56 protein-coding genes (1 of these 56 running past the window's edge) are annotated in these 57671 nt (G+C 48.4%); 32 read left to right on the top strand and 24 right to left on the bottom strand.

The genetic code is table 11. The annotated features are described in order from the left end of the window. Positions 1–202: 202 nt before the first annotated feature. Complete coding sequence (gene trmL, locus ACVA6Q_RS21675; RefSeq protein WP_353497313.1) at positions 203–679, top strand: tRNA (uridine(34)/cytosine(34)/5-carboxymethylaminomethyluridine(34)-2'-O)-methyltransferase TrmL; 477 nt, start codon at positions 203–205, stop codon at positions 677–679. 99 nt (positions 680–778) lie between these two features. Here the strand turns inward: trmL and rpmG are convergent, their stop codons facing one another. The 3 genes from rpmG to radC form a co-directional block, all read right to left on the bottom strand. Further along, on the bottom strand, positions 779–946 hold the full coding sequence (gene rpmG, locus ACVA6Q_RS21680) for a 50S ribosomal protein L33 (RefSeq protein ID WP_002535344.1): 168 nt from the start codon (positions 944–946) through the stop codon (positions 779–781). A gap of 13 nt (positions 947–959) precedes the next feature. Next, entirely contained in the window at positions 960–1196 is a 237-nt protein-coding gene (gene rpmB / locus ACVA6Q_RS21685) for a 50S ribosomal protein L28 (protein WP_004728407.1), read from the bottom strand. Positions 1197–1495: 299 nt separating this feature from the next. Continuing rightward, positions 1496–2170, bottom strand: coding sequence for a RadC family protein (radC, locus tag ACVA6Q_RS21690; protein WP_446648909.1), 675 nt, complete (start codon positions 2168–2170; stop codon positions 1496–1498). 259 nt (positions 2171–2429) lie between these two features. Between radC and coaBC the strand changes: the two genes are divergently transcribed. The 4 genes from coaBC to lpxM all read left to right on the top strand — a co-directional run bounded on the left by coaBC (position 2430) and on the right by lpxM (position 6374). Continuing rightward, positions 2430–3638, top strand: coding sequence for a bifunctional phosphopantothenoylcysteine decarboxylase/phosphopantothenate--cysteine ligase CoaBC (coaBC, locus tag ACVA6Q_RS21695; protein WP_446648910.1), 1209 nt, complete (start codon positions 2430–2432; stop codon positions 3636–3638). 229 nt (positions 3639–3867) lie between these two features. Continuing rightward, entirely contained in the window at positions 3868–4458 is a 591-nt protein-coding gene (gene slmA, locus ACVA6Q_RS21700) for a nucleoid occlusion factor SlmA (RefSeq protein WP_042502207.1), read from the top strand. A 5-nt stretch (positions 4459–4463) separates the two neighbouring features. Beyond that, positions 4464–5405 carry a Kdo(2)-lipid IV(A) acyltransferase gene (locus ACVA6Q_RS21705; RefSeq protein WP_446648911.1) on the top strand — a complete coding sequence of 314 codons (942 nt, stop codon included), beginning with the start codon at positions 4464–4466 and terminating at the stop codon, positions 5403–5405. A 12-nt stretch (positions 5406–5417) separates the two neighbouring features. Beyond that, positions 5418–6374: a lauroyl-Kdo(2)-lipid IV(A) myristoyltransferase gene (gene lpxM / locus ACVA6Q_RS21710; RefSeq protein WP_353497317.1), complete on the top strand. Its 957-nt coding sequence runs from the start codon at positions 5418–5420 to the stop codon at positions 6372–6374. A gap of 105 nt (positions 6375–6479) precedes the next feature. Here the strand turns inward: lpxM and mutM are convergent, their stop codons facing one another. The 3 genes from mutM to ACVA6Q_RS21725 are packed head-to-tail and all read right to left on the bottom strand — an operon-like array spanning position 6480 to position 8347. After that, a complete protein-coding gene (mutM, locus tag ACVA6Q_RS21715) occupies positions 6480–7289 on the bottom strand; it encodes a bifunctional DNA-formamidopyrimidine glycosylase/DNA-(apurinic or apyrimidinic site) lyase (RefSeq protein ID WP_353497318.1) in 810 nt (269 codons plus the stop codon). A 51-nt stretch (positions 7290–7340) separates the two neighbouring features. Further along, positions 7341–7838 carry a hypothetical protein gene (locus ACVA6Q_RS21720; protein ID WP_446648912.1) on the bottom strand — a complete coding sequence of 166 codons (498 nt, stop codon included), beginning with the start codon at positions 7836–7838 and terminating at the stop codon, positions 7341–7343. Further along, a complete protein-coding gene (locus ACVA6Q_RS21725) occupies positions 7838–8347 on the bottom strand; it encodes an FxsA family protein (protein WP_446648913.1) in 510 nt (169 codons plus the stop codon). Before ACVA6Q_RS21725 ends, ACVA6Q_RS21720 begins: the two co-directional genes overlap by 1 nt. 352 nt (positions 8348–8699) lie before the next feature. Between ACVA6Q_RS21725 and aspA the strand changes: the two genes are divergently transcribed. The 7 genes from aspA to ACVA6Q_RS21760 all read left to right on the top strand — a co-directional run bounded on the left by aspA (position 8700) and on the right by ACVA6Q_RS21760 (position 17365). Beyond that, positions 8700–10151, top strand: coding sequence for an aspartate ammonia-lyase (gene aspA, locus ACVA6Q_RS21730; RefSeq protein WP_353497321.1), 1452 nt, complete (start codon positions 8700–8702; stop codon positions 10149–10151). Between the two features lie 138 nt (positions 10152–10289). Further along, a complete protein-coding gene (locus tag ACVA6Q_RS21735) occupies positions 10290–11600 on the top strand; it encodes an anaerobic C4-dicarboxylate transporter (protein WP_446648914.1) in 1311 nt (436 codons plus the stop codon). Between the two features lie 146 nt (positions 11601–11746). Further along, positions 11747–13585: a protein-disulfide reductase DsbD gene (locus ACVA6Q_RS21740; protein WP_446648915.1), complete on the top strand. Its 1839-nt coding sequence runs from the start codon at positions 11747–11749 to the stop codon at positions 13583–13585. A 129-nt stretch (positions 13586–13714) separates the two neighbouring features. Continuing rightward, a complete protein-coding gene (locus ACVA6Q_RS21745; protein ID WP_353497324.1) occupies positions 13715–14350 on the top strand; it encodes a response regulator transcription factor in 636 nt (211 codons plus the stop codon). Positions 14351–14554: 204 nt separating this feature from the next. Next, positions 14555–15178: a MarC family protein gene (locus tag ACVA6Q_RS21750; RefSeq protein ID WP_353497325.1), complete on the top strand. Its 624-nt coding sequence runs from the start codon at positions 14555–14557 to the stop codon at positions 15176–15178. A 204-nt stretch (positions 15179–15382) separates the two neighbouring features. After that, a complete protein-coding gene (locus tag ACVA6Q_RS21755; protein ID WP_006075415.1) occupies positions 15383–15649 on the top strand; it encodes a DUF4212 domain-containing protein in 267 nt (88 codons plus the stop codon). Positions 15650–15661: 12 nt separating this feature from the next. Beyond that, positions 15662–17365 carry a sodium:solute symporter family protein gene (locus ACVA6Q_RS21760; RefSeq protein ID WP_446648916.1) on the top strand — a complete coding sequence of 568 codons (1704 nt, stop codon included), beginning with the start codon at positions 15662–15664 and terminating at the stop codon, positions 17363–17365. A gap of 72 nt (positions 17366–17437) precedes the next feature. On the opposite strand, the gene ACVA6Q_RS21765 is transcribed toward ACVA6Q_RS21760, so the two are convergent. The 3 genes from ACVA6Q_RS21765 to ACVA6Q_RS21775 form a co-directional block, all read right to left on the bottom strand. After that, positions 17438–17776 (bottom strand): DUF3316 domain-containing protein, encoded by a 339-nt coding sequence (locus tag ACVA6Q_RS21765; protein WP_446648917.1) that lies wholly within the window; start codon positions 17774–17776, stop codon positions 17438–17440. 498 nt (positions 17777–18274) lie between these two features. Further along, the gene (locus ACVA6Q_RS21770) at positions 18275–21703 is read right to left on the bottom strand and encodes a PAS domain-containing hybrid sensor histidine kinase/response regulator (RefSeq protein WP_446648918.1); all 3429 of its coding nucleotides are present in this window, start codon (positions 21701–21703) and stop codon (positions 18275–18277) included. 70 nt (positions 21704–21773) lie between these two features. Continuing rightward, positions 21774–22961: a 3-phenylpropionate MFS transporter gene (locus tag ACVA6Q_RS21775; RefSeq protein WP_446648919.1), complete on the bottom strand. Its 1188-nt coding sequence runs from the start codon at positions 22959–22961 to the stop codon at positions 21774–21776. A 228-nt stretch (positions 22962–23189) separates the two neighbouring features. Here ACVA6Q_RS21775 and ACVA6Q_RS21780 point away from each other — a divergent pair, with 228 nt between their 5' ends. The 11 genes from ACVA6Q_RS21780 (at position 23190) to ACVA6Q_RS21830 (ending at position 35359) form a co-directional block, all read left to right on the top strand. Continuing rightward, a complete protein-coding gene (locus tag ACVA6Q_RS21780) occupies positions 23190–25010 on the top strand; it encodes a DUF294 nucleotidyltransferase-like domain-containing protein (RefSeq protein ID WP_353497330.1) in 1821 nt (606 codons plus the stop codon). Positions 25011–25026: 16 nt separating this feature from the next. Continuing rightward, positions 25027–25653, top strand: a complete 627-nt coding sequence (locus tag ACVA6Q_RS21785; RefSeq protein WP_446648920.1) for a 3'-5' exonuclease — start codon at positions 25027–25029, stop codon at positions 25651–25653. Positions 25654–25829: 176 nt separating this feature from the next. Further along, positions 25830–27779: an acetate--CoA ligase gene (gene acs, locus ACVA6Q_RS21790; protein ID WP_446648921.1), complete on the top strand. Its 1950-nt coding sequence runs from the start codon at positions 25830–25832 to the stop codon at positions 27777–27779. A 276-nt stretch (positions 27780–28055) separates the two neighbouring features. Continuing rightward, the gene (gene aroQ, locus ACVA6Q_RS21795) at positions 28056–28505 is read left to right on the top strand and encodes a type II 3-dehydroquinate dehydratase (RefSeq protein WP_353497333.1); all 450 of its coding nucleotides are present in this window, start codon (positions 28056–28058) and stop codon (positions 28503–28505) included. A 59-nt stretch (positions 28506–28564) separates the two neighbouring features. Continuing rightward, positions 28565–29023, top strand: a complete 459-nt coding sequence (accB, locus tag ACVA6Q_RS21800) for an acetyl-CoA carboxylase biotin carboxyl carrier protein (RefSeq protein WP_446648922.1) — start codon at positions 28565–28567, stop codon at positions 29021–29023. 14 nt (positions 29024–29037) lie between these two features. Next, the gene (gene accC, locus ACVA6Q_RS21805; RefSeq protein ID WP_446648923.1) at positions 29038–30381 is read left to right on the top strand and encodes an acetyl-CoA carboxylase biotin carboxylase subunit; all 1344 of its coding nucleotides are present in this window, start codon (positions 29038–29040) and stop codon (positions 30379–30381) included. A 104-nt stretch (positions 30382–30485) separates the two neighbouring features. Beyond that, on the top strand, positions 30486–31367 hold the full coding sequence (gene prmA, locus ACVA6Q_RS21810; protein WP_353497336.1) for a 50S ribosomal protein L11 methyltransferase: 882 nt from the start codon (positions 30486–30488) through the stop codon (positions 31365–31367). Positions 31368–31567: 200 nt separating this feature from the next. Further along, positions 31568–32536: a tRNA dihydrouridine synthase DusB gene (gene dusB / locus ACVA6Q_RS21815; RefSeq protein ID WP_112462363.1), complete on the top strand. Its 969-nt coding sequence runs from the start codon at positions 31568–31570 to the stop codon at positions 32534–32536. 23 nt (positions 32537–32559) lie between these two features. Next, the gene (gene fis, locus ACVA6Q_RS21820) at positions 32560–32856 is read left to right on the top strand and encodes a DNA-binding transcriptional regulator Fis (protein ID WP_042478607.1); all 297 of its coding nucleotides are present in this window, start codon (positions 32560–32562) and stop codon (positions 32854–32856) included. A gap of 189 nt (positions 32857–33045) precedes the next feature. Beyond that, positions 33046–33474 carry a VOC family protein gene (locus ACVA6Q_RS21825; RefSeq protein ID WP_353497337.1) on the top strand — a complete coding sequence of 143 codons (429 nt, stop codon included), beginning with the start codon at positions 33046–33048 and terminating at the stop codon, positions 33472–33474. A 238-nt stretch (positions 33475–33712) separates the two neighbouring features. After that, a complete protein-coding gene (locus ACVA6Q_RS21830; protein ID WP_446648924.1) occupies positions 33713–35359 on the top strand; it encodes a methyl-accepting chemotaxis protein in 1647 nt (548 codons plus the stop codon). 48 nt (positions 35360–35407) lie between these two features. Here the strand turns inward: ACVA6Q_RS21830 and zntR are convergent, their stop codons facing one another. Then, on the bottom strand, positions 35408–35821 hold the full coding sequence (gene zntR, locus ACVA6Q_RS21835) for a Zn(2+)-responsive transcriptional regulator (protein ID WP_446648925.1): 414 nt from the start codon (positions 35819–35821) through the stop codon (positions 35408–35410). A gap of 10 nt (positions 35822–35831) precedes the next feature. On the opposite strand from zntR, the gene ACVA6Q_RS21840 reads away from it, so the two are divergent. The 3 genes from ACVA6Q_RS21840 to purD all read left to right on the top strand — a co-directional run bounded on the left by ACVA6Q_RS21840 (position 35832) and on the right by purD (position 39112). Then, positions 35832–36011, top strand: a complete 180-nt coding sequence (locus ACVA6Q_RS21840; RefSeq protein ID WP_446648944.1) for a hypothetical protein — start codon at positions 35832–35834, stop codon at positions 36009–36011. A gap of 102 nt (positions 36012–36113) precedes the next feature. Then, entirely contained in the window at positions 36114–37706 is a 1593-nt protein-coding gene (gene purH, locus ACVA6Q_RS21845) for a bifunctional phosphoribosylaminoimidazolecarboxamide formyltransferase/IMP cyclohydrolase (protein ID WP_446648926.1), read from the top strand. A 119-nt stretch (positions 37707–37825) separates the two neighbouring features. Continuing rightward, positions 37826–39112 carry a phosphoribosylamine--glycine ligase gene (gene purD / locus ACVA6Q_RS21850; protein WP_446569875.1) on the top strand — a complete coding sequence of 429 codons (1287 nt, stop codon included), beginning with the start codon at positions 37826–37828 and terminating at the stop codon, positions 39110–39112. Positions 39113–39180: 68 nt separating this feature from the next. Here the strand turns inward: purD and ACVA6Q_RS21855 are convergent, their stop codons facing one another. Together ACVA6Q_RS21855 and hupA are read right to left on the bottom strand one after the other, a co-directional pair. Next, complete coding sequence (locus tag ACVA6Q_RS21855) at positions 39181–39867, bottom strand: DUF1481 domain-containing protein (RefSeq protein WP_353497342.1); 687 nt, start codon at positions 39865–39867, stop codon at positions 39181–39183. Between the two features lie 213 nt (positions 39868–40080). Beyond that, on the bottom strand, positions 40081–40353 hold the full coding sequence (gene hupA, locus ACVA6Q_RS21860; RefSeq protein ID WP_006073404.1) for a nucleoid-associated protein HU-alpha: 273 nt from the start codon (positions 40351–40353) through the stop codon (positions 40081–40083). 319 nt (positions 40354–40672) lie between these two features. Here hupA and ACVA6Q_RS21865 point away from each other — a divergent pair, with 319 nt between their 5' ends. Beyond that, positions 40673–41830, top strand: coding sequence for a CNNM domain-containing protein (locus ACVA6Q_RS21865; RefSeq protein WP_446648927.1), 1158 nt, complete (start codon positions 40673–40675; stop codon positions 41828–41830). 95 nt (positions 41831–41925) lie between these two features. On the opposite strand, the gene ACVA6Q_RS21870 is transcribed toward ACVA6Q_RS21865, so the two are convergent. Further along, positions 41926–43815, bottom strand: a complete 1890-nt coding sequence (locus ACVA6Q_RS21870; protein WP_446648928.1) for a putative ATP-dependent zinc protease — start codon at positions 43813–43815, stop codon at positions 41926–41928. Positions 43816–44114: 299 nt separating this feature from the next. Between ACVA6Q_RS21870 and ACVA6Q_RS21875 the strand changes: the two genes are divergently transcribed. After that, complete coding sequence (locus ACVA6Q_RS21875) at positions 44115–46448, top strand: Tex family protein (protein ID WP_446648929.1); 2334 nt, start codon at positions 44115–44117, stop codon at positions 46446–46448. Between the two features lie 60 nt (positions 46449–46508). On the opposite strand, the gene ACVA6Q_RS21880 is transcribed toward ACVA6Q_RS21875, so the two are convergent. Together ACVA6Q_RS21880 and bioH are read right to left on the bottom strand one after the other, a co-directional pair. Next, positions 46509–46958 (bottom strand): ATP-dependent Lon protease, encoded by a 450-nt coding sequence (locus tag ACVA6Q_RS21880; protein ID WP_112478666.1) that lies wholly within the window; start codon positions 46956–46958, stop codon positions 46509–46511. 134 nt (positions 46959–47092) lie between these two features. Beyond that, positions 47093–47863, bottom strand: a complete 771-nt coding sequence (gene bioH / locus ACVA6Q_RS21885; protein WP_446648930.1) for a pimeloyl-ACP methyl ester esterase BioH — start codon at positions 47861–47863, stop codon at positions 47093–47095. Positions 47864–47945: 82 nt separating this feature from the next. On the opposite strand from bioH, the gene ACVA6Q_RS21890 reads away from it, so the two are divergent. The 4 genes from ACVA6Q_RS21890 to cysQ all read left to right on the top strand — a co-directional run bounded on the left by ACVA6Q_RS21890 (position 47946) and on the right by cysQ (position 50921). Beyond that, positions 47946–48629, top strand: a complete 684-nt coding sequence (locus ACVA6Q_RS21890) for a phosphoribosyltransferase family protein (protein ID WP_446648931.1) — start codon at positions 47946–47948, stop codon at positions 48627–48629. Between the two features lie 77 nt (positions 48630–48706). After that, a complete protein-coding gene (gene nfuA / locus ACVA6Q_RS21895) occupies positions 48707–49333 on the top strand; it encodes a Fe-S biogenesis protein NfuA (RefSeq protein ID WP_446648932.1) in 627 nt (208 codons plus the stop codon). A 201-nt stretch (positions 49334–49534) separates the two neighbouring features. After that, complete coding sequence (gene nudE / locus ACVA6Q_RS21900; RefSeq protein ID WP_446648933.1) at positions 49535–50092, top strand: ADP compounds hydrolase NudE; 558 nt, start codon at positions 49535–49537, stop codon at positions 50090–50092. A gap of 1 nt (position 50093) precedes the next feature. Next, the gene (gene cysQ, locus ACVA6Q_RS21905; protein WP_446648934.1) at positions 50094–50921 is read left to right on the top strand and encodes a 3'(2'),5'-bisphosphate nucleotidase CysQ; all 828 of its coding nucleotides are present in this window, start codon (positions 50094–50096) and stop codon (positions 50919–50921) included. Positions 50922–50992: 71 nt separating this feature from the next. Here the strand turns inward: cysQ and ACVA6Q_RS21910 are convergent, their stop codons facing one another. The 9 genes in view from ACVA6Q_RS21910 to gspF are tightly spaced (at most 60 nt apart) and all read right to left on the bottom strand, a layout consistent with a single transcriptional unit that may run on beyond the window. After that, positions 50993–51754 carry a type II secretion system protein N gene (locus ACVA6Q_RS21910; RefSeq protein ID WP_446648935.1) on the bottom strand — a complete coding sequence of 254 codons (762 nt, stop codon included), beginning with the start codon at positions 51752–51754 and terminating at the stop codon, positions 50993–50995. Continuing rightward, positions 51755–52249, bottom strand: coding sequence for a type II secretion system protein M (locus ACVA6Q_RS21915; RefSeq protein ID WP_353497352.1), 495 nt, complete (start codon positions 52247–52249; stop codon positions 51755–51757). 6 nt (positions 52250–52255) lie between these two features. Beyond that, positions 52256–53488 carry a type II secretion system protein GspL gene (gspL, locus tag ACVA6Q_RS21920; RefSeq protein ID WP_446648936.1) on the bottom strand — a complete coding sequence of 411 codons (1233 nt, stop codon included), beginning with the start codon at positions 53486–53488 and terminating at the stop codon, positions 52256–52258. Then, positions 53457–54482 carry a type II secretion system minor pseudopilin GspK gene (gene gspK / locus ACVA6Q_RS21925; protein WP_353497354.1) on the bottom strand — a complete coding sequence of 342 codons (1026 nt, stop codon included), beginning with the start codon at positions 54480–54482 and terminating at the stop codon, positions 53457–53459. The genes gspL and gspK overlap by 32 nt, the downstream gene beginning before the upstream one ends. Next, positions 54479–55180: a type II secretion system minor pseudopilin GspJ gene (gene gspJ, locus ACVA6Q_RS21930; RefSeq protein ID WP_353497355.1), complete on the bottom strand. Its 702-nt coding sequence runs from the start codon at positions 55178–55180 to the stop codon at positions 54479–54481. The genes gspK and gspJ overlap by 4 nt, the downstream gene beginning before the upstream one ends. After that, entirely contained in the window at positions 55167–55523 is a 357-nt protein-coding gene (gene gspI / locus ACVA6Q_RS21935; RefSeq protein ID WP_446648937.1) for a type II secretion system minor pseudopilin GspI, read from the bottom strand. Before gspI ends, gspJ begins: the two co-directional genes overlap by 14 nt. After that, positions 55507–56106 (bottom strand): type II secretion system minor pseudopilin GspH, encoded by a 600-nt coding sequence (gene gspH, locus ACVA6Q_RS21940; RefSeq protein WP_446648945.1) that lies wholly within the window; start codon positions 56104–56106, stop codon positions 55507–55509. The genes gspI and gspH overlap by 17 nt, the downstream gene beginning before the upstream one ends. 55 nt (positions 56107–56161) lie before the next feature. Next, entirely contained in the window at positions 56162–56605 is a 444-nt protein-coding gene (gene gspG / locus ACVA6Q_RS21945) for a type II secretion system major pseudopilin GspG (RefSeq protein ID WP_112460935.1), read from the bottom strand. Positions 56606–56665: 60 nt separating this feature from the next. Continuing rightward, positions 56666–57671 carry the 3' portion of a type II secretion system inner membrane protein GspF gene (gene gspF / locus ACVA6Q_RS21950; RefSeq protein WP_446648938.1) on the bottom strand. 227 nt of this gene lie beyond the right edge of the window, so 1006 of the gene's 1233 nt are visible here — the last part of the coding sequence; its start codon lies off the right edge, out of view — the gene reads right to left on this strand; it ends in the stop codon at positions 56666–56668.

Consider the following 57671-nt stretch of genomic DNA (forward strand, 5'->3'; position numbering starts at 1 on the left):
CCTGCGCGGGGATGGCGATAATTTTGAGTGTAAGGAACTAACAACTCGCGTCATTCCTGTGTAGACAGGAATCTTCTTAAGGCTTGGCGATCGCTTTGAGTAGATCCCCGCCTGCGCGGGGATGACGATAGCCTTGGGGATAACGTTCTTTTTACGCTTCAGGTATACTCATTCCATTATTTAGTATGAGTCGACAGCCAATATGTTTGATATCGCCCTCTACGAGCCAGAAATTGCTCCAAACACCGGAAACATCATCCGTCTTTGTGCCAACTGCGGTGCAAACCTACACCTTATTGAACCGCTGGGTTTTGATTTAGAAGAGAAGAAAGTACGCCGTGCGGGTCTCGACTATCACGATCTTGCGCGCGTAAAACGTCATAAAGACTACGCGGCGTTTCTTGCTTACTTAGAAGAACACAACCCGAACTACCGCTTGTTTGCTTGTACCACAAAAACCACCGGCCATCATACCGATGCGAAATACCAACAAGGTGATGTGCTGTTATTTGGTCCAGAAACTCGCGGCTTACCTGCAGAAGTGATTGAAAGCCTACCAATGGAGCAACGTATTCGCATTCCTATGATGCCAGATGCGCGCAGTCTAAACCTATCCAATGCGGTAGCGATTATTGCCTATGAAGCGTGGCGACAGTTAGGTTTTGAAGGGGCGGTTTAAGCCCTTTTTTAGCGAGAACGTTAGCCAAGCCTGAATTTCAGGCAATAAAAAACCCAGCCGAAGCTGGGTTTTCAATACTTACAAGTAGAAACTTATCAATTACTTGATTTTAGCTTCTTTGTACATAACGTGTTGGCGAACAACTGGATCAAACTTTTTGATCTCAAATTTGCCTGGCATGTTACGCTTGTTCTTGTCAGTTGTGTAGAAGTGACCAGTACCTGCAGAAGATACTAGACGAATTTTCTCACGAATGCCTTTAGCCATTGCTTAATTCCTCTTATACGTTCTCGCCACGAGCGCGAATATCAACAAGAACAGCATCGATGCCTTTCTTATCAATAATACGCATACCCTTAGCGGTTAGACGTAGTTTAACAAAGCGTTTTTCGCTTTCTACCCAGAAACGATGAGTTTGTAGGTTCGGCAGAAAACGACGCTTGGTAGCATTTCGTGCGTGTGAACGGTTGTTACCCGTTACAGGACGCTTACCAGTTACTTGGCATACTCGGGACATGAATGTCTTCTCCAAATCGTTTCAGCTCGATATCAACCTTGGTGGCCGAACCTCAATTATAAGAGGCCATAACCATTATGGAATACCCATACAAGGCTATCAAAGGTCGCGCATTATACTAACTTGACATGCATTGCTCAAGACCCGAACAGATCCTTTTTTAAGGATTTGCTGATCTTTTTCACTTTGAGCTGATGTTGGTTGATAATTTAGTGCGCGAATCATAGCAGAAAATCACCAAAACAAAAGCTCTGTATCACAGTTATTACAATAAAAAACGCTTTCTACTGTTTAAGAGGCTAAATCCAGCCTCTTTCGGCAAACGAGACCACTTCCCCATCACCAACCACAAAATGGTCGAGCACACGAATATCCACTAGTCCAAGTGCATCGCTCAATCTTCTCGTGATCCTTCTGTCGGCCTGACTCGGCTCAGCAATCCCCGATGGATGGTTATGCGCCAGTATTAACGCCGCCGCGTTATGCTCTAACGCACGCTTAACGACTTCTCTTGGGTATACAGAGGCTGCATCTATGGTGCCTTCAAACATCACCTCATCGGCAATCACTCGATTTTGGTTATCCAAAAACAGTATATAGAAGGCTTCTCGCTGGCGATCGCGAAGTATCGACATCAAATAGTGCTTGGTGTGTTCCGAACTATTTAAGCTGTCTCCACGCTGCAAAGTTTCCGATAGATAGCGCTGACTCATTTCCAGTACCGCTTGAAGCTGCACATACTTGGCGACACCAAGCCCTTTGTGCCGACAGAACTCGTCATTGGTGGCAGAAAACAGAGCTCGCAGGGAACCAAACTCAGTAAGCAGGTCATCAGCAAGCTGAATCACATTCTTGCCTTTTATCCCGGTTCGTAAAAATATCGCCAATAACTCAGCATCGGAAAGCGCATGGCTACCGCAGCTAAGTAACTTTTCTCGCGGCATCGAGTCTTTGGGGAGCTGATGTAATGTCATAAGCCTATGTATATTCGTGTGGATAGTGTCATAACTATATAGAGGGAAAATTAAACCTTAGGGAAGTTATGACGCATAACATCAAAAGCTGCAGTGAACAGGTGACACACTGCGAGCCTAGAGGTGGCTTTGTGTAACTGTTCAGTTTATTAGTGAGGGCTCATTGCAAAGGTGGAAAAAGCTTGTGCCAGTGGTACGACAGTAGCGGCGGAGCAAGGCTTTTGCTATCTTAGCCGCAGAAAATTGTAAGGAGCAAGCTATGCAAACTTTAGCGGGTAAGAAAATACTGCTTGGTATTAGCGGTGGCATCGCCGCCTATAAATGTGCCGAACTAACCAGACGCCTAATTGAACGTGGTGCCGAAGTTCAAGTCGTGATGACCAAAGCGGCAAAAGAGTTTATCACACCACTAACGATGCAAGCTGTTTCGGGAAGACCGGTATCTGATAGCTTGCTCGACCCTGCCGCTGAAGCCTCGATGGGACATATAGAACTAGCAAAATGGGCAGACTTAGTCCTGCTTGCTCCTGCTACTGCCGATCTCATCGGTCGCATGGCTGCCGGAATGGGCAACGACTTACTGACTACGCTAGTGCTCGCCACAGACGCCCCAATTGCGGTGTCACCGGCGATGAATCAGCAGATGTATCGCAATGTCGCTACCCAAGAGAACATCTCAACGCTTTCCCGTCGTGGCATGATGATTTGGGGGCCAGCCGCCGGTGAACAGGCTTGTGGTGATGTCGGCCCTGGCCGTATGCTAGAGCCGATGCAACTGGTTGAGCGCTGTGAGCAGTTCTTTGGTCCAAAACCCTTAGTGGGAAAATCGGTAGTGATTACCGCAGGTCCAACGCGTGAAGCGATTGACCCTGTGCGCTATATCTCCAACCACAGCTCTGGAAAAATGGGCTTCGCACTTGCCGAAGCGGCCAGTCAAATGGGGGCTGATGTCACACTGATTGCCGGCCCTGTTGCTCTTACTACGCCAGTTGGCGTTAAACGTGTCGATGTCACCAGTGCACAAGAGATGCATCAGGCAGCATTAGACGCGGCAATCTCACACGATATCTTTATTGGCTGTGCGGCGGTCGCCGACTATCGTCCAACCGATGTCGCGACGCAAAAAATCAAAAAGACCGCGGACAACGATGATATGCAGATAGTGATGGTTAAAAACCCAGACATTATCGCTGATGTCGCTTCGCTAAGCACATCTCGTCCATTTACTGTTGGCTTTGCTGCAGAAACGCAAGATGTGGAAACTTACGCACTGGATAAGCTATCTCGTAAGAATCTGGACATGATTTGTGCAAATGATGTCTCTGTTGCAGGTCAAGGCTTTAACAGCGATTCAAATGCGATTACCGTGTACTGGCAAGACGGACAGCAAGCACTTGGTAGTGCAAAGAAAACCGAGTTAGGCCGCGCCATTCTCGAGTGCATCAGCGCCAAGCTCAATAACGTATAGTTCACTACCGCATAACCAGCTAACGCTAAGCAAGTAAAGGCCGCGTGGTGCGAACGCTGCGCCGCCTCACTCCCTCTGCTCGCCCACCTTGCGAGATAGATTGTTACACACTTCAACCATTTAGCACGTTGAACTGTGTGGATAAAACGCGCTTAGGTACACTAACAGATTCACCTATGGGCGTTATCGTGCTGATTTCGGCATGCAGTAATCAAAAGGAATAGGATTTATGTCCGCTACGAGAAAGTCGAACCGAAAAGAGGAGATCCTTCAGGCTCTTGCTCAGATGCTAGAGTCCAATGAAGGAACCTCTCGCATCACGACCGCAAAACTTGCCAAGCAAGTGGGTGTGTCTGAAGCGGCACTCTATCGTCATTTTCCAAGCAAAGCGCGTATGTTTGAAGGACTGATTGAGTTCATAGAAGAGTCGCTCATGTCTCGCATCAACCGCATCTTAGATGAAGAAAAAGACACCCTGACTCGCATTCGTCTAGTGTTGCAATTGATTTTGGCGTTTTCTGAGCGCAATCCAGGTTTGAGTCGCATTCTCTCTGGTCATGCTCTAATGTTTGAGAATGAACGATTACGTGACCGAATTAATCAGCTGTATGAAAGAATAGAGACATCTCTGCGTCAAATTTTGCGCGAGCGCAAAATTCGTGAAGGCAAAAGCTTTCCTGTCGATGAGAAGATCCTCGCCGCACAACTACTCGGTCAAGTAGAAGGCAGTTTGAACCGCTTTGTTCGTTCTGATTTTAAATACACCCCTACGTCCACCTTTGACGAGTACTGGGCGCTGCTAAAACTACAACTGCAATAACGCTAATGAAAACTGACAAAAAACCGGACTTCAGCTTATCACTGCTGCATCCCAAACACTGGGGCGTGTGGGTAGGCTTCGGCCTGTTGGCGTTGATCGTCAACTTATTGCCATACGCACTGCTGTATAAACTCGGTCGTGGCCTTGGCAAATTCGCCATGCGCTTTGGCGGCAAACGCGCTCAAATCGCGCGTCGTAACCTAGAGTTGGCCTTTCCAGAAAAAAGCCAACAAGAGATCGACGCCTTTGTGGAAGAGAACTTTAAGAACTCTGGCATGGCGCTGATCGAAACAGGTATTACTTGGTTTTGGCCAACCTGGCGCTTTAAGCGCATTCTAGTAGAAAAAGACATCAGCGCGCTTAAGCAGCACGAAGTCAATAACAAAGGCGTACTACTGTGCTGCGTGCATGCACTTAACCTTGAGATTACCGCACGCGCTTTTGCTGTGCTGGGGCTCCCAGGATACGGCGCCTATCGTCCACACAGCAATCCTGCTTACGAGTTCATCCAGTACCGTGGTCGTACTCGCAACGGCAACAAACTGATTTATCGTACCGATTTAAAATCGATGATCCGCGTCATGCGCCAAGGTCACCGTTTGTTCTATCTTCCGGATCAAGATTATGGCCACAATAAGTCTGTGTTCGTGCCTTTCTTTGCCGTAGAAGAAGCCTGCACCACTACGGGCACCAGTATTCTGGCTTACACCAGCAAGTGCGCGATCGTTCCGGGCTCTGGTTTTAGAAATGCCGATGGTAAATATGAGATCATGGCTGACATCTCCATTGAAGATGAATATCCAAAGAAAGACGAAGTCGCCGCAGCCGCACTAATGAATCACTACGTAGAAAAAACCATTTTGCGCGCGCCAGAACAGTGGCTTTGGATGCACAAGCGATTCAAGTCGGTTCCTGACGAAACCAAAACTAACTCTCGCTATCTGTAACGAGTAGGCATTATGAGCAATCAAGAACATATCGATAAAAACCTCTATGATCCTCGTTTCCAGTGGGCATTTTTACACCCCAAACACTGGGGCACTTGGCTTGGCATCCTACTGGCGGTATTCCTAGCCTTTGTTCCCGCTAAGCCTCGCGATCGTTTTGCGCGCTATATTTCCGGGATCATTGTCGGTAAAAATGGTCGCGTCGTCAGACGTACCCGCCTCAACCTTGAAAAATGCTTTCCGGAGAAGTCAGAGCAAGAGATCCAACACATTGTTGAAGAGACCTTTGCCAAGGCAGGCCAATACCTACTGGGCTACTCTGAGTTTTTGGTACGCTCAACCAAGCACAACCAAAATCGCGGTGTGATGATTGGTGAAGAGAACCTGATGCCGCTACTGGATGCTGGAGAGAACGTGATCATCTTGGCGCCGCACGCATGGGCTGTGGACTACCCTGCGGTCATGCTAGCAGCTCAAGGCCACAAAGTGGCGACCATCATGAAACCGCAAAACAACCCAATCGGTGACTGGCTGATGCACGTCCAGCGTATGCAGTATGGTGGACGCATCTTTGCCCGTAGCGCCGGCGTGAAGCCGTTTGTTCGCTCTATCAAGGATGGTTACATCGGTTACTGGCTGCCGGATGAAGATCACGGCCCACAAAACTCTGTGTTTGTGCCCTTTTTTGCTGCAGAAAAGGCAACTCTAAAGGGGTTTGGTAAAATGTCTCGCCTATCTCGAGCCAAAGTCGTGCCAGTACTGCCCGCCTACAATGATCAAACCAGCAAGTACGAAGTGCATATTCTGCCAGCTATCGACAACTTCCCGACGGGAGATGAAGAGCAAGACGCACGCGCGATGAACGCCGCAATTGAAGCGCTGTTACGTGACAAGCCTGAGCAGTACATGTGGAACCTATATCTACTTGAAACTCAGCGCGATGGTAAACGTATTTACGACAACATCTAGCCTGAGCTAAGTATTATCGCTCACCTCCCAAAGAGGCGAATAACAACCACTAAAAAAGCGCTTGCCGAGGCAAGCGCTTTTTTGTTCATCCATTAGTTAACATCACTACTTCTGGCAAACATCGCAAAAGAAGGTGTTTCGCTGACCTATCTTCATCTCTTTGATTGGCTCACCGCAGCTATGGCAAGGTTGTTTCGCTCGCCCATACACGTGCAGCTCCTGAGCAAAGTAGCCAGGCTTACCATCCGTTTGCGAAAAGTCTTTAAGCGTGGTTCCACCTTGAGTGATCGCTTGTGCTAGCACCTGCTTGATTTCCGTCACCAGCGTTTGCCACTGACCAAGCGTCACTTTATAAGTTGGTGTCGTTGGAAGAATGCCAGCGCTAAATAGCGACTCACAAGCGTAGATGTTCCCCACCCCGACAACATTAGCGTTATTCATAATGAAGGTTTTAATCGCGACCCGTTTGTTATTGGCGCGAGAGAGCATCCAATCGGCATTAAACTCGTCCGTAAGAGGTTCTGGGCCACAGTTGTCCAAAAGCTCATGAGACTCTCCCGGAGCACACCACAACCAAGCCCCAAAGCGGCGTGGGTCGTTGTAGCGCATGACCTTACCGTTGCTAAGCACTAAGTCAACGTGGTCATGCTTTTCAGCCGGGGGTGGGTTTTCCAGTACTCGTAGACTGCCCGACATCCCCAAGTGGACGATGGCGGTGCCTTTTGGCGTGTCGAGTAGCAGATACTTAGCCCGCCTGCGAATCGCCGTGATGGGCTGACCATGTAAACCGTGGATCTCTTCAGGGATCCACCAGCGCAACTGACGCTGACGCACCACGATTTCTTGAATGGTTTGTTCTAATAGATGCGGGCTAATCCCGAGGCGAGAAACTTCTACTTCTGGCAATTCTGGCATGATGTCTACGCTTAACTGGTCATGGACTGAGTGAACAAGAAATGGATGCGTTTATCTCGCATCCTGTGGCAGTAATTCACTGCCTTCAAAGCTTACCGCTACCCATAAGCCATTGTAGGTGTTGAGCAGCCAAAACTGATCCAACGGGTAAGCGGTAATGCGCTGCGGCTCTTCAACTTCTTGATACCAAACCTCGATCGTCATCGGATGCTCAAACGCAGGTTTGAGTTTCTGATACGTTTCGTCGTCAACTGGCGTGCCCTGCATCGCTTTCCAGCGCGATACCACGCTTTCAGCATCTTGATTCCACTTCTTAGGAATCGCGCGCCAGTTATCGCCTTGCTGATAAAATTGGATCCCAGCGTAGTTGATTTCTATTGGCTCAGCACTTGGGTCAAGCACCAAGCCTTCACTCGCCTGCGCTGCTGGCTCCAGCAAATATTGCTTTATCAGAGTCGGTGCGGCCATCATCAGCATAAAAAAAGCGATGCCGATAATAAGCACGTTGTTCCAACTGCGCCTCGAAAGCTTGATGCGGTTAAATATCATTAGTTCAGCTTGTTACGGTCATCATCGTCTTTACGTTCAAATTCACCTTCGAAGGTGTTGCCATCGCGCTGATGGTCGTGATGAGAATCAAACGGACCTTGCTGGAAATCGCCTTGATGAAAACCGCCTTGATGGAATCCCCCAGAAACGCTCTTCACCACCACTTTACTCATAAGATATTTGGCAATGGCCGCTCGCGGTGCTGGCAGCAGTACCAACATACCCATCGCATCGGTCATGAAGCCCGGCGTGAGTAGCAGTACGCCAGAGACCGCCAACATAACACCTTCAACAATTTGTTGCGCTGGCATTTCGCCTTGTTGCAGCTTCGACTGTACTGACATCAGTGTTTGCAAGCCCTGGCTACGCACGAGTGAGGCACCCACCACCGCCGTCAATAGCACTAGGCCTATAGTAGGCCATAAGCCCAAAAAGCCGCCGACTTGAATAAATAGCCCAATCTCGATGATTGGAACAAAAATAAATAGCAATAACAGTATCGGAAACACACGCTCCTCCTTGGTTTGCTGTCAGTTTACGCCTACCCTTTACTAAACCACAAATAAATTACTCAAATTCAACCGTTAATCGCACAAAATGAGTTTTTCAAAATATAAATCGATTCAGTTAATGATGCGAATTTTATGAGGGAAATCTCATCTCACGAGGACTTTGTTGGCCTTTGCAATAATTAAGTGAAAAAGGTGATCTGGCTACTATTTTTATGTGCCACTTTGAGTAATATGTACCCCATAAGTCAGGACGTAATAACTAGCCAATTATTCTGGCGAATGGATTCTTAAAACAGATTTGGCAAAATAACTGTAATTAACGCAGAATTATTCTCTAAGGATCCAAAATATGGCGACAACTACTCTTGAGCAAACAGTTGCGACTCAAGCTACTCGTATTGAAGAAGATCTATTAGGCCAACGTCATGTCCCGGCCGATGCTTACTACGGCATCCACACGCTACGCGCTATCGAAAACTTTAATATCTCCAATGTGACCATTTCTGATGTGCCCGATTTTGTTCGCGGTATGGTCATGACCAAGAAAGCCGCTGCGCTCGCCAACAAAGAGCTTGGCGTGATTCCAAAAGACATCGCTCAATATATTATCCAAGCTTGTGATGTGATCCTTGAAACAGGCAAGTGCATGGATCAGTTCCCATCAGATGTGTTCCAAGGCGGTGCTGGCACCTCTGTGAACATGAACACCAACGAAGTGATCGCTAACGTGGCACTTGAACTGATGGGCAAAGAGAAAGGCCAATATGAGTTCATTAACCCAAATGATCACGTTAACAAGAGCCAATCAACAAACTGTGCTTACCCAACGGGTTTCCGTATCGCAGTCTACAACAGCGTACAAAAGCTAATCGATGCGATTGAATATCTAAAAGGTTCGTTCGAAGCGAAGAGCCAAGAGTTCTCGACTATTTTGAAAATGGGTCGTACTCAGCTTCAAGATGCGGTACCAATGACAGTTGGCCAAGAGTTCCACGCCTGGGCGGTAACTCTGAACGAAGAGATTCGTGCCCTTGAGTACACCTCAAAGCTACTACTAGAAGTGAACATCGGCGCAACAGCAATCGGTACTGGCCTAAACGCAGCTCAAGGCTATCAAGAGCTTGCAGTTAAGCACCTATCTGAAGTAACAGGCCTTGAATGTGTACCAGCAGAGGATCTTATCGAAGCGACCTCTGACTGTGGCGCGTATGTAATGACTCACGGTGCACTTAAGCGCCTAGCTGTGAAACTGTCTAAGATTTGTAATGACCTGCGCCTGCTTTCTTCTGGTCCTCGCGCGGGTCTTAACGAGCTCAACCTGCCGGAACTGCAAGCCGGCTCTTCTATCATGCCAGCGAAAGTGAACCCAGTGGTTCCTGAAGTAGTTAACCAAGTGTGCTTTAAAGTGCTTGGTAACGACAACACAGTATCCTTCGCAGCGGAAGGTGGTCAGCTGCAACTGAACGTTATGGAGCCAGTAATTGCACAAAGCATGTTTGAATCTCTTGAAATTCTGAAAAATGCTTGTATCAACCTGCGCGACAAATGCATCGATGGCATTAGCGTTAATAAAGAAGTGTGTGAAAGCTACGTTTACAACTCAATTGGTATCGTTACTTATCTCAACCCTTACATCGGTCACCATGAAGGCGACATCGTCGGTAAGATCTGTGCTGAAACCGGTAAGAGCGTAAAAGAAGTGGTTCTTGAACGCGGCCTGCTATCGGAAGAAGAGCTAGATGACATTTTCTCAGTAGACAATCTGATGAAACCTCAGTATAAAGCCAAACGCTACGAGTAATGACGCCTAAAGGCTCCCCCAGTATGGGGGAGCCTTTTTAGTACCTATTTCTCATTGGTAAAACTTATTCCCTAATATTATCTACAACGTCCGCTTGTCATCGTTATTGATAACGGACACTCGAAACAAGGATTGACTATGGTTGCTATAGAGCTTGCCGTCGTACTGCTGTTTATTTATTTAGGCGCACGTATTGGCGGTATTGGAATCGGTCTAGCTGGCGGTGCTGGTGTCATTGCCCTATCACTGGTACTCGGTGTGCCTACTAGCCAAGCTTACATCCCAGTGGATGTGATCTTAATTATTATGTCAGTAATCACTGCGATTGCTGCGATGCAAGTAGCTGGTGGTATGGACTGGCTGGTGCAAATTGCTGAAGACTTCCTTCGCAAACATCCAGAAAGAATCACCTTTTATGCTCCCATTGTAACTTTCTTGATGACGCTTATGGCGGGTACGGGTCACACCGCGTTCTCAACGCTACCGGTTATCGCTGAAGTTGCAAAAGGCCAAGGGGTTCGTCCATCACGTCCACTGTCGATTGCCGTTGTGGCTTCGCAGATCGCGATCACGGCTTCTCCTATCTCTGCCGCGGTGGTTGCTTTTGCGGCAATGCTAGCGCCAATGGGTGTCGATTATCTAACACTACTTGCTGTGTGTATCCCAACCACCTTTATCGCCTGTATGGCCGGTGCCTTTGTCGCTAACTTCATGGGCAGCGAGCTTAAAGACGATCCTGTGTACCAAGAGCGTCTAGCTCAAGGCCTTATCAAATTGAGTGACGCGCAAGAGCGCAACATTCTGCCGACAGCAAAAACAGCGACCTACATTTTCTTGGGCGCGATTGCGTTTGTGGTCTGCTACGCAGCGGCGATCTCTGGCTCTATCGGCCTTATCGAAGATCCAGCGCTTGGTCGTAACGAAGCCATCATGACGGTCATGTTGGCTGCAGCGGCGGCGATTACGCTAGTCACTAAAATCGACGCGTCTAAAATTCCTTCTGCGGCTACGTTCCGCTCAGGTATGACGGCGTGTGTTTGCGTACTAGGTGTAGCATGGCTTGGCTCTACCTTTGTGAATGCGCACGTTGACGGCATTAAAGAGCTAGCGGGCGCGCTACTGGAAGACTACCCGTGGATGCTAGCAATGGTTCTATTCTTTGCCTCAATGCTGCTTTACTCACAAGGTGCGACAACCGTAGCTCTAATGCCAGCAGCGCTAGCAATTGGTGTAGCGCCACTGACAGCGGTTGCTTCATTTGCTGCAGTAAGTGCTCTGTTTGTGCTGCCAACCTACCCAACCCTGCTTGCTGCGGTTGAAATGGATGACACAGGCTCAACACGGATCGGCAACTATGTGTTCAACCACCCATTCTTCATTCCGGGTGTGACCACTATCGCGACAGCCGTTGCGCTTGGTTTTGCATTTGGCGGTCTACTGATCGGCTAATCGCCAGCAAATGGGTTGCAAAAAGAATTGAGAGCTGTGTTGTATCGCAGCTCTTTTTTTATCTTTAATGAAACATTTCTCGCTATCTTCCTGTCTTAACATCATATAACCTCATTATATTGTTAAACCTTGGTTGCATAGCGTTCATGACTCGACTACTTTCCCAATTTTTGCTGCTTTCCCTGACCACGTTGGCGTTGCCTAGCTGGGCTCTATTTGGAGACAACAACACCAGCAATGCCTTTACCCCTAGTGGCACCAATACCTTTGTTCCTGTTGATCAAGCATTTCCAATGAACGCCTATCAGCAGGGCGATCGAGTCTATATCGACTGGCAAGTCAAACCTGACTACTACCTCTATCAAGACCGATTAAACTTCAGCGGTGAAAACGTCACCCTGGGTAATATTGAGCTGCAACAAGGTGAGCCGTACACCGATGAGTTTTTTGGGGATGTGACGATTTACACCCAACCGCTGTTTGTTGAAGTGCCATTAAGCCAATATCAAGCCGGCGCAAAACTGATTGTGCAATATCAAGGCTGCGCCAAAGCAGGATTCTGTTACCCACCAGAAACGCGCGTTATCGACATTACGCCATTTAGCTTTGATGCCGTTTCCGACACCACTACTGACGTCCAACCGGCAGCGGCAACTGCCGCAGACAACAGCAAGCCTGCAGAGTCACCACAGTCAGCGACGACTGGTACAAACACCTCGAACAGCAACAACGACTTAACCGACAAACTCGGGCAAAACTGGTGGACGCCAGCGCTGTTTTTACTGCTCGGTATTGGCCTCGCTTTCACGCCTTGTGTATTACCAATGTATCCAATCCTCACCAGTATTGTGCTGGGTGGCGGCAAGCGCAGTCACAAACAAGCGCTGCTGTTATCTATGGTCTATGTGCAAGGCATGGCGCTTACCTACACCTTGCTTGGCCTTGTCGTGGCTTCAGCGGGGATGCAATTTCAAGCCGCGATGCAGCACCCGTATGTACTTATTGGTTTGAGTGTCCTGTTTGTAGCACTGGCACTGTCGATGTTTGGCCTCTATACCTTACAGCTGCCAAGCAATGTACAAACTTGGCTCAATAACCTCAGCAATCAACAAAAAGGTGGCAACCTGTTAGGCGTGTTTGCCATGGGAGCCATATCCGGTCTAGTGTGCTCACCTTGCACGACCGCTCCGTTGTCCGGCGCCTTGCTGTACGTGGCACAAAGTGGCGACTTGCTGACTGGTGGTGTCGCGCTGTATGCGTTGGCGCTTGGTATGGGTATCCCATTGATTGCCGCTGCGGTCTTTGGCAACAAGCTACTACCAAAAGCGGGAAATTGGATGGAACGCGTAAAAATCCTGTTTGGCTTTGTACTACTCGCTGCACCTATTTTCTTACTTGAGCGTTTACTGCCAGAATTTTGGAGTAGCGTACTATGGTCTGGTTTGGGTATTGCCGCCTTTAGCTGGCTGTATCATCAAAAGAATGCACTACCATTTGGCGGTTGGAAGCAAAGCTGTGTCGGCATTATTGCAATTTTAGGTCTGTTTGCGTCAGCGCAGCCGCTACTCAATCACTGGCTTGGTGCACCTACCAGTAACGAGTCCGAGATCAGCGTGAGCTTTACTCGAGTCAACAACCTTGCCGAGCTCAATGCCGAGCTAGACAAAGCTAAACTTGCCGGTAAACCTGTGATGCTCGATTTCTACGCCGATTGGTGTGTCGCTTGTAAAGAGTTCGAAAAGTACACCTTCCACGATGCCAATGTCGAACCTGTGCTGGCCAACTTTGTTTTGCTGCAAGCGGATGTCACGCGCAATCAAGTACAGGATATCGAAATGCTCAAAGCGATGGATGTACTAGGATTGCCGACCATTGAGTTTTGGGATGCCAATGGCACGCAACTTCCAAGTGCGCGTTTAACCGGATTTGTTGGCGCTGAAGATTTTCTAGAGCATTTAAACCAATACACCCTACTCAATGAATAACGGATGAGGTTTTGCGTCCGCGTTCAGTAAAAAGTCGATTCTGCTCAGAGTTTTGTATTGATTCATTTGTCCAAACTCGACGCAGAATCAATAATAACGTTAACACTTTTGCAAAATAACTGAGACGCTATGGAACCGAGCTATACCATCATTATTGCTGATGATCACCCACTGTTTAGGAACGCGCTGTTTCAGTCTGTTCACATGGCGATCAGTGGTGCAAATCTGCTGGAAGCGGACTCATTGGAATCTTTGCTCAGTCTTCTAGAGAAAAGCGAAGAACCCGATCTGATATTGCTCGATCTAAAAATGCCAGGCGCTAATGGCATGTCCGGCCTTATCCACCTGCGTGCTGATTATCCCGATATTCCTATTGTGGTCATCTCCGCCAGCGAAGAGCCAAGTATCGTTTCACAGGTTAAGATGCATGGCGCGTTTGGATTTATTCCCAAGTCCAGTGATATGCGGGTGCTTATTAGCGCCCTAAACAAAGTGCTTGAAGGTGAACCTTATTTCCCCGCAGAGCTGCTCATTGATAACAGCGAAAGTAATGATTTAGCTGAGAAAATATCAACGCTGACACCACAGCAATACAAGGTGCTAGGCATGCTCTCCGACGGTCTTCTCAATAAACAAATCGCTTATGATCTCAATGTGTCAGAAGCGACCATCAAAGCGCACATGACCGCCATCTTTAGAAAGCTTGGCGTTAAAAACCGAACCCAAGCCGTGATCCTATTACAACAAATGGAATCAGAAGGTTAGCTTTAAACTCGCCGACAGTTCATGCCCAAGCTGCTATTATGTAACTGGGCGTGAATAGGTTTATTAAAACATTGATACCAGCCACAATACGTTAAATAATAGCGCCGCCAGTTGTTACCGCCTTGGTTATCAATATTGAAAGTGCGGTTCTCCGTCACTGGCTCATGTTATCCCTCTGTTTCACCAAACTCTGGGAGGTTCGCTTTGCTCAGTATTCTCGTTACTCAATTCGTCGTGCTTTGGGCTGTCATTGACCCTATTGGCTCGGTACCCGTTTATCTTTCTCAAACCCAACATCTTGACGTCAAACATCGTCGTATCGTGGCACTAAAAGCAGTCGCGATCGCCTTTGGTGTGCTGTTATTCTTTCTTGTCGCCGGTCAGTTACTGCTTGAAGCGATGCAGATCCCTCTACCCGCGTTCCAAGCTGCGGGCGGATTAGTCCTTCTACTGTTCGCACTGACAATGATATTTGGTGAGAGCAAACCAGAAGAAGAAACCAAACTGAGCCAAGAAGTAAACCGAGATCAACTCGCCGACCTCGCCGTTTATCCGCTGGCGATCCCATCTATTGCTTCGCCGGGTGCAATGATGGCTATTGTACTTCTCACTGACAACCATCGACACTCCTTTATGGATCAAGGACTTACAGCGCTTGTGATGCTCGCCGTACTCCTTATTACTTTGCTACTGCTACTCGGCGCCACCACGATTCAAAAGTGGATCGGCAATGTGGGTGCTGCCATCATCAGCAGAGTGATGGGATTGATCCTCGCTGCGGTGGCGGTGAGCAACTTATTGCAAGGTATCAAAGACTTTTATATCTAAGTTTATCGATAAACGTTAGACCTTTGGCTAATTTAACATTAGATTAACATCACACTTTCATTCCCCCTCAAGCTCAAGCGCCTGTTTTTAAGGCGCTTTTCTTATTTTTACAGTCGACTAAAGTTGCACTGAGTTATTGCCAGCAGCCTGCTACCTTATTAAACGTAACAATACGTTAACGCAAACATGACAAAGGAGAAGGCCATGGCGTTCGAATCATCAGAACAAGCTCAAGCCTATTGGAAGGAAAATCTAGGAATCATGGGTTCCCTACTCGCAGTGTGGTTTATTGTCTCATACGGCGCGGGAATTCTATTTGTTGACGCGCTTAATGCCATCCAGTTTGGAGGGTTCAAATTGGGCTTCTGGTTCGCACAGCAAGGATCGATATACACCTTTGTTGCGCTGATTTTCGTCTACGTCGCTCGCATGAACGCGCTCGACAAAAAGTACAATGTACAAGAAGACTAAGAGGCGCAAATAATGGATATTCAAACTTGGACGTTTATTCTGGTCGGTATCACCTTTGCGTTGTATATCGGTATCGCAATTTGGGCTCGCGCAGGTTCTACTAGTGAGTTCTATGTCGCAGGTGGCGGCGTACACCCAGTTGCAAACGGTATGGCGACCGCAGCAGACTGGATGTCGGCAGCATCGTTTATTTCGATGGCAGGTATCATCTCATTCATCGGTTACGATGGTGCGGTATACCTAATGGGTTGGACTGGCGGTTACGTACTCCTTGCACTTTGCTTAGCCCCTTATCTACGTAAATTCGGTAAGTTCACCGTGCCAGATTTCATTGGCGATCGTTACTACTCTAAGACAGCACGTATGGTTGCGGTATTCTGTGCCATCTTTGTCTCGTTCACTTATGTGGCCGGTCAGATGCGTGGTGTAGGCGTGGTATTCTCTCGCTTCCTAGAAGTCGATATTAACCTTGGTATCGTCATCGGTATGGCCATCGTATTCTTCTACGCGGTTATGGGTGGCATGAAAGGGATTACCTATACTCAGGTAGCACAATACTGTGTTCTTATCTTCGCTTTCCTAGTACCCGCTGTATTTACATCTCTGATGATGACAGGCTCAGTCTTCCCACAAGTTGGCTTTGGTTCTACCATCACCGGTTCAGAAACTTACCTGCTTGATAAACTTGATGGACTCACCGAGGAATTAGGTTTCACCGCCTATACCGATGGGTCGAAGAGTATGGTTGACGTGTTCTTTATCTGTGCAGCACTTATGGTAGGTACAGCAGGTCTTCCACACGTAATCATTCGCTTCTTCACCGTTCCACGCGTAAAAGATGCACGTATCTCAGCAGGTTGGGCACTGGTCTTTATCTCTCTACTTTACACAACTGCTCCAGCAGTAGCTGCGTTTGCTCGCGTTAACATGATTGACACCATTAATGGTCCAGACATGAAAGGCGTTCAAGCGACTGAAGCACCAAGCTGGTATAAGAACTGGGAAAGCACGGGTCTTGTTGGCTGGGAAGATAAGAACGGCGATGGTCGTATGTTCTACTCAGGTGATGAACGTAACGAGATGAAGATCAACCGAGATATCATCGTACTGGCTTCACCAGAGCTGGCTCAACTTCCAAACTGGGTAGTGGCACTACTTGCAGCGGGTGGTTTGGCAGCGGCACTATCAACGGCAGCGGGTCTACTCTTGGTTATCTCGACGGCGGTCTCCCATGACCTGCTCAAGAAAGGCTTTAAACCCGATATGACCGATAAACAGGAGCTCATGTATGCTCGGATAGGCGCGGCAGCAGCGGTTATCGGTGCGGGTTACCTTGGTATTAACCCACCAGGCTTCGTGGCTCAAGTTGTTGCCTTTGCCTTCGGTCTGGCTGCTGCATCCTTCTTCCCTGCGATTATCCTAGGCATCTTCTATAAGAAGATGAACAAAGAAGGCGCCATCGCCGGTATGCTTTCAGGTATTTTGTTCACAGCGGCTTACATCATTTACTTCAAGTTTGTAAACCCTGCAGCAAACACACCAGACAACTGGCTATTTGGTATCAGTCCAGAGGGCATTGGTACTCTAGGTATGTGTCTAAACTTCACAGTGTCTATTGTGGTCAACAAGTTTACGGCTGAAGTACCACAAGACGTACAAGAAATGGTTGAGTCTATCCGCTACCCGAAAGGTGCTGGCGCGGCACACGACCACTAATATTACCAATACGACAATAGAAAAAGCCGCTGCAATTGCAGCGGCTTTATTTCGTGCTAGCGAAAATTAAAATTAGTCGTAACGTGCAAAACGATACTCAACATCAACGAAACCTTGATACATTGATGCGCCGTCAGCCGCTGCAACCGTTTTGACTTTCACATCGGCGTCATAAATTTCTACGCTGTTGTGCTTCAAGCTCTTGTGTGGTGTACGCAAAATGTACACAAGCTCATGAGATGGAGTACTAGATAACGTCTCCATAATTTGATTGCCTTCTGCAATGGCTTCCGCCTCTGTCGAGTATACAGCTGTATGTACACCGCCGTTACCGTAAATGTTATCAAACTGCGCGTACGATACCGCTGGAACCATCGCGAATACTGCTGCAAGAGATAATAGTTTTTTCATAATGACACCTCATAAATAGCACTCTAAAGTGCTTAACAATCAGGTGAACGCACCACATCCTAACGCTCAACCAACTCCTTCGTTACTACGAAGACCTACCTAAAAAGTATTAAAAGCAATAAAAACAAAACCAAGAATCATAACAATTTTCATTCTAGTTAAAGACCGCATTTCGTCGCATTTACTACTTCACTGTTACTCAATACGACCCGACACAGGTCACATAAATTTCAAAAAAAAGTCAACTTAAGTACTAGAACCTTAAATTTCCTTGATTAACAGATACCTAAACGCACCAAATTAATTGAGCTAAGTCTCAACAAAAGTGTAACGACATGAAAATCGCTTTCCTTATGAATAAGAATAGTTGGAAATTCGTAAAGCGTCTGTCAAGTAAGGTAAAGATACGGTGATATTACGTAAAGACATCAGAGGTGCACCACTTATCACCCAAAACAATAGCTCTCGCGATAACGGCACACCTCTTACAAAGGGAGGTTATGATTGATTGAGAATCGCGCGCAGCTTAAGCGGCTTAAGTGGCTTAGCAATAAACGCAAAACCATTAGACTTAATGCCTTCAAGCATCGACTCGGTGCGATCAGCACTGATGATCACTCCTTTAAAAGAGTCTCCTACCCGCAATCTAAATTGCTGAAGCACTTCGAGTCCTGTACGACCATTATCAAGTCGGTAATCAGAGAGAATGACGTCTGGTTCCCATCCTTGGTCTAAGTGTTTAAGACTGCCAACCAAATCAAGCGCAGTACGCACATCGCAGCCCCAACGAGCCAGTAAGGTTTCCATTCCAACTAGAATATCTGGCTCATTGTCGACGCAAAGCACTTTCAAATGCTTCAGTCCAGCGTCACTAGTTGCAGCTACTTTCACTGGCTCTGCTGCAACTTCCCTAGCCAAGTCGAGCGTAATCGAAAAGACACTGCCGCGATCTGGCCAAGAGCGCATTGAGATTTGATGATTGAGCACACGGGCAATACCTCGAGAAATCGCGAGCCCAAGCCCCAAGCCCCTATCAGCTCTCGCTTGGTCAACACGTGTAAACTCGTTAAAGATCTCTTTCTGCTTGTCTTCTGGGATACCAATACCGTCATCCCATACATCGATTCGTACTCGACCATTAACACGCCGCGCACCAAGCAAAACCTTGCCCTCAGGGTTGTAGCGAAACGCATTGGTCAAAAAGTTCTGCAATACACGGCGCAGCAACTTAGGATCGGATTTAACGATAAGCGAGCTAGAAACCACGGAGAAATCTATCTGCTTGCCTTTCGAGATAGCACTGAACTCAGCTTGTAATGTCTCAAATACTTCAGAGAGATGAAAACCGCGAACATTGGTTTGCAGCTTACCTGACTCCAAACGTGAAATATCTAATAGGTCACCAATCAGCTCTTCCGCAGCGCCAAGGGCACTTTCGATATGCCCTGATAGCTTTCGCCCTTCCTCATCTTTACTGACCTCTGACAACGAGGAAGCAAACAGACGCGCAGCATTAAGTGGCTGCATCAAATCGTGGCTCACTGCGGCCAAAAAGCGCATTTTCGATTGCGATTCCGATTCTGAGCGACGTGTTGCCAATACCAAACGTTGGTTGAGTTGCTCAAGCTCGTGTGTTCGCTCTACGACACGTTCTTCCAACCGCTCGTTGGCATCACGCAACGCCATTTCCGCCTCTCTAAACACGGTAATGTCAGTAAAACTCATCACAAAACCGCCACCTGGCATTGGGTTGCCTTGCACTTCAATCACGCTGCCATCCGATCGAACGCGCGATGAGGTATGCGGGGATCCTTGCTCAAGGTAAAAGATACGCTTTCGTACATGTTCATTGGGATCGCCCGGACCACATAGGCCTTGTTCAGCGTTGTGACGAATCACATCCGCAATGGGTCGCCCGACTTGGATAAGTCCAGAAGGAAAGCTAAACAACTCCAAATATCGACGGTTCCAAGCGACTAACCTTAGTTGTTTATCCACTACGGCAATGCCTTGACCAATATGCTCAATCGCCCCCTGAAGCAGGCCACGGCTAAAGTGGTAAAGCTCCGAGGCCTCATCGACAATCGTCGCTACTTCTTCCAACTGCATATTGCGTCCTTGCAGCGCCGAAGTCAGTACCAACTTTGCAGACGATGCACCAAATACCCCGGCGAGGACACGCTCGGTATGCCTAATAAGCTCGGCGGATGCTTGCTGGTTCGGCAGTGGCTGATTATCTTGCTGCTTCCAGTAATGGCGAAATGCACTGCGCACCCGCGTGCGCCCTACAAAACGTGAGGCAAGCATTTCGAGCTCAGCCACGGTCACGCGGCTTTGATACAGGCTGAGGTTTTCACTTTCAGGTAGCGGCGTACCCACAAATGAGGCCGACTGCAGACGCTCGGTCAGACTAGAGCGCGTCGCCAGCGAAATCACCACAAAACAAATCGCGTTCAATACCACAGAGATCAGCATTCCCCAGTCGGAGCTAGCGATGCCCCAGGAGATCAGCATTTCAGGCGGGGTGATAATACGCAGTAGTAAATTGGTACTCGCATCCCCCGCTAGAAGACCGGTTTCACTCATCAAGGTAATTAACCAAATGGCGAAACCGACAAACAGACCAACATAAACACCCTTACGATTACCTAAACGCCAATACATGCCACCAATCAACGCTGGCGCGAACTGGGTGATGGCAGAAAAGGAGAGAAAGCCAATCGCAGATAACGAGTGAATGGTATCGAGCGCCTGATAAAACAGCCAAGCGCCAAATAACAACACACAAATGAGGGCACGGCGAATGATCAGTAGTAGCCCAGAGAGATGTCGATGAGAACGGTGCGCCAGCTTGATGCGGCGCAGTAGCAATGGCATCACCAGATCATTAGACACCATAATAGCCAGTGCAATGGTTGATACTATCACCATGCCACTCGCCGCCGAGGTGCCTCCCAAAAAGGCTAGCAAAGCAATATTGTTTGCTTCGGCAAATTTGGGAATACTGATCACGAACGTATCAGGTGAGGTGCCCATTAATAGCCCTTGCCCTACCCAAGCAATCGGCAGTACGAATAGCCCCATCAATACTAAATAAGCTGGGAATAACCAACGAGCAGTATGCAAGTCCTGCGCGCGCTCATTCTCGACCACCATGGTGTGAAACTGGCGCGGCAAACAGACGATCGCCATCATGGTCAAACCCGTGTGGATCAATAAGGTGGGAATATTGGGAGATTGATAGGTACTCGAGGCAAGCTCGGTCAGCTTGATGTCGGGGCGCTCCCAAGCGAGATAAAGAATGAAAAACCCAACCACCAAAAAAGCCACTAACTTAACGATAGACTCAAACGCCACTGCCATCATCATGCCGCGGTGATGCTCAGTGTTATCAATATGGCGAGTACCAAACAGCATGGTGAAGATCGCCAGCGCACCAACCACAAACCAAGAGATATGCTTATCTTGATAACCCAGCTCAGACGCTAAGTCCGGAGCAACGACTTCAAGCCCCATGGTGATGCCGCGCAACTGCAGTGCGATATAAGGTAAGATCCCCGCAACTGCAATTAGGGTAACCACAACCGCTAAGCCTTGAGATTTGCCATAGCGAGCCGCGATAAAGTCGGCGATTGAGGTGATGTGCTCACGCTTAGCGATAAGGATAAGGCGAGCAATGACGCGCCAACCTAAGGTAAAAACGATGATTGGCGCGATATAAATAGGCAAGAAGGCCCAGGGGTTACTGCTGGCCTGACCGACGGTGCCGTAAAAGGTCCAAGAGGTACAGTAAACAGCAATGGATAGGCTATAAACCCAAGGCCGCCAGTTGGATAACCACTTTTTTTGTCTATCCCCGTACCATGCTATAAGAAATAAGATGCCCAAATAGGCCAATGACACGGGGACGACGATCCATCCTTGCATAAGTGATATCCCTTTAAAATCGTTAACTATTATTTAAAGGGTTATCACAAGTTTTCTCAAACTCCGTAACTCAATTCTGTGGCTCAGGCTGAGATTTTTCCTGGATATCTTTCACGCCATTTTTGCCTGGCTCGACTTTGATAAACAGCGCCAATACGCCCATCGCCGCCATACCCCAGAACACATTCGCGCCCCAATTCTCATAGCCCCAACCACTCACTGCCATCATCAGAGCAATGAACGCGCCTAATGGGATCGCATTATACAGAGCCTGCAGCGCGACCATTTTGTTCGCTTCTGATTTCTGGATATACTGGATCGCCGCAATATGCGCGATGGCAAACGTCACGCCATGCAAAAGCTGAATCACCACCAATGCACCGACAGCGGTCGTCGAAGCCGTCAAACCCCAACGCACAATCACGCCCACTGATGAAATCACAAACAGAGTGCGTAGCGACCAGCCAGCAAACCATTTCTTGCTAAAAGCGAACAGCAGCACTTCCGATACTACGCCCAAGCTCCACAGGTAACCAATCAGACTTTCTGGGTGACCTGCTTCTTTCCAATAAATAGAGCTAAAACTGTAGTACGCGGCGTGACTGCCTTGAATAAGAGCAATCAAAACCAAAAAGCGAATCACTGACGCCTCTTTCAGTAGCGCGCTAAGCTTCGGTCTTGCCTCATCATCATGGCTTTGCGATACCGGCATGGTCGCAGGATTACGCATCACTAGTAGCATTGAGATAACAAAGCCAGCCAACGCGGTGTAAACAATCATGTTGGCACCGAATTGAGAAGCAAGATAACCCACCACAGAAGAGCCTGCGATAAATGCCACCGAACCCCAGAGACGTGTGCGACCATAATCAAGCATATTCCGGTTCGCATAATGGTTCGCTGCAGCATCCGACAACGGAACCACCGGACCAAAGCTCAAATTAAACAGCACAGTGACTAGCGCCAGCATGGCGAAGCTTGGTCCTGCAGCTAGGTGAGCGGCAACAAACAAAGTACACGCCAACGTCGCCCAGCGAAGTGCCGGCAATAGACTTTCTGCTTTATGGATTCGCGGCGTGATAAGCAGATTGGCCACACATCGAGTGGCAAAGCCCAATCCCATCAATAAGCCAACATCGGCAGCTGACACCCCTTGGTCTTCAAACCACAACGCCCAAAACGGTAGATACACACCGTAGGCAAAAAAGAAACCAGATAAATATTGGGAAACCCAAGCAAAAGGGGAAGGCGTTAACATGTCAATGAACCTTGCTACAACAGGATAGGCGGATTAAAAGTGGCGCTATTATGCAACGAGACCTTGCTCATAAAAAGGGAATTAATCTATAGCGTAAATTTCCCCCTATCCTGCGCAGTTAAGGCCTTCAGAAAAACACCGCTAACTGTGTTCGACTAAAGTCGTCTGGAGCTTAGCGACGAATTTGCCAGACTATAGCCATGATGGGAGAAAATGGAGCGCTCTGGTATGCCTGATAAATTCAATATGTCGTCACCACCTTTCGATCGACTCAGTGACAGTCAACAAACCGAGCTTCGTTCTGCACTCGATGTCGCCTATTATCGAGACAAAGACACCATCCTAAAGGCAGGTAGCAATGCCGACCATCTGTATATCATTATCAAAGGCTCCGTCGAGGAACGCGATAGCGAACAAAAAGAGGTCTACGCTCACTATACTTATGACGATATGTTTGATGTCAGAGCAATACTCAGTGAGACCGTCAAACATGATTACCTCGCCTTAGAAGACACGCTGGTTTACCTGCTTCCTAAAGAGGTATTTCTCTCGCTTTATCACAGCAACGGTCAGTTCGCCGCCTACTTCGACACTAGCCTGGCGACACGCCAACAATTGATTGAAGAGGCACAAAAGCAGCAAAATTTAGGCGAGTTTATCCTCACCAAAGTCGATGAAGACATCTACCATCCGCCCTTGATTTTGCCAGCAGATATGCCGATCACCACGGTGACCGAAACCTTACTCAGCCAAGGCGTGGATGCTGCGCTGATCGAACTTACCAGCGATGACCCTCGCGTCACAAAGAATGCCACGCCTTATGGCATCGTCACTCGCACTAACATGCTCCACGCCGTGGTACTCGACAAACTGAGCAGCGACACCGCCATTGGCAACATTGCCACCTATCCAGTGCATCAGGTGGAAAAACACGAGTTTTTGTTCAACGCTATGGTGACCATGACTCGCCAACGGGTGAAGCGCTTAATGGTGTGTGAAGGCAGCCAAGCCGTTGGCATGCTCGATATGACGCAAATTCTTAGTGCGTTCTCCACCCACTCTCACGTGCTATCACTCAGCATTGCCCGAGCAAATAGTATTGATGAATTGGCGTTGGCGTCCAATCGTCAGCAGCAATTGGTCGACAGCCTTGTGACCAACGGTATCCGCACCCGATTTATGATGGAGCTGGTTTCAGCCGTTAACGAGCAAATCATTGAGCGTGCCTTTGAGCTTGTGGTGCCACCCGCGATGCACAATCACTGCTGCTTAGTCGTCATGGGCTCTGAAGGGCGCGGAGAGCAAATTCTCAAAACCGATCAAGACAATGCCCTCATTTTCGAGCCAGGTCTGGAATGGCCGAATCAACAAAAAGTGCTTGATGAACTCAACCACACTCTCGCGCGTCTTGGCTATCCACTCTGCCCTGGCAAAGTCATGGTCAGCAACCCTCATTGGGTACGCACGACTGACGCATGGCAACAGCGCATTGATGAGTTGGTCGCCAGTGCTAACAGCGAAAGCGTCATGGAGATTGCCATTCTCGCCGATGCCAGAGCGGTGGCTGGCAACGAAGCTTTACTCACGCCGGTCAAGCAGCACTTGCAACAAAAAATGGCAGGACAAGAGCTGATCCTAACCGAGTTCACTCGCCCTGCCCTCAACTTTGCGGTGCCACTGACCTTATTTGGCAACGTGAAAAGCTCCAAGCAAGGCGTGGATCTCAAACAAGGGGGGATCTTCCCTATCGTACATGGCGTCAGAGCACTAAGCATGGAATATGCCATTGATGCGACCAACACCTTTGATCGCATCGACCAGCTGGTGGCAAAACGAGTCTTAGAGCAGGCGACTGCAGAGAACTTATCTGAGGCACTCAAGCACCTGTTTAAACTTCGTCTTCAGCAGCAGCTCTCCCACCATGACATTAGTAACGCCATACAGTTGGATGTGCTGGAGCGGCCCGAGCGAGATCTACTTAGACATGGTTTACATGTGGTGAAGAAGTTCAAGCAGTGGTTGGGTTATCACTATCAAATTCGCCACTAAAGTAGTGAGGTGAAACATGAATATTATCACCAGAGCCTATTGGCGCTATCGGACAAAAGGCACACCTTACCAAGGTTTGTTCAGCAAACCCGAACCCGATGAGTTTGTATCGCTCGATTGTGAGACCACCAGTCTCGACCCCAATGTGGCCGACATTGTCACCATTGCAGCAACAAAAATCATCGATAATCGCATCATTACCAGTGCCCCATTTGAAGTACGTCTGTCAGCACCAAAGACCCTCGATGAGGATTCAATCAAAATTCATCATATTCGCCATGACGACCTCAAGCACGGCATCAGCGAGCAGCAAGCGATCAAGGCGCTGATACAGTTTATTGGCAATCGCCCTCTCGTTGGCTACCACATCCGTTACGACAAAAAGATCCTCGATCGCGCCTGCAAAAAGCACTTAGGATTTCCATTGCCAAACGCGCTGGTTGAGGTCAGTCAGATCTATAACGATCAACTGCTGAAATTGCTACCCAATGGCTACTTTGACTTGAGCCTAGAAGCCATCTGCCGTCATTTACAGATCCCCAATTATCACAAACACGACGCATTGGAAGATGCTAAAGCGGCCGCCATGGTGTACCTAAAACTGACCCGAGGCACATTGCCGCCATTTCGACCTCAGAACTAAAATCGCGAGAACTGCGACCAAGATCTCATTACACAACCAATCTAAGCCATTAATTTAGTTCGATTTTTATTCAGTACGCCTAAAGTCTAATTGCTCATTGCAGCGAACTAGCCGAGAGTTAATACACGACCTAGTTCAGCCCTAGCCCGCTAAGCTCAATTCAAAGGAGAGAATCAATGAGTGAAGTTCATGTCTATCCGGTAAAAGAAAACATTAAAGCCAACACCCACGCGGATAACGACACTTATCTATCCATGTATCAACAGTCTGTCTCGGATCCAGAAGGGTTCTGGGGCGAACACGGTAAAATCGTTGACTGGATTAAACCATTCACTAAGGTCAAGCAAACTTCTTTTGACACTGGCCACGTCGACATTCGCTGGTTTGAAGATGGCACCCTAAACGTCTCAGCCAACTGTATTGACCGCCACCTCGCAGAGCGCGGCGACGACGTTGCCATCATTTGGGAAGGCGATGATCCAGCAGACGACAAGACTCTAACCTTTAACGAACTGCACAAAGAGGTGTGTAAGTTCTCCAATGCGCTTAAGGCTCAAGGCGTAAACAAAGGTGATGTGGTTTGTCTTTACATGCCCATGGTGCCAGAAGCGGCAGTCGCGATGCTCGCGTGTACCCGTATTGGCGCAGTGCATACTGTGGTATTTGGCGGTTTCTCTCCTGAAGCACTGTCTGGCCGTATTATCGATTCAGACGCTAAGGTCGTTATCACTGCCGATGAAGGCGTTCGCGGCGGCCGTGCGGTGCCGCTGAAAAAGAATGTCGATGAAGCACTAACTAACCCAGAAGTGAAAACCATCTCTAAAGTCATGGTGCTTAAGCGCACTGGTGGCGATGTGGCTTGGCATGAGCATCGTGATGTGTGGTGGCATGAAGCGACAGCAAATGCATCTGAAGTATGTCCTCCAGAAGAAATGAACGCTGAAGATCCATTATTCATTCTTTATACATCAGGCTCGACAGGTAAACCTAAAGGGGTGATGCACACCACCGGTGGTTACCTAGTTTATGCGACCATGACCTTCAAGTACGTGTTCGATTACCAGCCGGGTGAAACCTTCTGGTGTACCGCGGACGTGGGTTGGATCACCGGCCACACTTACCTCATATACGGGCCACTTGCCAATGGTGCTAAGACCATTTTGTTTGAAGGTGTGCCAAATTACCCAAATACTAGCCGTATGAGCGAAGTGGTCGACAAACACCAAGTGAATATCCTTTACACTGCACCGACGGCAATTCGCGCTTTAATGGCGAAGGGCGATGAAGCGGTTAAAGGCACTTCTCGCGACAGCCTACGCATCATGGGTTCAGTTGGCGAACCTATCAACCCAGAAGCTTGGGAATGGTATTACAAAACTATCGGTAATGAGCAATCACCTATCGTTGACACCTGGTGGCAGACAGAGACAGGCGGTATCTTGATTACTCCACTTCCGGGAGCCACAGAGCTCAAACCAGGCTCGGCAACTCGCCCATTCTTCGGTGTGCAACCTGCACTGGTCGATAATATGGGCAACATTGTCGATGGTGCGACAGAAGGTAACCTCGTCATCCTTGATTCATGGCCAGGGCAAATGCGCACCGTTTATGGTGACCATGAGCGCTTTGAGCAGACTTACTTCTCTACCTTCAAAGGCATGTACTTTACCGGTGACGGCGCACGCCGCGATGAAGATGGCTACTACTGGATCACAGGCCGTGTCGATGACGTACTGAATGTGTCTGGTCACCGTATGGGTACCGCTGAGATTGAATCAGCATTAGTAGCATTCGATAAAATAGCGGAAGCGGCTATCGTCGGTATCCCACACGATATTAAAGGTCAGGCCATCTATGCCTACATCACGCTAAATGATGGTGAGTTCCCATCTGCGGAGCTACATAAAGAAGTGAAAGATTGGGTTCGCAAAGAAATCGGCCCTATCGCTACACCAGACGTGCTGCACTGGACCGATGCGCTGCCTAAGACTCGTTCAGGCAAAATCATGCGTCGTATCCTACGTAAGATTGCAACCGGTGATACGAGCAATCTAGGCGATACGTCAACACTGGCTGACCCAAGCGTGGTCGACAAGCTGATTGCCGAAAAAGCCGAACTCGCTTAATGACTCTTTTGCAACTTGATAACAAGCCGCCCTGGATTGGGCGGCTTTTTTGTTTCAGGTTTTTTCAGCAGCTTGTCAAAATGTGCTCTGTGCTGCAAATTTTCTGCCAGACTACAGGTGATTAGACCAGTAAATTGCTGCTAAATGTTGTGAATTAGCTATAATCTTGGTCAATTTTTAAAAATACGAGCTAAATGAGCTTCTCAGCCGCTCCTATTTTTATGTAAACTTGGGATAAACCCCGTTTATTTCACGTTAACCGAAGATGGCGACAATATGACAGCAAAGTCTCGAATTCTAGTTTTAAATGGCCCAAATCTTAACCTTTTAGGTGTCAGAGAGCCGGGACATTACGGCAGTGAAACACTCTCACAAATTGTTGATAACTTAGAAAAGCAAGCGGCAAAAGCCGACATCGAGCTGTCCCATCTTCAATCTAACCGTGAATATGAACTGATTGAGGCCATCCACGCGGCATTTGGGAATACCGATTTTATCATCATCAACCCAGCAGCGTTTACTCATACTAGCGTGGCACTGCGTGATGCCTTGCTGGGAGTATCAATCCCGTTTATCGAAGTGCACTTATCAAACGTTCATGCCCGAGAGGCCTTTCGTCATCACTCTTATCTGTCCGATGTGGCGCAAGGGGTGATTTGCGGATTAGGTCCACAAGGCTATGAATTTGCGCTTTCAGCGGCCATCAAGGCACTAAAAGCAAACTAACCAAATACTCTACGGCTTAATGCAAAGCCGTCTTACTCACAAGACGAAGAGAAAGAAACATGGATATTCGTAAAATTAAGAAGCTAATTGAACTGGTTGAAGAGTCTGGCATCGCTGAGCTAGAAATTTCTGAAGGTGAAGAATCAGTACGCATCAGCCGAAACAGCCCAGCTGCGGCACCTGCACCTGTTCAGTACGCAGCAGCGCCTGCTCCAGTAGCAGCGCCGGCTGCAGCTCCAGCAGCACCTGTTGCGGCTGAAGAAGCTGCACCGGCAGTACCCGCTGGCCACCAAGTTCTTTCTCCAATGGTTGGTAGCTTCTACCGTGCGCCAAGTCCTGACTCAAAACCATTTGTTGAAGTTGGTCAATCAGTGAGCGCTGGCGATACTATCTGTATCGTTGAAGCAATGAAGATGATGAACCAGATTGAAGCAGACAAGTCTGGTGTTGTTACCGCTATCCTAGCTGAAGATGGTCAAGCAGTAGAATTCGATCAACCGCTAGTTATCATCGAATAAGCGGGGCTTTGACTATGTTAGATAAAGTCGTTATCGCAAACCGAGGTGAAATTGCACTTCGTATTTTGCGCGCTTGTAAAGAGCTAGGTATCAAGACGGTTGCTGTTCACTCAACAGCGGACCGCGACCTTAAGCACGTATTGCTTGCTGATGAAGCCATCTGTATTGGTCCAGCTCGCGGTATTGATAGCTACCTAAATATCCCACGCATCATCTCAGCAGCTGAAGTGACAGGTGCCGTGGCGATCCACCCTGGTTACGGTTTCCTCTCTGAGAACGCTGATTTTGCAGAGCAAGTCGAGCGTTCTGGATTCATCTTCATTGGTCCAAAAGCGGACACTATTCGCATGATGGGCGACAAAGTATCGGCTATCACAGCAATGAAAAAAGCGGGCGTACCATGTGTGCCTGGTTCAGACGGCCCACTAGACGACGATGAAGCGAAGAACAAAGCGCACGCCAAGCGCATTGGCTACCCAGTTATCATCAAAGCCTCTGGTGGTGGCGGTGGTCGCGGTATGCGTGTTGTTCGCAGCGAAGCTGAGTTAGTCGAATCCATTGCCATGACACGTGCAGAAGCAAAAGCTGCTTTCAACAACGACATTGTTTACATGGAGAAATTCCTAGAAAACCCTCGTCACGTTGAAGTACAGGTTATCGCAGACGGTCAAGGCGGTGCTATCCACCTAGGTGAACGTGACTGTTCAATGCAGCGTCGTCACCAAAAGGTTGTTGAAGAAGCTCCAGCCCCAGGCATCACTGAAGAGATGCGTAAGTACATCGGTGAACGCTGTACTCGTGCATGTCTCGAAATCGGTTACCGCGGCGCAGGTACGTTTGAGTTCCTATACGAAAACGGCGAGTTCTACTTCATCGAAATGAACACGCGTATTCAGGTAGAGCACCCAGTAACAGAGATGGTGACTGGCGTTGACCTAATCAAAGAGCAGCTACGCGTTGCAGCAGGCCAACCACTGTCGTTCACTCAGGATGACATCAAACTGCGTGGTCATGCGATTGAATGTCGTATCAACGCGGAAGATCCTGAGCGCTTCCTACCATGTCCAGGTACCATCACCCGCTTCCACGCGCCGGGCGGTATGGGCGTTCGTTGGGAATCGCACATCTACACGGGCTACACAGTACCACCGCACTACGATTCAATGGTCGGTAAGCTGATTACTTTCGGTGAGAACCGTGATGTAGCGATTGCTCGAATGAAGAATGCACTGGGTGAGATGTTCATTGAAGGCATCAAGACCAACATTCCTCTACAAGAAGCGATCATGAATGATGAGAACTTCCAACACGGCGGTGCTAACATTCATTACCTAGAGAAGAAGCTTGGCCTGAGCTAATCACTTCCCTCTTGAGAAAAACCCGCCACGGCGGGTTTTTTTATGCTCAGTGTCAGTGAATCTGCTACACTCTGCGCAAAATTCACCTTGCTAGGACCCAACTTATGCCTTGGATTCAAATTAAACTCAACGCGACCAATGAAAATGCAGAGCAAATCGGCGACATGCTGATGGAAGAAACGGGCGCACTGTCTGTCACTTTCCTAGATGCGCACGATACGCCTGTATTTGAGCCGCTGCCTGGTGAGACCCGTTTATGGGGCGATACTGATATCGTCGCACTATACGATGCCGAAGCAGACACCAAATGGGTGGTTGAGACAATTAAAGGCAGCAATATGCTACCGGAAGGTTTCGCTCATAAAGTCGAGCAGCTAGAAGACAAGGACTGGGAACGTGAGTGGATGGAGAACTTCCACCCAATGAAGTTTGGTGAACGTTTGTGGATCTGCCCAAGCTGGCGCGATGTGCCAGAACCCGATGCCGTCAATGTGATGCTTGACCCTGGTCTAGCATTCGGTACCGGCACTCACCCAACGACAGCGCTTTGTCTAGAGTGGCTTGAGTCGCTCAACCTTGAGGGAAAAACGGTCATCGATTTTGGCTGTGGCTCAGGGATCCTAGCGATTGCCGCGATCAAACTTGGCGCTGCAAAAGTCATCGGGATCGACATTGATCCTCAAGCTCTGGTTGCGTCAAAAGACAACGCGCAGCGCAATGGCGTAGCAGACCAGTTAGAGCTATTCCTGCCACAAGATCAGCCAGAAGGCCTGATTGCCGATGTGGTCGTTGCCAACATTCTTGCAGGCCCGCTTCGCGACCTGTCTGGCATCATCAAAGGGCTCATTAAGCCAGGTGGTGAACTCGCGATGTCAGGCGTGCTAGATACCCAAGCAGAAGACGTGGCGAACTACTACCGCGATGATATGAGCATTGACCCTATCGTTGAACTGAACGAGTGGTGTCGCATCTCGGGCAAAAAATAACCACTCTCGTTTAAATAGCAGTGTTTTAGGAGCCAAAAACACTGCTATTTTTGCTCTAAAAGGAATACTTTTAGTACTAAGCGACTGAAAATGCGACAATTTGCAGAAACAAATTGTAAATGCTCAAATATTAGTCTTTTCACACACCGAAAAAATGCGTAAAATGCGCGCCCTTGCTTGTGTAAACCTGTGGCGATGTTTTGAAAATCGGACAATACCAACTTAAGAACAACCTCATTGTCGCACCCATGGCGGGTGTTACCGATAGACCGTTCCGTGAGTTGTGCCTTCGTTACGGTGCCGGTATGGCCGTCAGTGAAATGATGTCCTCAAACCCGAAACTGTGGAAAACAGCCAAGTCACAGCAGCGCATGGTGCACGAGGGCGAATCAGGTATTCGTTCAGTGCAAATAGCAGGTGCCGATCCAACGCTTATGGCGGAAGCGGCACAGTTCAGTGTTGAAAACGGTGCACAAATCATCGACATCAACATGGGCTGCCCTGCTAAAAAAGTGAATAAAAAACTGGCGGGTTCTGCTCTGCTTAAGTACCCAGATATCATTGAAGATATTCTGCGCACCGTAGTCGATGCCGTCGATGTCCCTGTGACATTAAAAACCCGTACAGGTTGGGATACAGACAATAAAAACTGTGTCCAAATTGCAAAACTAGCCGAAGACTGCGGCATACAGGCGCTCGCCCTTCATGGTCGAACTCGTACCTGCATGTACAAAGGCGAGGCAGAATACGACAGCATCAAAGCGGTAAAAGAAGCTGTCTCTATACCGGTTATCGCTAACGGTGATATCGATAGCCCAGAGAAAGCGAAATATGTACTGGATTACACTGGTGCAGACGCTTTGATGATTGGACGTCCGGCCCAAGGACGGCCATGGATTTTCGAGGAAATCCAACATTACTTGGAAAACGGCACACTGATGCCTGAGCGCCCGACTTCGGATGTGCAGGGTATTTTGCTTGGTCATGTTCAAGCACTTCACCAGTTTTATGGTGAGTTTTTAGGTCCACGCATCGCGCGTAAGCATGTTGGCTGGTATCTAAAGGAACATGAACAGGCGAGTGAGTTCCGCCGTACCTTCAACGCGATTGAGGCTGCAAATGAACAGCTCGACGCATTGCAAGGTTATTTTGACAACGTTGCATCATAATTACGAGAAGAGCTAAACCGATTATGTTCGAACAAAATTTGACTTCAGAACCATTGACAGTTACTACAGTAACATCTTCAGACCAAATCACACAGAAGCCGCTACGTGACTCTGTAAAAGCGTCTTTAAAGAACTACCTTGCTCAATTAAATGGTCAAGACGTCACTGAATTGTATGAACTAGTTCTAGCGGAAGTTGAACAGCCGCTACTAGACACCATCATGCAGTACACTCGCGGTAACCAAACTCGCGCAGCAACAATGATGGGTATCAACCGCGGTACTCTTCGTAAGAAGCTTAAGAAATACGGTATGAACTAATTCGCCTCTAGCGAACTATTTGAGATTAAAGGGTCTGGAGCACACGCTTCAGACCCTTTTCTTTGTCCGAATCTCGCTCAAATCCCCCTCAACAACTAATCTTAGATTCCCTCTTGACCTCAACTTAACTTGAGGATTTACCGTTAACGTCAGCGATTGTTTTTATTCAAACACAAACAAGGAGACGTTATGAAAAGCTACGTAGAACACGCCAATATTACCGTAATAGATGCCGAGCACAGTGTTGGACTGCTACTTGCTGCACTACCTGACTGGTCGATCCGAGGAGAAGGTCGAACCGATGATTGGTTTGGTAAACCGATGCGCTGGTATCACGTTGGAACAGAAGAGAGTTACATCACTATCCAAGATGGCGGCGAAGGAGAGGCCGGAACATGGCAGCAGCCTTGGATTGGAGTTAAACACATTGGCATTGTGGTCGACGATCTAAAAAAGACCATTTCACGACTTGAAGACGCTGGTTACCCGCTTGATCACATGGGTGGCGAACACCCCTATCGTCAAAGTGCCTATTTTCAAGACAAGCATCATGTCCAGTTTGAGTTTGTCGAGTATTTTTCTGAACTTGCCACTGAGCGCAATGACTATCAGTTATAGCTTTCGATTTGAGTCAACTTCAAAAGGAAGTGGGTTGTTATAAGTGGTTCTATACATAAGCAACCATGCCCACAAATGCAAAGCTGGGCTCAAACCCAGCTTTGTGACCCGCTTAATAATTAGACGATAGTGGCATAGAGTCAGCGCAGAACATGGCATAGGGTATAGCTATAACAACAATCAGCATGCCGAATGACTAAAGGTGATGCACTCTTTTTCCAAGAAAGGAATTCTTGCTATGACTACTCCGCTTCTGCGCCGCATTTCGATTCAACATCGACTGTTTCTGCTCATTGGACTCGTTTCCGTTGCTCTATTTATTCCACTCATTTTGGCACTGCTCGATTATCAGCAGTCATTAATGACCAACAAACAAAACAAGACCCAACACTTAGTGCAAACGGCTTATACCTTAGTGGAGCACTACCACCAGCAACACATCAAAGGAGAGATAAGTCTAGAACAAGCTAAGACAGGGGCAGCCAATGCCGTTCAAAGTCTTCGCTATGATGCCAATGATTACTTTTGGATCAACGATCTCACTCCCACCATGGTCATGCACCCAATGAAGCCAGCCCTCAATGGACAAGATCTTAGCCAAATTGCCGATCCCAACGGGAAGAAACTGTTTGTCGACATGGTTACCCTCGCTAAACAGCAGCAGTCAGGTCTTGTACATTACATGTGGCCAAAGCCAGGCTCTGAGTCTCCCGTCGAGAAAGTCTCTTACATCAAACTATTTAAGCCCTGGGGCTGGGTAATTGGCTCAGGTGTTTATGTCGATGATGTGAATGCGCTCACTTGGCAAGCCATCCAAAAGGTATTGATGAGTGTCATTGCCGCTCTGGCTGTTATGTTGGCAATTGCTTATATCATTGGCCGCAGCATCATCAAGCCATGCCGTGATACATTGGCGGCGTTAGACGATATTGCCAGTGGCGATGGCGATTTGTCGCAGACCCTACCCGAAACCGGAAGTGATGAGCTGAGCCATATTGCGAAAGCGTTCAATCAATTCACCCACAAGCTCGAGAGCATCATTCGTGATATCAAGCCTGTCACCGAGGACATTACTCAAGCGGCCATCGCGCTAAATACCGTTGCTCAGCAAGGCGCAGCTCAATCAGAGCAACAGCAGCAAGCGGTCGATACTGTTGCCTCTGCGATGAATGAGCTTCATGCCAGTAACAGAGAAGTCGCGAATTCCGCCCAGCAGGCTGCTGAGGCCGCTCAGGAAGCGAGCTCTCAAGGTCAACACGGCGGTGAAGTGATTGAGCGTGCCACCTCACATATGCAGGCATTATCGATGCAGCTCACTGAAACGGACCAAAACATTCAGATGCTAGCAACAGAAACGCAGGAAGTGGGCTCTGTGCTTGAGGTCATTCGCGGCGTCGCCGAGCAAACCAATCTATTGGCACTCAACGCTGCTATAGAAGCCGCTCGAGCAGGTGAACAAGGGCGTGGATTTGCCGTAGTCGCGGACGAAGTAAGAACGCTTGCGACTCGAACTCAGAGCAGTACCGATGAGATTGAGCAGATCATTCAAAAGCTGCAAACCCAAGCGGCAGAGGTCAGCCAGTCAATGACGTTGACGCAACAGCAATCCACGGCAACTATCGAGCACACGGAACAAGCAAGACAAGCACTGCAGCAAATCGACCAACGCATCAGTGCCATTGCCTCTCTCAATGAGCTAATTGCCGCAGCGAGCTCTCAGCAAACCTTAGCGACCGATGAAATCAGTCAAAATCTGACGCAAATTGCCGATCATGGCAGCCAGTCGGCCAATGAGGCGAAAAAGCTGGCCGAAGCCAGTGAGCAATTGATGGAGAATGGCAACACATTAAGTATCGGTGTGGGCGCATTTAAAGTGCAATCGTAAGCCGCACTCAGTAATAAGGGAGGCAATGTCTCCCTTATCTTCTTTTCGTCACGATTTTTCATCTGCGACTTCTAGAGCCGCGAGTATTGAGCAGTGGCTCGCGTCATGGTCATGTCCACAACAGGCATCATTGATCTTCTTAAGCGCGGCACGAATCCTGGTAAGTTCAGCGATTTTGTCATCAATGAGTTCAAGCTTGCTAGAGGTAATGGCTTTTACTTCAGAGCAGCTGTGCTCGGTGGCCTCAAGCTTAATTCCAAGCAGCTCTTTAATTTCATCTAAGCTCAGACCCACCTCTTTCGCCTTAAGAACAAAACGAACTTGCCTTTGACTCTCTTCATTATAGAGACGGTAACCCGAGTCACTGCGACCAACAGGCGCAATCAATTGGTTCTTTTCATAAAAACGCAACGTATCTGACGTCACCTTGCAGCGTTTTGCTAACTCACCTATTTGAAACATAACCGTTTAAATTAACCTCTTTGTTACAAAAGTGTTCTTTAATAGGCTTTTTTGCACTTTTTTTGCCTATGCCAAACGATTGCGCGAGCTTTTTTGTAATAGATTGGTTAGAATACGCGCCATCGCCACCCCGGTGGTAAAAATACCAAGGGTATTTGCCCAACAGACGACTGGGTCGCCTCAATCATGAAAGAACCCGTCCTGTTTGGCAACTATCTTTAAATCCGCAGAGCAAACCAATCGTTTGCCCTGTACACAGCAACACAATCTGTGACTTTGAGGAAACAGAAGCATGAGTAACGCTCGTCCAATTCGCCGCGCTTTAATCAGCGTATCTGACAAAACTGGTATCGTTGAGTTCGCACAAGCACTAGCACAACGCGGTGTTGATATCCTTTCTACTGGTGGTACTGCTCGCCTTCTTGCTGAGCAAGGCATCGCAGTAACTGAAGTATCTGACTACACTGGCTTCCCAGAGATGATGGATGGTCGTGTTAAGACGCTACACCCGAAAGTACACGGTGGTGTGCTAGGTCGTCGCGGTCAAGACGACGACGTGATGGCGACTCACGGCATCAACCCAATCGATATGGTTGTGGTTAACCTATACCCATTTGCTGCAACCGTAGCAAAAGAAGGCTGTACGCTAGAAGACGCAGTGGAAAACATCGATATCGGTGGTCCAACTATGGTTCGCTCTGCAGCGAAAAACCACAAAGACGTCACTATCGTTGTTAACGCACACGACTACGAGCGCGTTATTGCTGAAATGGACGCAAACGACAAATCTCTTACTCTAGAGACACGTTTCGACCTCGCTATCGCAGCGTTTGAGCACACAGCCTCTTACGACGGCATGATCGCTAACTACTTCGGCACTATGGTTCCATCTTACGGTGAGAACAAAGAGGGTGATGCTGAATCTAAGTTCCCGCGCACGTTTAACCAACAGTTCGTGAAAAAGCAAGACATGCGCTACGGTGAGAACAGCCACCAAGACGCTGCGTTCTACGTAGAAGCAAACCCAGAAGAAGCGTCTGTATCTACCGCTCGCCAAATCCAAGGTAAAGCTCTGTCTTACAACAACATCGCCGACACTGACGCAGCACTTGAGTGTGTGAAAGAGTTTGATGAGCCAGCTTGCGTTATCGTTAAGCACGCCAACCCATGTGGCGTTGCGCTAGGCAAAGACATCCTAGAAGCGTATGACCGCGCTTACAAAACTGACCCAACGTCAGCATTTGGCGGCATCATCGCATTCAACCAAGAGCTAGATGCAGAAACAGCGAAAGCGATTGTTGAGCGTCAGTTCGTTGAAGTCATCATCGCACCTTCTGTTTCATCTGAAGCAGTAGAAGTGGTTGCCGCTAAGAAAAACGTTCGCCTACTAGAGTGTGGTGAGTGGACAACTAAGACGACTGGCTTTGACGTTAAACGCGTTAACGGTGGTCTTCTGGTTCAAGACCGCGACCAAGGCATGGTATCGCTAGATGACCTTAAAGTGGTTTCTAAGCGTCAACCAACAGAAGAAGAGCTAAAAGACGCACTATTCTGCTGGAAAGTGGCTAAGTACGTTAAGTCAAACGCGATCGTTTACTCGAAAGGCGACATGACTATCGGTGTAGGCGCAGGTCAAATGAGTCGCGTGTACTCTGCAAAAATCGCAGGCATTAAAGCAGCAGACGAAGGCCTACAGGTTGAAGGCTGCGTGATGGCATCCGATGCGTTCTTCCCATTCCGTGATGGTATTGACGCTGCAGCAGAAGCTGGCATCAAGTGCGTTATCCAACCAGGTGGCTCTATGCGTGATGACGAAGTTATCGCAGCGGCGGACGAGCATGGCATGGCGATGATCTTTACAGGCATGCGCCACTTCCGTCACTAATTCGTTTTTGGTTCTCCCTCTTACTAAGGGGGAGTTAGAGGGGGTCAGTTTGCGAGATCGCGATTTACCCCTCCCAGCCTCCCCTTATTAAGGGGAGGAGCAAAATCAAAGGATATATTATGAACGTTCTAATTATTGGTGCTGGTGGTCGTGAGCACGCTCTGGGTTGGAAAGTGGCTCAGAATCCAAATGTTGAAACTGTTTTCGTGGCACCAGGTAACGCAGGTTCTGCGCTTGAGCCTAAGCTAGAAAACGTTGCGATTGACGTTGAAGACATTCAAGGTCTGGTAGCGTTTGCAAAAGAGAAAAACATCGAGCTAACGATTGTAGGTCCTGAAGCACCGCTTGTAATTGGTGTTGTGGATGCATTCCAAGAGGCCGGCCTAGCGATCTTTGGCCCGACTCAAGCAGCCGCTCAGCTAGAAGGCTCTAAAGCGTTCACCAAAGACTTCCTAGCTCGTCACGCTATCCCAACCGGCGCTTACGCTAACTTCACTGAAATTGAGCCTGCATTGGCTTACGTTCGCGAGCAAGGTGCTCCGATCGTAGTTAAGGCTGACGGTCTTGCGGCTGGTAAAGGTGTGATCGTTGCGATGACGCTAGAAGAAGCAGAAGACGCAATTAAAGACATGCTGGCTGGCAACGCATTTGGCGACGCTGGTAGCCGCGTGGTTATCGAAGAATTCCTAGACGGCGAAGAAGCAAGCTTCATCGTGATGGTTGATGGCGAAAACGTATTGCCAATGGCAACCAGCCAAGACCACAAACGCGTTGGTGATAAGGACACAGGGCCTAACACTGGCGGCATGGGCGCTTACTCTCCGGCTCCAGTTGTCACGCAAGAAATCCACAACCGCATTATGGAAGAGGTTATCTACCCAACCGTTCGCGGCATGGCTTCAGAAGGTAACCCATATACAGGTTTCCTATACGCGGGTCTGATGATCGACAAAGATGGTACGCCTAAGGTTATCGAATATAACTGCCGTTTCGGTGACCCAGAAACTCAACCTATCATGATGCGTATGCAATCTGACATGGTTGAGCTTTGCCAAGCTGCGATCGACAAGAAGCTAGACCAAGTTGAGTCTAAGTGGGATCCACGTGCTTCTATCGGTATCGTTCTAGCTGCAGGTGGCTACCCAGCGTCTTACAACAAAGGTGATGTTATCTCTGGCCTACCAACAACAGAAGTGGAAGGCGAGAAGGTATTCCACGCAGGTACAGCAGACAAAGACGGCAATGTTGTGACTAACGGTGGTCGCGTACTATGCGCAACCGCACTAGGCAACACGGTATCTGAAGCTCAAGCACGCGCTTATGAGCTGACTAAGAAGATCAGTTGGGACGGCATGTTCCACCGCAACGACATCGGCTATCGTGCGATTGCTCGCGAGCAAAAGTAATTGAGCCAAGTTCAAAATGACAAAGGGTGCCAATCGGCACCCTTTTTTAATTTGTTCTGGGAAATGTATTAAATCAGTTCAGGTCTTGGAATGCAGTCTTTGGCGCCATCGGCCAACATCAGTAACTGCTCTACCCTTGCGCCAGTCAACCGTGTGCTGCCCAAGAACGCCACATAGCTTTCCACTTCAGCCAAACGAGAAACCACAAAACTTGGTAAGCTCTGCTCAAACTTAATATTATTGAATTCTATACCGCTGCACGTTTCTAGTGTCTCACCATCCCAGTGGCCTTGAACAAGCTCTAAGCCGTCACTGTCTTGCTCTTTTACTCGTTCAACTAACAGCGAAGCTTCACGTTGGTAATTTTCAAGCTGAGCTTTTTTCACTGGTAGCACTTTACCATTGCGGCGGTACTGCTGATAAATCGCCTCACCCTCTTTATTAAATCGTACGTGGATGCGGTAAGTCACGGATCCCGTTTCCAAGTCATTTTGTACCCCTTCACGTACAAACTCTCTCAGAGTATCGCCGCTCCAGCGATAATTTGATTGATACCAGCCGTAGTCATTCATGTTGACGTAATCAGCAGCACTATGAGGGCGAGTGAGTTTTTCGGTATACCAATAAAAACTGGTCGCATCACCCAATGTCTGGCCACCGGTATAGTCTGAAAATTGATTGATACTCGGAGAAGGAGAAGACGAACAGCCAAGCAAGCTAGCTGCGAGAAGCGAAACCAACAGTATTCTTTTCATAGTTGCGAGGCACCTCTATTGAACGCGCGATAAACGAATTACACCGAGTGACACAGTTAAGACAGTAAATGGTGCGTCGCGTTCAGTTAAATGAAGCTTAAAGTGAGGAGACAGATAGGTAATCGCGCTGATTCAAAACACGCTTAACAATCGATCCTGGGGAAGAATAAGATGGAGAGAACAGCACCGATGAAGCCATCGGTGCTGTAAAAATTATTTCACTGCGTCTTTCAGTGCTTTACCAGCAACGAATGCTGGAACGTTAGCAGCAGCGATTTGGATCTCTTCACCAGTCTTTGGATTACGACCAGTGCGAGCTGCACGGTGGTTTACTTTGAACGTACCAAAACCAATTAGTTGAACTTGGTCACCTTCAGTTAGCGCTTCAGATACGCCTGAAAGCGTCGCTTCTAGCGCTGCTTTAGCTTGTGCTTTAGATAGGTCAGCTTTTTCAGCGATAAAATCGATTAATTGGGTCTTGTTCATTAGGTTTCCCTTCTTCATGTTATCGAGTTAAAGCCCACTCTAAATCATAAAGCCCCCATCTGGCAAAGGTTTGTAGCGCTTCTTTATCGCTTATGACGTAGATTTAACCGTTTTATGAGCAATAACTCACAATTTGTTACCCAAAGATTAAGTTTGAAACCTTGTAATTTATTGCATAAAGTCCCATAAATGCACTGCGACTCAACTGATAAGCCTGATAAATTGGTCTGTCGCTACTGTTTTTAAGCACTCACCAACAATGCACAGGCTCATTTTTGCAGCAAAGTTAGGTTGATGTGTGCACTTACCTAGGAAATGAATGTTTCTTTTAACGGTTTATATTACTGTCGCTATTGGTGTCTCTTTTATCTGTTCGGTATTAGAGGCGGTACTTTTAAGTATCACCCCAAGCTATCTTGCTCAGTTGAGACAAAAGGGTCACCCTGCGGCAGAAAAGCTAACCAAGCTCAAAGCAGAGCTAGATAGACCCCTAGCGTCTATTTTGACCCTAAACACCATCGCCCACACTATCGGTGCGGCGAGTGCCGGTGCGCAAGCGGCAAAAGTGTTCGGTAGCCAATGGCTAGGCGTCTTCTCAGCAGTATTAACGCTGGCTATTCTGGTGTTGTCAGAAATCGTACCGAAAACCATTGGTGCGACCTACTGGCGTCAACTCGCTCCGGTTTCAGCCACTATCCTACGTTGGATGGTGTGGGCACTGACGCCATTTGTTTGGTTCTCAGAGCAAATTACAAAACGCCTAGCGCGCGGCCATGAAACGCCGAAAATGCGTGATGAGCTATCAGCAATGGCAATGCTAGCTAAAGAAAGCGGCGAGTTTGCGGAAGGCGAATCGAACATCTTGAATAACATTTTGAATATTCAAGACATCCCAGTAACGCAAGTAATGACGCCTCGTCCAGTGGTGTTCCGCGTACCGGCTGAGATGACCATCAATGAATTTTTGACTGAGCATAAAGAGACGCCGTTCTCACGCCCATTGGTGTACAGCCAGCAGAAAGACAACATTCTCGGCTTTGTACACCGCTTGGAGCTATTTAAGCTTCAACAGCAAGGCAGCGGCGAGAAGCAACTAGGATCGGTGATGCGCCCAATCCAGGTGTTGTTTAACACCATCATGTTGCCGAAAGCGTTTGAACAGATGATGGCGGCGCGCCTGCAAATCGCGATGATTGTCGACGAGTACGGCACCATACAAGGCATCATCACTCTAGAAGACATCTTCGAGCACTTGTTGGGACAAGAGATTGTCGATGAGGCGGACAAAACCACCGACATGCAAGAACTGGCTTATCAGCGCTGGGAAAACTGGAAAGAAAAACACAGCATCGTTGATAACTCAGACGATGATGACGAAGAAGCACCAGTCGAAAAGCCTGAGCCTCAAGCCCAAACGCCACAAAAAGCTGAAGAGACGAAAGACGAAACTAACTCTCAGGATAAGAAAGAGTCTTAAGCGCTCAATCTCAAAAAGCTCTGAATCTCTACAAGCACTCAAAATAAAATGGCCGCGAAGTTCGCGGCCATTTTTTTATATCCAGCAGGCTGTCGTTAGTGACTGCCTATCTCGTTGCCCAGCAGGAAGTTCTCATCACTACTGACCACAACGCCATACTTGAGGAAGTTCTTACCGAGAATCATACTGTAGTGGAAACGAGAGCGGTCTTGCAGGTTCACACGTACTGTTTTCTCAACATCGCCAAGTTTCACGCGCATATTGACCACAGGGCGAACATTGGCCTTCTCCCCAGCTTTAGCACGAATGCGCATCACATCCACCACTTCGCGGGTAAATTCTTGCTTCATACCCATGTCATTGGTGTAGGTGAAGGTCACCATTTTCTTGCCATCATTTTCAAACTGCTTGATGTTGGTCGCGTTCATTGAGCTGACGTCAGCACCCGTATCCAGTTTCACTGGGAAAGAGAGCCCTTCCACCGTGGCATTTTCAATATGCCCTGCCGTAAACACAGGGTAGGCATCGAGTAGGTTCTCACTGCGAGTATTCACCAGTACACCCGCCTTTGTGGCTTTCTTACCGATGATAAAGTATGGCTTATCCCCTTCATCGCTATCGAGTGCTTCAAGTGCAAACTCTACAGTAACGGTGCGATCACCAACGATGAACTCACCATCGACCACCGGCCTTACCGTATCGCCCACTTTGATGCGGCGTAAAATGGTTTTGCGGATCTTCTCTTCATTGCCTAAATCACTCGACAAGTAGTACTCCACTTTGTCGCGACCCTTAGCTTCAATGATTTCGAAACTGCTGACTTTCAGAAGCGGCGTGCTAACCGCAAACGACGGCTCGGCATCCAGCTCATAACCATCAAGGATCAGGCTTTCCGTTGGTGAGACCACCAGCGGCTTGTCTTTCATGCGAGCTGCAAAGCTCTGCTTTTTCTTCTCAAGCTTTCCTTTAGCACCGGTATCGACGATAAAGTTCTTGTTAAGCGTATTCAGACCTAGGCGAAGCTGAGTGCTCTGCTTCGAGCGATCTTTAAGGTAAACCTGAATCGTGCCTTCAAAGTCTTTACCACCCTTAAATGGCATAAAGATCATTGGGTACTCATTGCCTGACACTGAGAGCATTTTCACTAGCGGATACGTCACACGTTTTTGTGCGCCTTCCTTACCAACTAAATCGAAGCTCACTGAATTGGCTTTTTTGTCCACCTCAATATTTTGCGCATTGAGAATGCTGTAATTGTTCGACAAAGAGATACTGACATCAACTGGCACATCTGCCACCGAGCCGGACTCTCGGCGACCAATCACTTGTGCATCTTTTTGCTCTTGCAGGTAGTCGTATCCAGCCATAACCCATGCGTTGTTGGCTAGGAAAGTCTTACCGATCAAAATTGGGGCGCTAAAGCCGCTTCTATCTGTGAGATTCACTTCCGTGTCCACGGTCTTGCCCGCAATGGTCATTGGCAAAGTGACAACTGGGCGGTAGATAGGCGTCGAACTGGTGCGGCTTCGAATGACACTGGTGCGCGTCAATGGGCGCTCCATTTCAATCTTTTCACCCGTGTAAGGGTGGCGCAAAGTGAAGTTCACTACGCCTTGGAAGTTGCGCTCGTCATTATCGAACTCTTTTAGCCACCAGTCACTCGCTGAGCCACCATACTCATCGACGATGGTTTGCATCAGCTTCTCGTCACTGAGTCCTTGGTACTTAGGATTGTTACTGATGACCTTAATGTCTTCAGCGTGCATTGATGTGGTATCAGCGCCCGTATCGATTTTACCGACAAATGGAATGCCTTCGAGCGCTTCAATATCTTGGTAGTAAACACTTTCAACGCGTCCAAGGACAATCTTATCCTCAATAGAAAGAACCGGTGCTTGTGTAGTAGAGAGATCTGGTGCAGCCATAGCCCACCCGCTTGTCATTGTGGCTAGAATTAACGCCAATTTAGTTGCTGTAGTTTTCATTTTAATACATCCATTCATCGACTGGCTCTAAATACGCATGAGTTCCTAAGACAACGGTCGACTCACTTCGTTTACCGACTCCTTTAAACTTTACAGAAAATCAACGGAATATCCACGCGATTATCAATAAATTAGCAATTCCTCGTTTGGTTTCACCTTTCTCCATAGCAGAAACGTGTATCAGAAACGTGGCGCAGAAAAATGACCAGGGAATTGCAAATCACTGCTGATGCCCTTATATCCTATGGATATCTAGGAGCGCCTACGCACTCCCCACACAACAAAAAGAGAATACACGGATGAGCCAAGCTATCTGTCAACTGATTGCTAAAGAGCTGAACGTCAGTCACAAGCAAGTTGAAGCCGCCGTTACCCTGATTGATGACGGTAACACAGTTCCATTTATCGCTCGCTATCGAAAAGAGGTCACAGGGGGGCTGGATGATACCCAACTTCGCAACCTAGACTCTCGCCTGAGTTACCTGCGTGAATTGGACGACCGACGTCAGACGATTCTGAAATCCATTGACGATCAGGGCAAGCTTACAGCAGAGCTGCGCAGTGAAATTGAAAATGCGGACAACAAAACTCGTCTTGAAGATCTGTACCTACCGTACAAACCAAAACGTCGCACCAAAGGTCAGATTGCTATTGAGGCCGGTCTTGAGCCTCTAGCCGACTTATTGTGGACGGATCCAAGCAATGAACCTGAAACTGCTGCGTCAAATTACATCGACAGTGAAAAAGGCATTGCCGACAGCAAGGCCGCTTTGGATGGCGCACGAGCCATCATTATGGAGCGCATCGCAGAAGATGCCGACCTACTCGAGAAAGTACGCCAATACCTAAATCGCCATGCGGAACTGCGCTCACGCGTCGTGACTGGCAAAGAGCAAGATGGTGAAAAGTTTAAAGACTACTTTGAACACGATGAGGCAATGAGCAAAGTGCCGTCTCACCGTGCACTGGCGATGCTTCGCGGCCGCAATGAAGGCTTCTTGCAGCTATCGGTTAACGCCGACCCTGCCAACGAAGAAAACGCTCGTGAGTCCTACTGCGAAACTCTGATTGCTGAGCACTACGGCATTCATCTTAGCCAGGCACCGGCAGATGCATGGCGCAAACAAGTCATCAGCTGGGCATGGCGCATTAAAGTCTCCATGCACATGGAAACCGAACTGATGGGCGCACTCAAAGAGCGCTCTGAAGTCGACGCGATTACGGTATTTGCCACCAACTTGAAAGATCTGTTGATGGCCGCGCCCGCCGGTCCAAAAGCCACGCTTGGCCTCGACCCAGGTCTGCGCACCGGTTGTAAGGTCGCGGTGGTAGATGCCACTGGTAAAGTGCTCGCAACCGACACCATTTACCCGCATGTTCCTCAAAAACAGGTCGACAAAGCCGCCCATGCAGTGGATAAATTAGTTCGCCAATTTAACGTCGATTTGATTGCCATCGGTAACGGCACGGCATCGCGCGAGACCGATAGCTTTGCAGCAGATGTCATCAAACGCGGTAACTTAAAAGTGCAGAAGATCATCGTCAGTGAAGCCGGCGCGTCTGTGTATTCAGCATCTGAACTGGCAGCAAAAGAGTTCCCAAATATGGACGTATCCCTGCGCGGTGCGGTTTCTATTGCGAGACGTTTGCAAGATCCACTGGCGGAGCTTGTGAAGATCGACCCTAAATCCATCGGTGTGGGTCAGTATCAGCATGATGTAAGCCAGACCATGCTGGCTAAGCGTCTCGATGCCGTTGTGGAAGACTGTGTAAACGCTGTCGGTGTTGATGTAAACACCGCTTCTGCTGCGCTACTAACTCGTGTCGCGGGCTTATCTTCCACGCTGGCACAAAACATTGTCGACTACCGTGATGAAAACGGTCGCTTCGAAGCTCGTACCACACTTAAAAAAGTGGCGCGACTTGGCCCTAAAGCGTTTGAGCAGTGTGCTGGATTCCTACGTATCATGGATGGTAAGAACCCGCTTGATGCATCAGCAGTGCACCCAGAAGCTTACCCTGTGGTCAAAACCATTGCGGAGAAAACCGGTCGCGCAATGAAATCTATCATCGGTGACAGCAGCTTCCTTCGCACCGTCAATGCGGTTGATTACACCGATGAGACCTTCGGTCTACCAACGGTCACCGACATCATCCGAGAGCTAGATAAGCCTGGTCGAGACCCTCGCCCAGAGTTTAAAACGGCAACCTTCGCTGAAGGTGTCAACACTATCAACGATCTTGAGCCAGGCATGGTTCTCGAAGGCGTCGTTTCGAATGTGGCTAACTTCGGTGCGTTTGTGGATATCGGTGTTCACCAAGATGGTTTGGTGCACATCTCTGCGCTAACTGACAAGTTTGTCGCTGATCCGCGTGAAGTGGTGAAAGCCGGTGATATCGTAAAAGTGAAAGTCATGGAAGTGGATGCAGGCCGCAAGCGTATTGGTTTATCAATGCGCCTCAACGATGAACCTGGTGCGGATAACCGCCCCGCTCGTTCAAACAAACCTGCCCGTGGCAACCAGCGTGACAATCAGCGTGGCGGTCAACGTCAACGTTCAAATCACCAAGAAACAGGCAGCAGTGCAATGGGTGGGGCGTTCGCTGCCGCCTTCGCGAAAGCGAAAAAGTAACCTGCCCAAAAAAGCAAAAAGAGCACCTTGAGTGCTCTTTTTGCTTTCCAATAGTAAGCGTTATCCAACAGCAATAATATCCGAGGGCGTATTCGGTGCCACCGAGTGTCCATAGTGATAGCGAATCACCGTACGTCGCTTGGCCATTTTTCCTGCCATCAACGCTTCTTGAAGTACTTTGGCAGGCAAGCGAAAACGCATCGCATATCCCTTACCTTGAGACTGACTGTAACTGCTCAGTGACAGCAAATAAAACAGGCGCTCAATCGGGTCTTCACGTTCAGGAGACACTTCTTCAGCATCATAGTCTGGATGCTCCGCAGGATCCCATGCCGAACGTTTACGGCGCTTTTCTTCCTCATTAATTCGGCGCTCAGCATTCGTCCTTGCCAGCTCAACCGTAGGCACTATAGGTTCACGTACTTTGTTGTCACGCGCCGCCTGCTCGGTTTGTGGATTGACCGACGGGGCTATAACTGGGGCACTAACACTGTTAGGCGACACTATCATAGGTCACGCTCCTCTGCTGTGAGTGATTTTCGCCAAACCTCAACAACTAACCTAGACCGACGAGCCATCTATCTATTAGATTATCGGAAAAACAGTGCCAACCTTTACTTATTTGTGCAAAAAAACCGCAAAAATTAGCGACCTAACTCACGAACCCGAGCGATAAATTCAGCGGTTTCAGTAATAAAGGGAGCGTGGGAAGAGGCGGTAAAAATATGACTTTGATGAGTGTCCATCTGTTTATCTAACAAACTGGCGACGCGCACCGGCACCAAACCGTCTAAGCGCCCATACCATCGATGCACAGGCATGGTTAGCGCAGCAAGCTCACTGCGATAGTCGAGCTTATCTAACCACTGCAAGCCGAGCATCAATGCGTTAGGGCAAGGCATAGGCCTAGAAAGCACCGCTTGTTTGAGCAACTTAATATCTTGGCGTGCACTTGGACTACCCATAGCTTGCAGCGCCATAAAACGCTCAATCGTCACCGTGAAATTATCACTGAGCTGAGTCATAAACGCCGCGAGTACGTCTTGTTTAATCCCGCGCCACCCCTCTCCTTGGGAAAATTTTGGTGAACTCGCCAGGGTAACTAACTGACTGACACGCGCTGGATCCTCATGGGCAATGTATGTCGCAATCAACCCACCTAGTGACCAGCCAAGCCAAATGGCACGCTCTGGTGCTTCTGCTAGCAATGCGTTCACCAGCTCAGTCAAAGATTCGTAGCCAATTTGATGACTGTAGCCATAGCCAGGTAAATCAACCGTATGCACGGTGAAGTGCTCAGCCAGCTCACTAACGCATGCAGACCATACCGCGCCGTTCATGCCCCAACCGTGTACTAGCACCAAATCAGGTCCTTGCCCTTCCACCTGCCAATGTACTTTTGCCGAACTGCTCACACGATCTCCTACTGATTTGGTTCTTTTTCTGCTTCGAATTGTTCCATGCTAATAGGATTCCTTTACACGTCAACTCAGACCAATGCGATTTTTATCTCGGCTACCAAAACAATGTCATGTCTGCGGATTCACCATTAACCGCTCTCTTGGTCACAATCTATGGTGTGAGCACTGCCAGTCATTGTTTAACTTTGAACGTCATCGCTGCAGACGCTGTGGCCTGGCTATGGACAATACCGCCGAGATCTGCGGCACATGCCTCACCACACCGCCTCCGTGGCAAACGCTGACTTGTCTTGGCGATTACCGGCCACCTCTATCATCTTTTATCCAGCGCATAAAACAACATAGGGAGCCTTGGTTATTGCCACCGCTGAGTAAATTGCTCGCAGAACGTATCAACGATGAACCCGCACCACTGCTGATTTGTGTCCCGACGCTGCTTCATGTCGAATTAAAACGAGGCTTTAACCTTAGTGAGCTTCTGATGCTGCAACTCGCACAGCAGTTGCCAGAGGTCGAAACCGCAGACAGCGTTTTTCGCAAACACCACCACACCGCAACTCAAAAAACCCTCAATCGGCAACATAGACTGGAGAATGTACGCCAAGCGTTCTCTCTCCAACAAAGACCAACATCAAAACACGTCGCCATTATTGATGATGTGGTCACAACCGGCGCAACCGTTCGGCATCTGAGTGAATTATTACTTGAAGTGAACGTAGAAAAAATCGATATTTATTGTTTATGCCGTACCCCAAAGTAAGCCCACTGCTGGGTTATCAGCCAGATTGCGCAGAGGATGTGCAAAATTTTTTGGCATCTACTCGTGACAAGAGTAGAATGGGGGTAATAACCTACAATCTTACTCAGGTATTCGTCGTGTCAAATCCAATTACTATTACAGAAAGTGCTCAAAGCCACTTCGCTAAACTGCTGGCTCAACAGCCAGAGGGAACGAACATCCGTGTTTTTGTCGTTAACCCAGGCACTCAAAACGCTGAGTGTGGTGTGTCTTACTGCCCACCAGAAGCGGTTGAGTCGAACGACACCGAATTCAAGTATGAAATACTATCAGCCTACGTTGATGAGCTATCTCTACCATTTCTAGAAGATGCAGAGATCGACTTCGTTACCGACAAAATGGGTTCACAGCTAACGCTAAAAGCGCCAAACGCAAAAATGCGTAAAGTTTCCGATGATGCGCCACTGATGGAGCGTGTTGAGTACGCTATCCAAACTCAGGTTAACCCTCAGCTAGCGGGTCACGGTGGTCACGTAAGTTTGATGGAAATTACTGAAGAAGGGATCGCTATCGTCCAATTCGGCGGTGGCTGTAACGGTTGCTCAATGGTGGATGTAACACTAAAAGAAGGCATCGAGAAACAGCTTCTTCAAGAATTCTCTGGTGAGCTAACCGCAGTCAGAGATATGACAGAGCACGATCGCGGCGAGCATTCTTACTACTAGCAAGGATGGCTCATTGCCAATTTTGTTTTCGAATCGAGCGCCAAGGTAAACCTTTGCGCTCTTTTTTTTAGCACTACCATTTGGCGCGCGTCCAAATCCTATATATATTAATCACTAACTACTATTCGAGTGCCAAGTGCCTAATGTTTCAAACGATCAAGCGTTTCAGAAAACACTGGCACCCAGCGGAGGAGAACGCCCATGCCATCCAAAAAAGGACCTGAGATCTTAGCCCAAAAGACAGTAGCTGAATCTAGGCTATTTAAAATTGAGGCTTTAGACTTAGCGTTTTCGAACGGCGAAAAGCGCACGTATGAGCGCATGAAACCGAGTGGTCGCAATGCGGTCATGATGGTGCCGATCACTGAGCATGGGGATATCTTGCTGGTTCGCGAATATGCAGCAGGCACCGAGCGCTATGAGCTAGGTTTTCCAAAAGGACTCATCGATCTAGGGGAGAGTCCGGAGCAAGCGGCTGTACGTGAACTCAAAGAAGAGATTGGTTTTGGCGCCAACACGCTAACACCACTCAAAGAGGTGATTCTCGCGCCATCGTACTTCTCCAGTCGCATGACTTTGTTTGTTGCTCAAGACCTCTATCCAGAGCAACTCGAAGGGGACGAACCAGAGCCTCTAGAAATCGTGAAATGGCCATTGGCACAAGCCGATGAGCTACTTACTCATCTCGACTTCTCAGAAGCACGCAGTATTACCGCATTGCTACTAATGCTAAGAATGAAGTCAGAGTTGGGGTTATAACGTGGCAACAAGACATTTAGATTTATCGCATCACCTTCCTGCTGTCATCGACATCGCGCGTCAGGCTGGCCAGCTTATTCTCGACATCTATGAGAACAAAGACTACGAAGCCTTTATCAAGGATGACGAAACCCCAGTGACCAGCGCTGACTTAGCTGCGCATAAACTGATTATGGAAAAGCTCTCTGAGCTGACGCCAGATATCCCTGTTTTGTCTGAAGAAGCAGCGGATATTAGTTTAGAGCAGCGCTCACAATGGAGCACTTATTGGCTAGTAGACCCGCTTGATGGCACTCAAGAGTTCATCGCTCGCAGCGGCGACTTTGCGACCATCATTGCATTAGTGAGCAACAACAAGCCAATCATGGGAGTCGTGTACGCACCGGTGTCCGGCGTGACCTATCACGCTTATGAAGGCAAAGGGGCATGGAAAATTCCAAGCCTAGGAGAAAGCCTGCGCATCAAAATACTCAAACATGAGATGCCACAGCAATCTATCGCTATTGCCATTAGCCGCCGTCAGAATATCAATCGCATCACAAAGCGAATGAGCTCTGCCTGGAACTATGACTTAGTGCCTCTTGGTTCTGCCGCGCTCAAAGCCTGCTTGGTCGCGGAAGGCGCTGTCGATTGCTATCTGCGCCTAGGACCCACTGGCGAGTGGGACACAGCGGCGACACAATGCATTGTTGAAGAAGCCGGTGGTACCATTGTTGATACCGAGCTAGAGCCACTCTCTTACAACAAGCGCGAAACACTCGAGAACCCTAATTTTATTGTGATTGGTGATCGAGATCTGCCGTGGGATCAGATCCTAGTACAAAGCTAACACGTCGCTGTAAACCACTCAAATACAGAAAAGGAGGCTTAGCCTCCTTTTCTGTTTAAACTAGCGCTCGCTTAAAAGCGCCCTTGATAATTAAACGAATACCGTCCTTCGCCATCTGGATTGCCAAGCCATTTCAACTGCTGACGCATGTTAGTCGGAAACTCAGATTCAGGCTTAAACCACGCCTGTGATTGATACTGTCTATTCGGCGTTACACTCGCAGAGAACTCACTCGACACCTGATTACTGTTTTGGCGACCCGCAGCTGAAAGCACACTGTCGTCACAAGATACGTCTACAATTGTCGGCCCCAGTCCTAAGCTACCGATAGGCGACTCAATGTACCCAGCATTCCACGACAAACTCCCGTCACCACTGGCACACCATGGCGATGCATAATTGAGAGACTTAATGGCAAGCTCTAACTGCCCCCCCGCTTTAATCGGCACTGGAATAGGTGCGTACTGAACCACGGTATCTGCAGGTATTGAAGCAAGAACATTCTCAAGGTAAGCACCAGACATGCTCACACCAAGATTTCCCCGCCCCGATAAACCCAACGAGCTGCCGCGACCAAAGCGTAATGAATACTCCGGAGAGAGCGTCATAAGACTAGACCAACTAAACTGCCATGACACATCACCAATGGAATATTGCTGGAATCGAACATTCTGCGCATTGCCCTGCCAAATAGTGCCAGTAGTGCCATCCAGAGCGAGCTCTCTAGGCATCGGGGCATAGCTCATCACAACACTGGCAGGCAGGTGGTAAATCGCGCTAGCGGCAAAAACTGTGGTACACAATAAGCTGTATTTGATGACTTTTTTTACCACTTAGCCACCTCTTTTAAATTGCAATCGGTTGACGTCAATAACGCCATTTTTATCGGTCTTGTCGATATCCAGGATCTCAACCGTCACACCGTGATTGTCTTGTAAGTAAAACAGCCAATTAACAAAGAACTCAAACGGAATCGGCTTAATCCATACCTGCAACTGATCGTTGCGTGGTTGCATACGAATGAGCTCAATACTGAATCGATTGGTCGACGAGGTAATCACGCGGTTAAGCGGATCCTTAGAGACAACCACCCCACCCGCTTGTCTCTGCTGAGATATATCGTCCGCTTTTTGCTTCACCCATGTAAGCAGCTGCCTCTCCGACTGGATACGCGACTGCGCAAGCTCAGTACGTTGAGCAAAAGGGGCTAAGATTCCCCAATAAACAATGCCAAGCAAGATCACCAGTGAGCAAGCCACGACCAGTCGCTGCTCTCGCTGGCTGATACTCAGCCACCAGCTTTGTAGGTTCAGTAATAATCCTTTCATTACGCTCTACTTCTTCTTAAGTACAAAGTTACCCATGACCACCTCGCCGTTACGGTTAAGTGGCCCTTGGGATACTTCAAATTGCGTTTCTAACTTCACTCGCGCCGCCTCGAAACTGTCAAAGTCGCGACTGGTGACATTCATGCGAACTTCATTACGGTTACCATCGAAAGTAAAACTCTGCACTTGCATGCCATTCACTTGCCCTACCGTGTCAGGAAGTTTCGACAGCCACTCCAACACTGAGGCACTCGACAGGTCACTGCCTCCCAAGCTCTTCAGCTCATCATCCAGCTGGCGCTTAAGGTAGCTCACCGTAGGGATACGCTTTTTGTCTGGCAGAACCGCTCGGAAAATTCGTTCGCTTTCGGCTCGATAGGCCTCCGCTTGTGCCTCGTATTGATTCACCAGCACCACTTGCTGTGCGACTAATGCAACAATAAGCACTGAGGCCGCAATGGCGACTTTCTGCCAAACTTTCCAATGCCTTAAGAACGATGCTTTCGGCTTAAACTCACCGGTCATTAAGTTAGCACTCGCTTCTACGGTGCCTTTTGAAAGCAGAGCCATCGCAGGCTCTGGCGGCATGCTTTGCCAATCGATATGCAAAGATCGCTCAGCCAGCGACTTGGCAACCGGAGAGTAGCTCTCTATCACCACTTTGCTGTCATCGTCACTCGTCGATTGAACCAGGTAGTCGGAATCAATAACCGCATCCATCCAATCCTCATCGACAACGAGACCGCTTTGATTGCCCGTACGAAACAGCCACTGACCATCGAGAAGAATCGCGCTCACATGCTCTGTTTGCGGCAATGCCAAGACATCGGGGATCACTTTTTTGATTTCTATGCCTTGCTCTGCAAAGCGGTCAATGACATGCGTTAGGTATTGTCGATCCATTGCAGCAATAGAAGCGCGGCCACCTTGTTTACTGAAAATAGTAAAGTGCAGTTCATCGACATCTTGTGCGATGTCATCTTCGACAATAAACGGCAACATCGACTCAAACTGACGCGCGCCACCTGCTGGGATCTCGACATCAGCAAAGTGCACATCCTGTCCACTCAGCATCAGCAACGTCACGCGCTGCTGCGCATATTCTTTTATGTCAGCGAGCTGGTCGAGGTTATTAAGCTCTCCGCTGGCTATCACTTCTTGCTGACTAGTTGACCATACCGCCCAATGTATTTGGCTATCTGGTTGGCTATTCAGGCGAACGGTTAAGAACTCGCTCACTAAATCCTCCAAATCGACGACGAACGACCGTCACTTCCTGCCTATCTTGGCTATAAATCAGGCTGCGAAGACGCATCCGCGACTCTCCAACAACAACCTGAGTGTCCATTTCAAAATAGGCACTGTCTACAGCAAGGTACTGTTGCGCTTGCTGTTTAGTATTATCATCCACGCTGGCCATCTGCGACTCAGCGAGAAACTTATCAATTCCGGACCAACCATCAAATGGACGGTTCTCTATCATTTGTCTCGCATTTTCTAGCGAGAGATTCGGCGCAAACAACGCTGATAACAGTCCAGCCTGCTCTTCAACCAGCGTATTCACATTGAGGCGCCAATCACTTGTTGGCAACGCACATACAAGAGGGCTTATACTGAGCATCGCCTCACCGCTCATCTGATTAATCGCTCTAAGCTCTGAGCTATCAGCAATCAAACCATTGGCCGCCACATAGGCAGGAGAAAGCGATTCATAGTAGCTGTCTCCGACACCGGATACCGAGCGCACACTGGTCTCTTTATTGACAAACTCCCATGTGGAGTCCGCCACCTGCTCTGCTTGGTAGTTTTCGACTCCGCTTTCCTCGAGCAGCTTTTGGAAAAAGCGCACTAAAAATGGCTTGGTTGCGCTGTTTTGATTCGGCTGCACTGTCGATAAAGCATTAATATTAAAACAGGCCTGCATATCACGAATGTAGCCCGTCGCCTCACCATAATCGAGTGGATAAGTACGCTCTTCAATCGCCCAAGGCTGATTGAGGTTGACGCTGTCTTTATTGTCTTTGTAGCTCTCTTTTATCGCTACTGAAGCCAATGCTTCGACGCCAATCGCATACCAATAAGCTTGCTGATAATTCACCTGATTAGACGCGCGAGTAAATTGACTAAACAGACGCTCCGACATTGTGGCTGCAATAGATACCATAATGGCAAGTAACAGCAGAATCACAATCAAGGCGACCCCTTTTTGGGATTTAACCGTCACTCTTGTCATGAGTTACCGCCTTGGTTGTTGCCCTGGTTATTACCTTGGTTATTGCCACCCTCTGAGCCATTGTTGTTGCCACCAGATGTCGCATTGAGCGTACCCGCTGGGGTCAGATAAATACGGTTAATTTCATCAAAATCCTCAAAACGGATTTTTACTTCCACTGCAACCGGCAGTGTCATGTCAGTTTGCCATTCATTAGTCCAAGATTCGCCATTGTAAAAACGCATATCAAACGCTTCCACCTTGGTAAATATGGGGAGCACCACAGGAGGCTCGCCCACACTAGTATCCGGATAACGCCACCACAAACGCTCAAGCTTACCTTCTTGAAGGCGGTAGCCTATCTTAGCCACTTCACCTCGTGGGAATTGGTTTTGCGGGTTAAGCCAACCTAGACGAGCAAACAGTAAACCGCGCCCTTCAGACTCCAATAACCCTTCTTGCCACAGCATCAGACGAGACAAAGGCTCTTCCCCTTCATGACGGAACTGACGCAGCGCCAACTGCTTAAAGTCACTATCTAGATAAACAAAGCCACGCTGAATTTCTTGTAGTCGAGTGCTGCGCTCTAGAGAAAGCTCATTGCTGCGCTGCACCTGATTCACCACTTGATAGGCCGCTACGCTTAAGCTGGCAAAAATCGCAATGGCCACCAGAACTTCGATGAGGGTAAAGCCTTTAACACGGTTACTTGTCGACATAGCTTCTCACCGTCACTATCGGGCTCGCTTTCGCATCAGTGGCAACGCTCACATCCACCGCCGAGAGTAAGTTATCTGCCGTTTCAACCGGTTGAATGCTCCAATACCACTCGCGCCCCGCCAGTTTCTCTTTGCCTTTCTTAGCTTTAGGCTTTGCAGTGTCGAGCATAAGCTTAGCCATCTGATTGTCGACCACCATGCTGGCAAACGCCTTCTCTTCCAGATAGCCCAGAGTGTTAATATGCTGACTGACCGCTCGGATGATGGAGATGGCCGCCGTGGCAAATATCGCCAGCGCTATCAGCACCTCAAGCAGAGTCATGCCTCTAACGGTCTTTTTCATTCCAGTCTTTCACATCCATAAGCGCCAACTGCCCATTTTCTTTGACTTCGACGTACCAGGTTTGATCTTGCAATGCTCGATTCACCGGCGCGACAACAAATGCGCCTTCGGTAATCTCTCCGCTAGAGAGAATAAAGACTTGTGGTGGCTTTTCCGGCTTTTTCTCTTTTTCCACATCGGCAAACATGTCTTCATCGAACAAAGAGCCGGGCTCAAATAACCTGTCACTCTCGCCCCAGATACCCGTGCTTAAATCGAGTTTGATCGACAAGGTTTCTGGCAAGGTCGTCTCTTCTGGGATTTTACTGAGTGACACACGCTGCCACCCTTCAGAAGTCAATTCGAGAAACACGTATTGCTTTTTGGCTTCATCAACACGTATACCAAAGTCTTTGCCTGCCAACATCGCTTCTTCGTTGAACAGTTGTAGCCTTTGGTATAAACGCTGCGCTTGCTGTTTGGTGTCGTCACTTTGACTCTGAGGCAGGGTCGAAATCACCGCTACCGCACTGATAGAAAGCAGCACCAGTACCAGCATAATTTCGAGTAACGTAAAACCTAATTGACGACGTTTTGAGTGCAACAACATGGAGATTCACTTTGAACAAAGGAGAGGCGAACTGCCTCTCCTATCATGTTTACTGGAAGTCTTGAATATTCCAGTTACCGATATCAGCCGCAGGGCCTTCACCGCCCTCTTGGCCGTCAGCACCTAGGGTAAAGATGTCGATAGTGCCTTTATCACCTGGGCTTAGATATTGATATTCGTTGCCCCATGGATCAGCTGGTAGACGACGAATGTAACCACCATCGCGGTAGTTACGCGGCTCTGGGTTGGTTGGTTTGGTGACCAGCGCTTCTAGGCCTTGATCCGTCGTTGGATAAACACTGTTATCCAGTTTGTACATATCAAGCGCATTCTCCAAAGCAACGATATCCGTCACTGCTTTCTGTTGGTCTGCCTTCTCTTTGTTACCTAGCAAGTTAGGTACGACAAAGCTTGCCAAAATACCCAAAATAACAACCACTACCATTACCTCTAGCAAGGTAAAGCCGGATTGTTTTTTCATTGTTTTTTTCATCTCTAACTCCAAATAAACGCCCTCAATTTGAGGGCAATTCTAACCATCTGACTGATTGGATTAACCAGACATCAAATTGTTCATTTCCAAAATCGGCATTAGGGTCGCCATCACAATAAACAGTACTAAACCTGCCATTAAGGCGATCAGTGCTGGGGTGAAAATGCCAAGGGCAATGTTCACTGTCGATTCAAAGTTTTGGTCTTGGTTATCTGCCGCACGCGTCAGCATGCTCTCTAGCTCACCACTTTGCTCACCACTGGCGATCATGTGTAGCATCATAGGTGGGAATAACTTGGTTTGCTCGAGTGCTTTACGAAGGCTTGCCCCTTCTCGCACATTATCGGCCGCCGTGGACACTTGCTTCTTAGCAAAATGGTTGGTCATCACATCCACAGAGACTTTCATCCCTTCTAGGATAGGAATGGCACTCGAGGTACAAATCGCTAAGGTACGTGCAAAACGCGATGTATTCAGGCCTCGGGCAATCTTACCAATAAGAGGAAGCCCTAACACTTTGGTGTCCCAACTCATACGGATAGACGGCTTACGAAGTGCGACTTTGATTACATACAACGTCAGTGTAAAACCACCAAGCAGCAATAAGCCCCACTCTTGGATAAAGTCACTAGAAGAGAGCAAAAACTGTGTCGATGCTGGCAGCTCCTGCCCCATTTGGACAAACTGACCGACAATTTTGGGCACCACGGCTGCTAGCAAAAACGCCACAATGGATACCGCAAATACCACCAGCACGACTGGGTAAATCATCGCTTGTTGCAGCTTAGAGCGCATTTTCTGACGATTTTCAGCGTAATCCGCAAGACGCTCCAAAATAGAATCTAGGTGACCTGACTTTTCACCGGCTGCCACCATGGAGCGAAACAGCTCATCGAAGACATGTGAATAGTCAGCAAGACTGTCAGACAGCGTGTAACCTTCGGTGACTTTAGAGCGAATGGCCGCCAACATAGTGCGAATGCGTGGCTTTTCTGACTGCTCAGACACCGCTCGCAAACACTCTTCCAATGGCATGCCAGATTGAACTAGGGTAGATAACTGTCGC

The organism is Vibrio sp. DNB22_10_4 (genome assembly GCF_052879755.1).

Excerpts from the sequence above, each read along its gene's own strand:
- purH (WP_446648926.1), top strand. The coding sequence starts at position 36,114 with ATGAGTAACGCTCGTCCAATTCGCCGCGCTTTAATCAGCGTATCTGAC.
- accC (WP_446648923.1), top strand. The coding sequence starts at position 29,038 with ATGTTAGATAAAGTCGTTATCGCAAACCGAGGTGAAATTGCACTTCGT.
- trmL (WP_353497313.1), top strand. The coding sequence starts at position 203 with ATGTTTGATATCGCCCTCTACGAGCCAGAAATTGCTCCAAACACCGGA.
- hupA (WP_006073404.1), bottom strand. The coding sequence starts at position 40,353 with ATGAACAAGACCCAATTAATCGATTTTATCGCTGAAAAAGCTGACCTA.
- ACVA6Q_RS21745 (WP_353497324.1), top strand. The coding sequence starts at position 13,715 with ATGGAACCGAGCTATACCATCATTATTGCTGATGATCACCCACTGTTT.
- gspI (WP_446648937.1), bottom strand. The coding sequence starts at position 55,523 with ATGAAAAAGACCGTTAGAGGCATGACTCTGCTTGAGGTGCTGATAGCG.
- lpxM (WP_353497317.1), top strand. The coding sequence starts at position 5,418 with ATGAGCAATCAAGAACATATCGATAAAAACCTCTATGATCCTCGTTTC.
- ACVA6Q_RS21825 (WP_353497337.1), top strand. The coding sequence starts at position 33,046 with ATGAAAAGCTACGTAGAACACGCCAATATTACCGTAATAGATGCCGAG.
- ACVA6Q_RS21785 (WP_446648920.1), top strand. The coding sequence starts at position 25,027 with ATGAATATTATCACCAGAGCCTATTGGCGCTATCGGACAAAAGGCACA.
- ACVA6Q_RS21770 (WP_446648918.1), bottom strand. The coding sequence starts at position 21,703 with ATGCAAGGATGGATCGTCGTCCCCGTGTCATTGGCCTATTTGGGCATC.
- ACVA6Q_RS21705 (WP_446648911.1), top strand. The coding sequence starts at position 4,464 with ATGAAAACTGACAAAAAACCGGACTTCAGCTTATCACTGCTGCATCCC.
- aspA (WP_353497321.1), top strand. The coding sequence starts at position 8,700 with ATGGCGACAACTACTCTTGAGCAAACAGTTGCGACTCAAGCTACTCGT.
- ACVA6Q_RS21740 (WP_446648915.1), top strand. The coding sequence starts at position 11,747 with ATGACTCGACTACTTTCCCAATTTTTGCTGCTTTCCCTGACCACGTTG.
- ACVA6Q_RS21880 (WP_112478666.1), bottom strand. The coding sequence starts at position 46,958 with ATGATAGTGTCGCCTAACAGTGTTAGTGCCCCAGTTATAGCCCCGTCG.
- mutM (WP_353497318.1), bottom strand. The coding sequence starts at position 7,289 with ATGCCAGAATTGCCAGAAGTAGAAGTTTCTCGCCTCGGGATTAGCCCG.
- prmA (WP_353497336.1), top strand. The coding sequence starts at position 30,486 with ATGCCTTGGATTCAAATTAAACTCAACGCGACCAATGAAAATGCAGAG.
- ACVA6Q_RS21780 (WP_353497330.1), top strand. The coding sequence starts at position 23,190 with ATGCCTGATAAATTCAATATGTCGTCACCACCTTTCGATCGACTCAGT.
- ACVA6Q_RS21760 (WP_446648916.1), top strand. The coding sequence starts at position 15,662 with ATGGATATTCAAACTTGGACGTTTATTCTGGTCGGTATCACCTTTGCG.
- ACVA6Q_RS21870 (WP_446648928.1), bottom strand. The coding sequence starts at position 43,815 with ATGAAAACTACAGCAACTAAATTGGCGTTAATTCTAGCCACAATGACA.
- ACVA6Q_RS21875 (WP_446648929.1), top strand. The coding sequence starts at position 44,115 with ATGAGCCAAGCTATCTGTCAACTGATTGCTAAAGAGCTGAACGTCAGT.
- nfuA (WP_446648932.1), top strand. The coding sequence starts at position 48,707 with ATGGGGGTAATAACCTACAATCTTACTCAGGTATTCGTCGTGTCAAAT.
- ACVA6Q_RS21755 (WP_006075415.1), top strand. The coding sequence starts at position 15,383 with ATGGCGTTCGAATCATCAGAACAAGCTCAAGCCTATTGGAAGGAAAAT.
- ACVA6Q_RS21915 (WP_353497352.1), bottom strand. The coding sequence starts at position 52,249 with ATGAAAGGATTATTACTGAACCTACAAAGCTGGTGGCTGAGTATCAGC.
- fis (WP_042478607.1), top strand. The coding sequence starts at position 32,560 with ATGTTCGAACAAAATTTGACTTCAGAACCATTGACAGTTACTACAGTA.
- acs (WP_446648921.1), top strand. The coding sequence starts at position 25,830 with ATGAGTGAAGTTCATGTCTATCCGGTAAAAGAAAACATTAAAGCCAAC.
- ACVA6Q_RS21775 (WP_446648919.1), bottom strand. The coding sequence starts at position 22,961 with ATGTTAACGCCTTCCCCTTTTGCTTGGGTTTCCCAATATTTATCTGGT.
- aroQ (WP_353497333.1), top strand. The coding sequence starts at position 28,056 with ATGACAGCAAAGTCTCGAATTCTAGTTTTAAATGGCCCAAATCTTAAC.
- ACVA6Q_RS21830 (WP_446648924.1), top strand. The coding sequence starts at position 33,713 with ATGACTACTCCGCTTCTGCGCCGCATTTCGATTCAACATCGACTGTTT.
- rpmG (WP_002535344.1), bottom strand. The coding sequence starts at position 946 with ATGGCTAAAGGCATTCGTGAGAAAATTCGTCTAGTATCTTCTGCAGGT.
- zntR (WP_446648925.1), bottom strand. The coding sequence starts at position 35,821 with ATGTTTCAAATAGGTGAGTTAGCAAAACGCTGCAAGGTGACGTCAGAT.
- ACVA6Q_RS21865 (WP_446648927.1), top strand. The coding sequence starts at position 40,673 with ATGTTTCTTTTAACGGTTTATATTACTGTCGCTATTGGTGTCTCTTTT.
- nudE (WP_446648933.1), top strand. The coding sequence starts at position 49,535 with ATGCCATCCAAAAAAGGACCTGAGATCTTAGCCCAAAAGACAGTAGCT.
- coaBC (WP_446648910.1), top strand. The coding sequence starts at position 2,430 with ATGCAAACTTTAGCGGGTAAGAAAATACTGCTTGGTATTAGCGGTGGC.
- accB (WP_446648922.1), top strand. The coding sequence starts at position 28,565 with ATGGATATTCGTAAAATTAAGAAGCTAATTGAACTGGTTGAAGAGTCT.
- ACVA6Q_RS21855 (WP_353497342.1), bottom strand. The coding sequence starts at position 39,867 with ATGAAAAGAATACTGTTGGTTTCGCTTCTCGCAGCTAGCTTGCTTGGC.
- ACVA6Q_RS21765 (WP_446648917.1), bottom strand. The coding sequence starts at position 17,776 with ATGAAAAAACTATTATCTCTTGCAGCAGTATTCGCGATGGTTCCAGCG.
- slmA (WP_042502207.1), top strand. The coding sequence starts at position 3,868 with ATGTCCGCTACGAGAAAGTCGAACCGAAAAGAGGAGATCCTTCAGGCT.
- rpmB (WP_004728407.1), bottom strand. The coding sequence starts at position 1,196 with ATGTCCCGAGTATGCCAAGTAACTGGTAAGCGTCCTGTAACGGGTAAC.
- gspJ (WP_353497355.1), bottom strand. The coding sequence starts at position 55,180 with ATGTCGACAAGTAACCGTGTTAAAGGCTTTACCCTCATCGAAGTTCTG.
- ACVA6Q_RS21735 (WP_446648914.1), top strand. The coding sequence starts at position 10,290 with ATGGTTGCTATAGAGCTTGCCGTCGTACTGCTGTTTATTTATTTAGGC.
- ACVA6Q_RS21890 (WP_446648931.1), top strand. The coding sequence starts at position 47,946 with ATGCGATTTTTATCTCGGCTACCAAAACAATGTCATGTCTGCGGATTC.
- ACVA6Q_RS21720 (WP_446648912.1), bottom strand. The coding sequence starts at position 7,838 with ATGATATTTAACCGCATCAAGCTTTCGAGGCGCAGTTGGAACAACGTG.
- radC (WP_446648909.1), bottom strand. The coding sequence starts at position 2,170 with ATGACATTACATCAGCTCCCCAAAGACTCGATGCCGCGAGAAAAGTTA.
- gspK (WP_353497354.1), bottom strand. The coding sequence starts at position 54,482 with ATGACAAGAGTGACGGTTAAATCCCAAAAAGGGGTCGCCTTGATTGTG.
- purD (WP_446569875.1), top strand. The coding sequence starts at position 37,826 with ATGAACGTTCTAATTATTGGTGCTGGTGGTCGTGAGCACGCTCTGGGT.
- gspG (WP_112460935.1), bottom strand. The coding sequence starts at position 56,605 with ATGAAAAAAACAATGAAAAAACAATCCGGCTTTACCTTGCTAGAGGTA.